The sequence below is a fragment of the Rhodococcus koreensis genome (genome assembly GCF_017068375.1).
GTDB lineage: Bacteria > Actinomycetota > Actinomycetes > Mycobacteriales > Mycobacteriaceae > Rhodococcus_F > Rhodococcus_F koreensis.
In genome coordinates this window covers 3,465,848-3,523,518 of sequence record NZ_CP070609.1, presented here as the reverse complement: position 1 = coordinate 3,523,518, position 57,671 = coordinate 3,465,848, and the positions used below count along the sequence as shown (strand labels likewise).

Sequence of the window (57,671 nt, the reverse complement as noted above, 5' to 3'; positions counted from 1 at the left end):
ACTGGTCACCGGTGAGCTGGTCCTCGCCATCGCGATGACCGAACCCGGCACCGGATCGGATCTACAGTCGGTGCGGACCACCGCCATCCGCAACGGCGAGGACTACGTGATCAACGGGTCGAAGACGTTCATCTCCAATGGCTCGCATTGCGATCTGCTGATCATCGTCGCCAAGACCGACGCCTCCCTCGGAGCGAAGGGCATCTCGCTGCTCGTCGCCGAAACCGAAAGCCTGCCCGGCTTCGAACGCGGTCGCGTCCTGCAGAAGATCGGTCAGCACGGACAGGACACCCGCGAACTGTTCTTCACCGACATGCGTGTCCCCGTCGGCAACCTCCTCGGCGGCGTCGAGGGCCAGGGCTTCTACCAGTTGATGCAGCAACTCCCACGGGAACGGCTGAGCATCGGCATCACCGGCGTCGCCATGGCCGAAGCCGCCGTCACCGAGGCCATCCGCTACGCCAAGGACCGCTCCGTGTTCGGCAAGTCGGTCCTCGACTACCAGAACACCAAATTCGTGCTGGCCGAATGCAAGACGGAGGTCCTGGCCGGCAAGACACTGATCGACCACTGCATCCAACGGGCCATCGACGGCACCCTCGACGCCGCGACCGCATCGATGGCCAAGCTGTGGGGATCGGAGAAGCAGTGCGAGATCGTCGACCGCTGCCTGCAGATCTTCGGCGGCTACGGCTACACGATGGAATACCCGATCGCCCAGATGTACACCGCGGCACGCGTGCAGAAGATCTACGGCGGCACCAACGAGGTCATGAAAGACCTCATCGCCCGCACCCTCTGACTCACCCATCTCGTTCGTCCCCGCATCACTTCACAGGAGTACACCCATGAACATTTCCGGCACCACCGCCCTCGTCACCGGCGGCGCATCCGGCCTCGGTCTGGCCACCGTCACCGCGCTGGCGAAGTCCGGCGCCCGCGTGATCGCGCTCGACCTGCCGTCCGCCGACCCCGCGGATCTCACCGCGCTGGGGGAGTCCGTGCAATTCGTGCCCGCCGACGTCACCGACGACGCCGCGGTCACCGACGCCGTCGCGCTGGCCAATATCGATCGCGGACTGCGGATCGTGGTGAACTGCGCCGGAATCGGCAACGCCATCAAGACCGTCGGCAAGGACGGGCCGTTCCCACTGGACGCGTTCGAGCGCGTCATCAAGGTCAACCTCACCGGAACCTTCAACGTCATCCGCCTCGCCGCCCACGCGATGGCGCAGAACGAGCCTGTCGCAGGTGAACGCGGAGTCATCGTGAACACCGCCTCGGTCGCCGCGTTCGACGGGCAGATCGGGCAGGCCGCCTACTCCGCATCGAAGGGCGGCGTCGTCGGGGCCACCCTGCCCATCGCCCGCGATCTGGCGTCACTGCAGATCCGGGTGAACACCATCGCCCCCGGCCTGTTCAAGACCCCGCTGCTCGCCACCCTCCCGGAGAAGGCGCAGCAGTCCCTCGGCGCCCAGGTCCCGCACCCCAGCCGACTCGGGGATCCCAGCGAATACGCCCAGCTCGTCGAGGCGATCGTCACCAACCCGATGCTCAACGGCGAAACCATCCGCCTCGACGGCGCCATCCGCATGGCACCGCGGTAACGACGCCCGGGCAACGAAGGAGCAGCACGTGTCACAGGCATACATCGTGGACGCGGTTCGGACCCCGGTCGGCCGACGCGGGGGTGGCCTCGCCGGCGCGCACCCGGTCGACCTCGCGGCGCATGTCATCCGAACACTGATCGGGCGCAACGATTTCGACCCAGCCATGGTGGACGATGTGATCCTGGGGTGCCTGGACACCATCGGGGCACAGTCCGGCGACATCGCCAGGATCGCGGCGCTCGGGGCCGGACTGCCGGAGTCGGTGCCCGGGGTCACCGTGGACCGGCAATGCGGGTCCTCCCAGCAGGCGGTGCACTTCGCGGCGCAGGCCGTGATGAGCGGGACCGCGGACATCGTCGTGGCCGGCGGCGTCCAGAACATGAGTCAGATCCCGCTGATGTCGTCCGTCACGGCCGGCGAACCGTACGGTGCCACCGATCCGTACTCGGGTTCGAAGACGTGGACCGCCCGGTACGGCGGCGAAGAGATCTCCCAGTTCCGGGGCGCCGAACTGATCGCCCGGCGATGGAACTTCGACCGCTCCGCGATGGAGGCCTACGCCCTCGAAAGCCACCGCCGGGCCGTGCACGCCCTCGAGCAGGGATACTTCGACGCCGAAATCGAACCCTTCGACGGCGTGGCCGTGGACGAGTGCCCACGCCCGGACACTACGGCGGCGAAGATGGCAGCACTGCCCACCCTGACCCCGCAGGGCCGGCTGACCGCCGCGGTATCCAGCCAGATCAGCGACGGTGCCTCGGGCATGCTCATCGCCTCCGAGTCGGCGGTGAACAGATTCGGCCTGACACCGCGCGCCCGCGTGCACCACATGAGCGTGCTGGGAGCGGATCCGATCATGATGCTCACCGCCCCCATCCCGGCGACCCGCCGGGCCCTGGTCCGATGCGGCCTGTCCATCGACCAGATCGACGCCTACGAGGTCAACGAGGCCTTCGCGCCCGTCGCGATGGCCTGGCTCCACGACATCGGAGCAGATCCCGAACGGCTCAATCCCCACGGCGGCGCGATCGCCCTCGGCCACCCGATCGGAGCGACCGGCACCCGGCTGATGACCACCCTGCTGCACGAACTCGAATGCACCGGCGGGCGGTACGGACTCCAGGCCATGTGTGAGGGCGGCGGCCAGGCGAACGTCACCATCATCGAACGGCTCGGCTGAGGTCCCCCCGGCCGGAACGACAGTGCGGGTGCACCCCGAGGGTGCACCCGCACTGATGTCTGCCGTAATCGCGTGACCGGCGGGCCCGGCCGAGGTCACGAAGCCGGATCGGGATCCTCCATCCCCACCACCAGAACCGGCCGATCCTCCACCGGCGCGTCCGGGCCGGCCAACTGCTCCCACATCGTGTTGATCATCGGCGCGAGAAACAGCTGCCCGAGCTGGCGCACCAGAACTTCGATCACCTGCACGCTGTCGCGTTTCTTCGTCGAGGCGACACCGGAGTCCCGTAACTTCGTGATCTCCGCGTACGTGAGGTCGGTCAGACGCTCGAGGAGACGACCCCTCGGGCCGGCCGGATCGAGCAGTGCGCGCCGAATATAGTTCACGACAGTCGGATTCGCCTCCAGCATCCGGCCGACCGCCTCGTCGCGTGCCGACGCCACCTCCGCCGGCGATCCCGTGCTCGCGGCTCCCGCGATCGCGGTCGCGAAATAGTCGATGACCAACTGCTCGACGGCATCTCGGATACCCGCCTTGGTCTTGAAATGGTGCTGCACCAGCCCCACCGTGACCCCCGCGGCCGCGGCAACCGCCCGCATCGACACCCGATCCTCCCCGTCACGGGAATACAGATCGAGCGCCGCATTACGAATGCGGGCCTTCGCCGTCAGGTCCGCATCGCTGGCACGTGGATCAACCAAGGGCTCCATACCCACCTCTTCTCTTCTCACCGCCACTATACAGATGAACAACAACCAGTACGGCCGAGAGGGAGGCGGGTACCCCGGGTCTTCGTGTTCGATTGGAATCGATCAGCGCGTTCACGCACGGCGTCGAACTGCGGCAAGACGAGCTACGCAATTTGTCGAACGCGTACCCCCATCACTGCCGAACGGGCGGTCCGGGCGGCTGACGGCGGAATGGGCCCGGCCGGTGAGACGCAGTGACCGTTCAGGCCAACGCTGCGGCAACGGCCTCGGCCGCGGCGAATGCGGCGTTGTCCAATTCGTCGTGTGAAGGCTGCGTTCGAACTCGCTCAGCGTGACGGCGCCGCGGGGCTGACGATGCGTCGCCTCGGCGTGGAACTGAAGGTCGATGCGACGATTCCGTACCGGCTGTTCCGCGACAAGGACGAATTGCTGCTGGCGGTCTACGACCACGCGACCCGGCCGAGCGTCGAATGGTCGAGCTTGATCCTCGCGACGTTCGCCCGGTCGGACCTGTCACGCGAAGCCACTGCGATCGACGATCTGGTCGTCGAGTCCGTGCCGGCGGCTGCCGAGCGCGAGAGCGTCGAATCGGCGTAGCGAATCACCACTGTTCGCGCGTTACGCGGCAGCGGTCCGCGACCCTCGCCCCGGGTATCGATCGAGGGGTGGCGCACGTCCCTTTCGTTCACCACCCGTGATCCCAGTCACTTGATTTTAAAGATTATGCATAATAGATTAACGCGACAAGTTGGCCCCGAGAGAGGACTTGACGCGTGGCGAAGAAACGCGAGATATCCGTTCGGCGGGAATCCCCCAAGAGCGTGAAGAAGGTCGGAGCTGCTGTCATCATCGGAACCTCGCTGGAGTGGTTCGACTTCTACCTCTACGCGTCGATGGCGGCGCTCGTCTTCGGCAAGGTGTTCTTCCCGTCGGCGAATTCGTCGGCCAGCACCCTCGCGGCGTTTTCCACGTTCGCGGTCGGATTCCTGGCCCGGCCCTTCGGGGGCATCCTCTTCGGAATCCTGGGTGACCGCATCGGGCGCAAGGCTGTGCTGTCGATCAGCCTGCTGATCATGGGAATCGCGTCCGGGCTCATCGGACTCGTACCGTCGTATGCCGCGATCGGCGTGGCGGCGCCGGCGCTGCTGATCATTCTGCGGATCCTGCAGGGCTTCGGTGCGAGTGCCGAACTGGGCAGCGCAATCACGGTGGCGTACGAGCATGCCGACGAGAAGACCAGGGGCCGGTACGGCGCCTATCCGGTGATGGGCGCCCAGATCGGCCTGCTTGCGGCGTCGCTCGCAGTTGCCGCGGTCACCAGCCTCGACGACGAAGCCCTCTACACGTGGGGATGGCGGGTGCCGTTCATCGCGAGCTTCGCGATCGTGATCGTGGGTTACTGGATTCGCCGCGCGATGCCCGAGTCGGAGGAATTCGAGAAGGTGGCGACCGAGGCGCGGCAACGTAAGGGCTTCCAGGTTCTGCGCGACCTGGTGCGCGGCAACTGGCGGGGCCTGGTCGTGGTCGCGGCCGTGTACGGCGGGTACTCCGCCCTCTCCTACACCTTCAAGACGTTCTCACTGTCCTACCTCACGGAGTTTCAGGGTGTGGCGAAGAATGTCGGCGCCCTCGGGGTGACGTTCGCGAGCATCGCGGCGATCATCGCGTGTCCGCTGATTGGGCGCCTGTCCGACCGTGTGGACACCCGCAAGGTCATGATCGGCGCAGCGATCGGGGTCGCCCTGATGGCCTTCCCGGCGTTCTGGCTGTTCGACACCGGCCGCTCCCCGCTCATCTGGGGTGTCATGGTCGTGACCACGGGTGTCCTGGCGCCGATGATCATGGTGGCGGCGAGCCCGTACATGGCACGGCAATTCCCCACCGAGGTCCGCGCCTCGGGTATCGGCACCGGCCGGGAGGTCAGCGGCGCCGCAGCAGGGGGCCTGGCCCCGATCCTCGCGCTGACGATGGTGACCATGTCGCCCAGCCACTCGACGTGGGGCGTATCGCTACTGATCATCGGGTGCGCGGTTCTGGTGGTCGTCGGCGGGCTGTTCGACCAATCCCGTCGGGTGACACGCGACGCGACCGCGCCGTCGGAGGTCCCGGAGGCGCTGGAGCCGCAGCGCCGCTAGCCCGCCGCGGGTCGTGACGTGGCTCAGCAGGATGCCTAGCATGGTGCGTAGGTCAGCGACTTCATGGGAGTGCAGTATGCGCAACTCGTCTATCCGGCAGGATGCCGTCGCGCTGCACGATGCGATCGCCGACATCACCCACGACGTGAGTGTGCTGCTCGACCGCGACCTGAGCGGTCCGCAGCCGGTCGGCGCACAGTCCCACAGTCAGGCGCTGGGCTGGCTGTGGGACTTGGTGACTGCGGAGATGACGTGTGCGATCGGCCGTCACGACCAGTCGTGCGATGTTCTGACGGCCTTGATGGCGATTCTCGGTCGCATCCGCGAGGCGGAGGCTGCGGTGGCGCAGCTGGGGCTGGCCGACCACGCGGAGAGTCTGGCTACGGTTCAGTCGGCGTTGGCACGGGTCGGCGACGCGCAGACCGTCGACGCGCTGCTGGCCCGCGCTCCCGAGGCGGTGTGCAGCCTCGGCTTCGATCGTGCGCTGCTGTCGACGGTGGACGGGTCGTGGCGGTTGCATTCGATGCACGTCGTCCGCGACCCTCGCTGGGCGGAGGAGATCGTGGCGGTGGGCAGGGAGAATCCGCCCGTTCTCGACCGCATGCTCGTCGAGAACGACACCGTGGTCGGTGCTCGAGCGACGCTCGTCCACGAGGTGCAGGACAACCTTCGCGTCAACCGCCCGCTGGCCGAGATCACCAGATCCTCGTCGTACGGCATTGCGCCGCTGATGGTCGACGGCGACGTCGTCGGCCTGGTGCACGGCGACTGCTATCACCAGCAACGCAAATTCACCAGTGTCGATCAAGCACTGTTGTCGACGTTCGCCGAAGGGATGAGCCAGAACCTGGCGAGAGTCAGTGTGCTCGAGGGGCTTTCGGCGGTGCGTACCCAGCTGGACGGACTCGGACGCTGGACCAAGGCATCCGGCCCCGGGGTAGCAGTAGCGAAGTCCGTCGCGCTCGGTCGCGACGACGACTCCGTCCTCACCCGCCGCGAGGTGCAGATCGTGCGACTCATGGCGGAGGGCGACTCCAACGGCAAGATCGCCCGCAGGCTGGTCATCTCCGAGGGAACCGTCAAGACCCACATCACCCGCATCCTTCGCAAACTCGGCGCAGCCAACCGGGCCGAGGCCGTGTCGATCTGGTTGCGCAATTCCGACGTCACGCGAACTACGACGTAAGGCTGACGTCGGCCGAAGGTCGTACGGATCTACGACCTCCGTCAGATGTTCCCGCATCCTCCGTGCGGAAGAGTGACGTGTAACACAAACGTGGCGCAGATGCACTGCGCATGTCACTGAAGCACACAGCACGGAGGCCGAGATATGACGCAGAGTGAGCGGGCAGCCGACTGGATTGTCGGCATCGATGTCGGTGGCACCTTCACCGACATCATTGCGCTCAACCGCAGGACGGGTGAGACCCGAGACGGCAAGGTGCTGTCGACCCTTCAGCAGGAGGAGGGGGTACTGCTGAGCATCGAGGCGATCGGTGTCGAGGTTCCGGACGTCGCCGAGATCGTGCACGGGCACACGGTGGGCATCAACGCCCTGCTCAGCCGCACCGGCGAGCGCACCGGTCTGATCGCGACGCGCGGTCACCGGGATCTGCTCGACATCGGTCGTATGCACCGCGAATTCGGTGACCGTTTCTACGATCCCACTTGGCTGCGACCGCACCAGGAGCGGCCCATCGTGCAGCGTGAATCGCGATTCGGCGTTCCCGAGCGACTGCGGTACGACGGGTCTGAGTTGTTGCCGTTGGACGAGAACGCCGTTCGCGACGCTGCACGTTCCCTCGCGAGCCAGGGTGCGAAGTCGGTGGCGGTGTGCCTGATGAACTCCTACATCAACCCCGACCACGAGCAGCGGGCGGCGGAGATCGTCGCAGAAGAGTTGCCGGACGCCTATATTCAGACCTCCGCGCTCTACCCGGTGACCAAGGAGCACGAGCGCACCACGACCGTCGCCCTCGACGCGTACGTGGGCCCGGCCGTCGTCGGCTACCTCGACCGACTGATGAGCCAGCTGTCCGAGCGCAATTACGCTGGGACGCTGTGGATCATGATGATGAACGGCGGTGTCGCGACGTTTGCCGACGCCGGCCGGGCCCCGGTGTTCCAGCTGGTCTCCGGTCCGGTCGGTGGTGTGAGCGGCAGCGTCAAGCTCGCCAACGAGAGCAGTTCGCCGAACCTGCTCACCATCGACGTCGGTGGCACGAGCACGGACGTGGCGGCGATCGTGCACGGCAAGACGCCGCTCACCGATCTGTGGACGTTGGAAACCGGTCTCACCCTGACCATGCCGTTGGTCGACGTGGAGAGCGTCGGCTCGGGTGCGGGTAGCCTGATCCGGCCCAGCACGCTCGGCAATGTGGCGGTCGGTCCGGCTTCGGCCGGATCGAATCCCGGTCCGGTGTGTTACCGGCGCGGGGGCGTCGAGCCCACGCTCACCGATGCGTGCGCGGCTCTCGGGGTCCTCCAGCCGGACCTGTTCGCCAACGGTTCCATTCGGCTCGACGTCGACGCATCGCTCGATGCGCTCCGGAAGACCGGGGAGCAGTTCGGCATGTCGGCCCTCGAGCTCGCGTCGGCCGCCTACGAGGTCGCGTGTGAGGACATCGCCGCGAAGGTCCGCACGATCTCGGTCTACCGGGGTCTCGACGTCCGTGAGTTCGCCCTGCAGCCCTCGGGGTCGGCCGGCCCCATGCTCGCCGACCGCGTCGGGCAGATCCTGGGTCTGGACAAGGTGATCGTGCCTCGCAACCCCGGCCAGTTCTCGGCCATGGGGCTGCTCCGCAGCGACCTGATGGTCACCCGGGCACAGTCGATCATGAGCCCGCTCGCACCCGCGAGCGCCGAAGCGATCGAGGCCGCGTTCGTTGGGCTGCAGGACCGCATCCGCCGCGAACTCGACAGCCAGGGCGCCGACGTGGATCGAATCCGCTTCGAGCGGGCCGTTTTCGCGATGTATCGCGGCCAGACGTGGGACAACCGCATGCCCATCCACTCCGGCGCTCTCACTGCCGGCAGTGTGGCCGATCTGGTGCCGCAGTTCCACGACTTCTACCGGGAGTCATACGGTTTCGCGGCCACCGAGATCCCCGTCGTGATCTCGACGGTGGAGGTGACGGCGATCATCCCGCGCGAGCAGCACAAGACCGACCTCACCCCCGACGACGGGGAGGCGTTCCTCCGCACGACGGAGCTCACCTTGCCGGGCACGACCGAGCAGGTCGAGGTGTCCATCTACGTTCGGGAGCGCCTCCAACCCTTCGAGCGGGTGCAGGGCCCCGCCCTCGTCGCCGAGAAGTTCGCGACAACCCTCGTCCTTCCGGGCCGGACGGCCTACGTGGACGGCGACCTGAATCTCATCATCGAGCCCCAGAGCTGAGGAGCAGACCATGACGATCACCACCCCTGACCCCGGCCCCGCGGTCGACGTCGAACTCGACATCCTCCGCTACGGCCTCACTGAGGTCGCCCGGGAGATGCTGGACTCGCTGATGCGCAGCGCCTTCTCCCCGGTCTGCCGCGACATCCTGGACTGCACCAGCGCGATTCACATGCGCACCGACGACGGCTGGGAAACGGTCGCGTTGTGGGAGGGCTGCATGCAGCACGCGTTCACCGCCCCGCACATCGCGAACTTCGTGATGGACGACTGGGACATCGACCGCATGCAGCCCGGTGACGTCATCTTCGTCAACGACCCGTGGCGCGGCACCATCCACCAGTCCGACGTCAACCTGCTCCGGCCCGTATTCGTTGACGGCCGTGTGGAGTTCCTGCTGCACTCGACATCCCACCTCGTCGACCTCGGCGGGGCGATCCCGGGTGGCTTCTCCAACGGCACCCAGACGCACTTCGAGGAGCAGCTGAAGCTGCCGCCGACGTTGCTGTACGCGAACGACGTTCCGGTTCGTCCGCTGTTCAACTTCATCCTGGAGAACAACCGGGTGCCGCAGCTCGTGCTCGGCGACCTGCGGGCCCTGCACGGCTGCCTGGTCGTCGGCGAGCGCCAGTTACAGGATCTGATCGCCCGCGGCGGCCTGGAGAAGGTGCGCGCGGCCGGCCGCTTCGCTATCGAGGCCACCGAGGCCAGCATGCGGCGCGGCATCGCGAGTATTCCGGACGGCGACTACACCGCAGAGGACTTCCTCGACGAGGACGGCGTCACCGACGAACCGATCCCGGTCAACGTGACGGTGAAGGTCCGCGGAGATTCCATGGAGATCGACTTCTCCGGTTCGGGTCGGCAGCCCCTCGGCAACTGTGGCACCGCCTGGTGCGAGGCCTCGCGCTGCATCGAGGCGGTCAAGCTGATGGTCGACCCGTCGACACCGGTCAACAGTGGCACGCTGCGGCCGATCGAGACTCTGCTGCCGTCCGGCAGCGTGGTGCAGGTTCTGCCGCCGTCGAGTTGCTCCAACCACGCCGACATCGGCGCGCGGGGGATCAACGTCGTCACCCAGGCACTGAGCCAGGCGATGGACGAGGCATTCGCCTGTGACACAGGCACTGCCGTCGTCGTCAGCCTCGGCGGCATCGACACCCGCCCGGGCCACGAAGGCACGCCGTGGGGTGCATTCGCGCTCGCCGGTGGCGGCTGGGGCGGCACGTGGAAGGACGACGGTGTCTCCTTCTGCGTGATTCCGATCGGAAACTGCCGGACGTCGGTGCAGGAACACGTCGAGATCGAGAGCCCCCTGGTCATCGTCCAGCACGAGATGGTGATCGACACCGCCGGAGCCGGAGAATTCCGCGGCGGTCTCGGCTCGGTCTACTCGATCTTCGCCGAGTCCGACACGATGGTCACCATCACCGCCGACCGGGTCCGCTGCGGCGCTCCCGGCTCGAACGGAGGTGGCGCCGGCTCGCCGGCCTACGGCTGGTACATCGAGAACTTCGACCTTGCCGAACATGGCGACCCACTCGACCTGCGTGGAGCCGAGCCGCTGTTCGGCATGTTCGACGACCAGGGCAGGCCGGACCCGAACAACGGTGAGTTCGGGCGCGGTGCGCGCTACCGGACCGGCAAGTTCTCCGGACTCGTCCTGAAAGCCGGCGATGCGCTGCGCTTCGTCATCGGCGGTGGCGGCGGCTGGGGTGACCCCCTCGCCCGTATCTCCGGGAAGGTGCTGCAGGACGTCCGCAGCGGACTTGTCAGCCCTGAGTTCGCGGCGGACGCCCACGGGGTCGTGATCGTGAACGGTGACGTCGACGAGGCCGCCACATCGGCACGACGAGCGCAGCTGGCCGCCGACCGCGACCAGGGGCGCTGGAGCGTGCCGGTGGCCACCCCCCGCAACTGGAATCTCTGAGAAAGGCATCCCCATGGCAGTCGACCGGCTCCTGTTCCCCCGTCCCGAGACCGACCGGGTCTACGTCGAACGCACGACCGTCGACGGCGCATGTCCGTCATGCGGCGCAACGAGTCTCGCTCGCTATCCCGTCGCCAACCACCTCGGGCCCCGCATGGTCGTGAAGTGCCAAGAGTGCTTTCACCATGTGTCGGTGACGCGTCCCGAGCCCGAGGACAACTGGCCCGCATGGCGTTCGCCGGCCCGCGACTGGCCGGCATCACGCGTCGGATAGATCGGTACCACAACGTCTGCTCGGAAGGATGATCGGAAATGTCAGGATTGCTCGACGGGAAAGTAGTACTCGTTACCGGCGCGGCGGGAGGCATCGGGCGCGCGACATCCCTGCTGGCCGCGAAGGAAGGCGCCCGGGTCGCGGCGACCGATGTGTCCGAGGAAGGCGTCGCGGCGACGGCGGACCTCGTGCGTGCGGCGGGCGGTGACGCGGTCGCGCTTCCCGCCGACCTCACGGTCGGATCGTCGGTGGATGCGATGGTCGCCGCGGCGGTGGAACACTACGGCCGCCTTGACGGCGCGTTCAACAATGCGGGCGTGAGCGGCGGGCAGATCGGTCAGGGTGGTCGATCCGTCGCGGATTGGGACGAGGAGGCATTCGACCGGGCCATCGCGGTAAACCTCAAGGGCGTGTGGCTCTGTATGCGCGCCCAGTTGAAGCAGATGGTGACGCAGGGTGGGGGCGTCATCGTGAATACCGCATCGCTCGCGGGTCTCACCGGATTCAAAACCACAGCCGGGTATGCGGCGGCGAAACACGGCGTCATCGGCCTGACCAAAACTGCGGCAATCGAATACGCGCCGACCATCCGGATCAACGCGGTGTGCCCGGGTTACACCGACACCGATTTGATGAAGGACGCCAAGCGCCGCAGCGGATCCACCATCATGTCCCGGATTCCCTTCGGCGCACTCGCGCAACCCGACGATATCGCCGAGATGGCGTGCTGGCTCCTGTCCGATCGAGCCGGCTATGCAACCGGCGGCTCGTTCGTCGTCGACGGCGGCTACATGGCGGGATAGCGGCCGAAAGGCTCGTAAAAACATAATATATTGAGTATGGTGTCTTTGCGCGGCCGCGAGGCGGGAGGGGCGCCGTTCACGATCGAGAGACAGAGGTTCATTGTCATGACCGCACCGATTGTCGAGGCCGAGTGCCACATCGACGGCCGCCGGATCGCGGGCGAAGGGGAGGCGATCCGGTCGATCAACCCGACGACCGGTCGGGAACTGGCCGTCACACCGGCGGCGAGCCCCGCGCAGGTCGCCGCAGCGGTGTCCGCTGCCCGGCGGGCGTTCGACGACGGCGAGTGGAGCCGTCTCGGGCCTGGTGAGCGCGGTGCCCTGCTGCACCGGCTGGCGGATCTGCTCGAGCGGGACCGGGAGAAGATCGTCGACCTCGCCGCCACCGAGATCGGCACACCGATCAGCAGCGCCGCGGCCCTGCACGTCGATCTGCCCGTCCGATTCTTCCGGTGGTTCGCCGACGCGGCGGCGCGGGGGCCGCGGGACGGGTACGAGCAGCCCCTTCCGCTGCATCACGACCCGGTGGTCTCGAGCAGCATGCTGGTGCGGGACCCGGCCGGTGTGGTGGCCGCGGTCGTCGCCTACAACGTCCCGGTCATGATGTGCGCGTACAAGCTCGGCCCCGCACTGGCGTCGGGCTGCTCGACCGTCCTGGTGACCTCGCCGCGGGCCGTGTTGCTGACGGCCGCGATCATGCGGTTGATCGAGGAGGCGGGATTTCCGCCGGGCGCGGTCAACCTGGTCTTCGGTTCGCCGAGTGTGACTGCGCAGGTGGTCAGTGCCCCGGAGGTCGACCTGGTGACGTTCACCGGTTCCGCCGCGGTCGGCAGCAAGATCCTCACCTTGGCGGCCCCGACGCTGAAGAAGGTCGTCCTCGAGCTCGGCGGCAAGTCACCCAACATCGTGCTGCCCGGCACCGACATCGAGAAGGCGGTGCCCGCGTCCGCGCTGCGCTTCACCCGCAACAGCGGCCAGGCGTGCGGGGCGACGACACGAACCCTGGTGCCTCAGGCCGATTTCGACGAGTACGTCGAGAGGTCGGGCAAGTTCCTCGGTGGCCTCACGGTCGGCGACCCCCATCACCCCGACACTGTCCTGGGACCGCTGATCACCGGCGAACATCGTGGAAATGTGGAGGGCTTCCTGGCGCGCGCCCGGGAGGCGGGCGCCGAGATTCCTGTCGGTGGGGGCCGGCCGCCCGGCCTCGATGACGGATTCTTTCTCGAACCGACTCTGGTCACCGGTATCTCGAACGACGCGGAGATCGCGCAGGAGGAACTCTTCGCTCCCGTCGGGGTGGTGATGCCCTACACCGACCTGGACGACGCCTTCCGCATGGCCAACGATGTCAAGTACGCGCTCAACGCCAACGTGTGGGGCCCCACCCCCGACGCTCTCGCGTTCGCTCGCCGCCTGCGGTCGGGCACCGTCACCGTCAACGGCGGTGGCGGCATGCGCGGAGACGCCCCGTGGGGTGGACCCGGGCACAGCGGAATCGGCCGCGAGGGCGGAGAGGAGGGATTTCGGGAGTTCTTCGAGGTCAAGCACATTCAGTGGCCTGTATAACCGAAGCCAACGTCACACCCACCATCACAGCAAGAAGAGGAAGAATCTGATGCCGACAATTGTCGAAGAACTCGCGGATTTCGCCGCGGGCGCCGAAGGGCGATCACTCCCGGGTGACGTGGTTGCCGAGTCCAAGCGGATTCTGCTGGACACCCTCGGCTGCGCGGTGGCATCGCTCGGCGACGCGGGTGCGCAACGCGGTGTCGAGTACGGCCAATTCCTCGGTGGTGCGGGCGGTTCGGCGTCGATCATCGGGACGGGCACGAAGACGTCGGTACCCGGTGCGGCTTTCGCCAACGCCGAATTGGTCAACGCGCTCGACCAGGACGCGGTCCTGCCGCCCGGTCACGTGACCCCCTACGTGGTGCCCGGTGCGTTGGCGACCGCCGAGGCCCTGCACTCCTCGGGTGAGCGACTGCTCACGGCGATAGCGGTGGCGCACGAGATGTCGTACCGCATCGGCAAGGCCACCGACTATCTGCGCGACATCAAAGACGGTGTGGTGACCATTCCGAAGGTCATCGGCTACAGCAGCACGCTGTTCGGTGCGGCGGCCGCGATCGGCGTCGTCAAGGGGTTCGGCAATGAGACGCTGGCCGATGCGCTCGGGATCATGGGCTCGACGATGCCGACCAACACCCAGCGGGCATGGATGATGCACGCGCCGTCGACCACGATCAAATACCAGCTCGCCGGGGGTATGGCCCTGTCGGCCGTGACGGCCGCGAGCCTGGCCGAACTCGGGCACACCGGTGACCACCAGATGCTCGACGACCGCGAGTACGGTTTTCCCCGATTCATCGGGACCTCGCGCTGGGAGCCGGCGCCCATCACCGCGGGTCTCGGGACGGAGTGGACCTTCACCCCGTTCCAGTCGTTCAAGCCGTATCCCCACTGCCGGGTGATGCACGCGCTGTTCGATGCCCTCACCGAGATCATCGAGGTCAACGACATCAAGCCCGACGAGATCGAGGCCATCAACGCCTGGGGCGAGAGCTTCGTGATGCAGCCGGTGTGGGTCAACGAGACCATCCGCAATCCGCGTGACGCGCAGTTCAGCATGACCCACGGCCTTGCCCTCGCCGCCCACCGGATTCCCCCCGGCAAGGACTGGCAGACGCCGGAAGCGGTCCTCGACCCGTCCGTCCTCGAGCTCACCACGAAGACGACTTTTCAGGAACACCCCGACTACACCGCGGCACTGGCGAGCAACCCGGCCGCACGCCGATCGCGCATCGAGGTCCATGCGCGCGGCACCCGGTTCTCCGGCGAACGCGGCTACCCCAAGGGCAGTCCATCCCCCGACCCGGTCACCTACATGACCGACGACGAACTGATCGCCAAGTTCCGCCACAACATCGACGGAGTAGGAGTAGTGGGCGACGCGGACGCGGACGCCGTCATCGAGGCCGTGTACGACCTCGAGAACGTCGACGACATCTCGACAATCCTGAATCGGTTGCAGCCCAATACCGCTGACTGATCGGATCGGTACACAGCGCCGCCCTTGCCGGAGACTGGCGAGGGCGGCGCCGATGTGTCTACCGCTGCCAGCGGCTCCACTTTCTTGCAGCGCCGAGTTCCCTCGGGGTCAATCCGCCCCACACGCCGTGTTGTTCGCCGAAACGGATGGCGTACTGACGGCATTCGTTGATCACCGGGCAGCGTCGGCAGATGTTCTTCGCGATACTCTCGCGCTGAAGTTGCGAATTCCTATTGTCCTCGTCGAGGTAGAAGACGGCGATATCCATGCCGCGGCACCGCGCACGCAGCCGCCATTCCTCCGGGGTGGCTTCCAGTGCGGCGTGCGATGCTGTCACGGGACGCGCTCCGATCGTTCGACGAGTACAGTTAAAACATAATATATTGAATGCCGGAAAGGGGCAGCGGCTCGAGATAACTCCGACGGGACAGACGTTTGTGCGCAGTACTCCTGGCTGCTGCCGGAAGTACTGCGCACATCGGATCGCCTGTGGGTCAGCGGGTGACGCGGAGGCGCTCGCGATCACGCGCCGGGTCGGCGAGAATCAGCGCGAGAACCGCGACGACGGCACCCACGATGCCCAGGCACTGGAACGCCGCCTGGTACCCGTCGATCTTGCTTGCCGAGGCGTCGACGACGATCCCCATCGACCACGGTCCGATGATCCCGCCGATCGCTTGCAACGCGAAGAAGGCGCCGATCACGCCTGCTGTCTGGCGCGGCGGGCACGTCGCGATCACCGCGGCATTGAGCAGCGGGAACACCGCAACGACCAGCCCGTACGCCACCGAGACCGCGCAGACCGCGAGGATCGGGGTCCCCAGGGCCGGCAGGCTGAGCAGGAGCACCCCGGCGACGATGACGCCGACGCACGGCACGACCACGCGGACCAGGCGGATCGACAGGCCGCGGCTGATGCCGCGGTCGCTCAGCCAGGATCCGCCGACGAGCGTCGCGAGCCCGACGAAGCTCGGTGCCGCGAACAACGTGCCCGACTCGAGCCGCGAGTACCCCAGACCCTGCTCGAAGTACGACGGCAACCAGGTGAGCACGACGGTCATGAGTGCGTAGGCGCTCATCGCGACGAGGACGGCGGATACGAAGGTCTTCGATGTGAGCAGCCGCCGCCACGCGACCGCCGGCTCGCTGTCGGTGTCGTCCGTCGGCGTGTGCTTGCCGCCGACGGTGTACGGGCCGGGCCGCCAGGTCAGCAGCCACGGGATGCACCACAGCGTGGTTGCGAAAGCGAGCACGAGGATGGCTGCTCGCCACCCGTACTCGGCCACCACGAGCGCGAGGATCGGGACGACGAGCATTTTGGCCAGCATGCTTCCGCTGATGATGAGTGCGCTCGGCAGACCCCGCTTCGCGGGCGCATGCCATGAATAGGCGGCGGTGTGCAGCAGCGCGGATGTCGGCCCTTCGGTGAGGCCGAGGAGCATCCGGCTCGCCAGCAGCACGGCGAATGTCGACCACACGACCAGCGGCAGCATGACGACGCCCCACAGCACGGCGATGATCGCGATGGACCACCGGAGCGCGAGAACCTTGTTGATCGGCCCGGCGAAGAAGCCGCCGAAGCTGAAGGCGAGGAAGAACATGCTGCCGGTGAAGCCGATCTGCGACGCGCTCAGTCCGAGGTCTTCACTGAGCGGTTGCGCTATGAGGCCGAACACCGCCTTGTCGGACGCATTCATGAGGTACAGCACCACGAGCATTCCTGTGATGCCCCAGGCTGTGAGTTTGCGCGGTTCTGGTGTCGGTTCGGACTTGGGGACTTGCTTGGGCGCGAGGTCGGTCATGAGGTCTTCTTCGGTGTTGTTCACGTAAGGGCGTCCTTCAGTCTTGTCTGCGGGATCACACCGTCGACGCTGTGTGTTATGCATCATATACTATTCACCAATAGATGGACTTGCGCAATGCATCAGGCACTAAACATTGCAGCCTTGCGTGCATAATATATTTCTTCTACAGTGAGGCTACGCACTGCAGCGATCGACGGTCGTACTCGTCGTCGCTCGAGAGAAAGGACGTCACATGCCGGGTCTGTACTTCGAGGAATTCGCACCGGGAATGGTCATCGATCACGAGGTGCGCCGCACCGTGACCGAAACCGACAACGTCCTGTTCAGCACGATGACCTTGAACATGGCGCCGCTCCACCTGGATGCGGAGTACAGCAAAGACTCCATCCACGGGCAGCGTTTGGTGAACAGCCTGTTCCTCCTCGGCCTCGTTGCCGGTATCTCGATGCACGACACCACCTACGGGACAACCCTTGGCAACCTCGGCTTCGACTCGATCAAGTTCCCCAAGCCGGTGTTCCACGGTGACACCATCCACGTGCGCACCGAGATCGTGTCGGCCCGGGAATCGAAGAGTCGCAACGACTCCGGCATCGTCACGTTCCGCCATTACGGCATCAACCAGCGCGACGAGATCGTGTGCGACGCCACCCGCGTCGGCCTGATGCTCAAGAAGTCGGCCGACGCGCAGGCCTGATCGCTCACCCCGACCCGACCACCGACAGCCCCAGACGAGGAGAACACAGACATGGGCGACAGTAGCCGGCCCGAGGAGATGGCCTGGATTCCCGGCCCCGCGGTACGTGAGCGCTCGAGGCTGCTCGCCGCGATGAAGAGCTGGGGATTCGGCGCCGATGCCGCCGCCGTCGCCGAGTTGGGCCGTCGCGCCGTCGCCGACCCCGACTGGTTCTGGCGCGAGGCGCTCGCCGACCTCGACGTCGAGTTCTCGGTTCCGTTCGACCGTGTTCTCGACGAGTCCGACGGCAAGGAATTCCCGAGATGGTTCCCGGGTGGCCGGATCAACGTCGCCGAACTGGCGGCCCTCCGGCACGCCCGTGGTGACCTCGCCGGCAAGACCGCGGTGGTCTACGAGGGCGACGGGGGACAGCGGCGCACGCTGACCTTCGCGGAGCTCGGGTCGGAGGTGAGCCGGTTCGCGGCGCACCTCGCGGGCCTGGGAGTGCGCCGCGGGGATCGGGTGGTGCTGTTCATGCCGGTCGTGCCCGAGGCGGCCGTGGCCTTCCTCGCCATCGCGATGATCGGCGCGGTCGCGGTACCCACGTTCAGTGGTTACGCGCCCGACGCCCTGGTCACGCGACTGCAGGATTCGGACGCCGTGCTCCTGGTGACCGCCGACGGCACGACCCGTCGCGACAAGGTCGTCGAGATGAAGGCGACCGCGGACGCCGCACTGGCGCAGGCGCCGTCGGTCCGCTCCGTCGTGGTGATCCGGCATTTGGGCACCGACGTGCCGATGCAGGCCGGCCGCGACGTCTATTACGACGAACTGCCCGCGGATCCGGACCCTGTCGACGTGGCGGACACCGAGTCGAACGACGCGCTGACGATCGTCTACACGTCCGGCACCACGGGCAGGCCGAAGGGAATCGTGCACTCGCACGGCGGTTTCGCGGCCAAGACCGCGGTCGACTTCGCCTACGGCTTCGACGTGCACGCCGACGACGTGGTCTCCTGGATCACCGACCTCGGCTGGCTCGTGGGCCCGATGCTCATGACCGGCCCGCTGCAGCTCGGCGCGACCATCGTGATGATCGAGGGCCTGCCCACCCATCCCACACCGAATCGTATGTGGGAGATCGTGAACCGCAACGGTGTCACCGTGCAGGGCATCGCACCGACGGCGGCACGCGCACTCAAGGCGGCGGGCGACGGCAGCGCTCCGGCGATGCCGACCCTGAAGACGTTCGTCTCCACCGGAGAGGCATGGGACGAGCCGACCTGGTTCTGGCTGTTCGACGAGGTCGGCGGGCGAGAGCGCGCGATCGTCAACTACAGCGGCGGCACCGAGGTCGGCGGCGGCATCCTCGTCGGCTACCCGTTCCTGCCCGCCGCACCGGCGGCGTTCACTGGACCACTGCCCGGCGTCGATGCCGCCGTGCTCGACGACGACGGCACGCCCGTCGTCGGCCGGATCGGCGAACTCGCGGTGCTCAACACGTTCCCTGGAATGACGCACGCCTTCTGGCAGGACCGGGACCGCTACCTGGACACCTATTGGAGTCGCTGGGACGGCGTCTGGGTGCACGGCGATCTCGCGAGCGTCGATGCTGCCGGCATGTGGCGGATCCACGGCCGCTCGGACGACACGATCAAGCTCTCCGGGCGCCGCGTGGGGCCGGCCGAGATCGAGGCGGCGCTGCTGCGTGACAACCGGATCACGGAGGTCGCGGTGATCGGCGTGCCGGACGAGATGCGCGGTCAGCGTGCGGTGGCGTTCGCGGTTCTGCGTGCCGACGGTGTCGACAACGACGACCTGCAGGCGACGGCGCTGGCGAATGCGGGGAAATCCTTTGCGCCCGAAGTCTATGCGGTGCCGACGCTGCCGAAGACGAAGAACGGAAAGATCATGCGCCGCGCCATCCGGTCGCGGTTCATCGGTGCCCCGATCGGCGACATGTCGTCGCTCGACCCGGCGACGCCGCTCGAGGACATTCCCGTGTACGCGGGCGAAGACTAGGAGTACTGAGATGGCAGATTTCGACACCGAAAGCAACATCGAGATCGTCCGCAAGGCGACTCGCGAGCTGGCACGGAAGTTCGACAACAACTACTGGCTCGACAAGGACAACAAGCACGAATACCCCTGGGATTTCATCAAGGCGTTCGCGGACGGGGGCTGGCTCGGCGCGATGATCCCGGAGGAGTACGGCGGAATCGGCCTGGGTCTCCAGGAGGCCGCGGTGATGATGGGCGAGATCGCCTCCTCCGGCGGCGGTATGAGCGGTGGCTCGGCGATCCACTTCTACGTCTTCCCGCCGGCGCCGATAGTCCGGTACGGCTCGGAGGAGATGAAGAAGAAGTATCTCCCAAAGCTGGCCTCGGGTGAGATGCTCACCGCGTTCGGCATCACCGAGCCGACCGCCGGCGTGGACACGTCCCGTATCAAGACCAAGGCGACCAAGGTCGACGGCGGCTGGGTCATCAACGGCCAGAAGGTGTTCATCACCAACGCTCAGAACGCGCACCGCATCCTGCTGCTTGCCCGCACGTCGCCGCGGCGTGACGACAAGCCGCTGCACGGGATGACGATCTTCTTCGCCGAACTCGACCCCAAGCACGTCACGATCCGCGAGATCGACAAGCTCGGGCGCGCGGCCATCGACACCAACGAACTGTTCATCGACAATCTGTTCGTGGCCGACGAGGACGTGGTCGGCGAGGTCGACAAGGGCTTCTACTACATCATCGACGGACTCAACCCCGAACGCATCGTCGTCGCGATGGAGGGCATCGGCCTCGGTCGCGCGGCGCTCGAGATCGGCACCGAGTACGCGAAGAACCGGGTGGTGTTCGATCGCCCGATCGGCCAGAACCAGGCCGTCGCCCATCCGCTCGCGGACTCGTGGATCCGTCTCGAGGCCGCCGAGCGGATGGCGATGCACGCCGCGAAGCTGTTCGACGACAAGCAGGAGTGCGGGCACGAGGCCGCGGCGGCGAAGTACCTCGGCGCCGAGGCCGGCTTCGAAGCGTGCGACCGGGTGTTCTCGACACTGGGCGGTTACGCGTACGCGAAGGAGTACCACATCGAGCGGCTGTGGCGGGAGGTGCGACTCCTGCGCAACGCGCCGTTCTCGCAGGAGATGGTGCGCAACTACGTCTCGCAGCAGGTGCTCGGCCTGCCGCGGTCGTACTGAGCCCCACTTACGAAGGAGTGTGACGATGACCGGTCCGCTGGCTGGAGTCCGGGCGCTGGTGCTCGCGGGAATGGGTCCGGTGCCGTATGTCTCGATGCTGCTCGCCGACATGGGAGCCGATGTGGTGCGGGTGGTGCGGCCCCCGAACCGGTCGGCCCGCGCCCTCAGCCAGACGGACGGTCTCACCGAGGAAGTCGACGTCGTCAACCGCGGCGTCGACGCGGTGGCCGTCGACCTCAAGGACCCGGCCGGACGTGAGAGTGTGCTGCGCCTGGCCGAAGCCGCGGACGTCTTCATCGAGGGATACCGGCCCGGCGTGACCGAACGGCTCGGGCTCGGACCGGACGAGGTGATGGCACGCAACGATCGCCTCGTCTACGTGCGCTTGACCGGCTACGGACAGACCGGTCCGCGGTCGCGGGACGCCGGACACGACATCAACTACGTGGCGCAGTCCGGCGCGTTGCACGCCATGGCACGGTCCGACAGTGCGCCGCGGCCGCCGATCAACCTGCTCGGTGACTACGCGGCGGGCGGCGCCATGGGCGCGTACGGCATTGCGTGCGCCCTGGTCTCCGCCGCCCGAACGGGGCGGGGGCAGGTGATCGACGCGGCGATGGTCGACGGCGTCGCGGCCCTGACCGCCAAGCTGCAGGGTCTGCGCGCCGCGGGCCTCTACTCGGACGATCCGGGGACGAACTTTCTCGACTCCGGAGCACCGTTCTACGACACCTACCGGTGCGCGGAAGGCGGCTACATCGCCGTCGGCGCGCTCGAACCCGACTTCTACCGGGAGTTCACCTCGCGGCTCGGCCCCGATACCGACGACTGGCCCGACCAGAACGACCGCGCCGCGTGGCCGCATCTGCGCAAGCTCATCGGCGACGCTGTCGAGCGCCGCACCCGCGACGAATGGGAGAAGGTATTCGCGGGTACCGATGCCTGCGTCACCCCGGTGCTCACGTTCGACGAGGCCGCCGTGGATCCCCACAACACCCAGCGCGGCGTGTACCGGACCGTCGGCGGTGTCCTGCATCCGATGCCCGCGCCGCGTTTCAGCGGCACACCCGCTCGCGAACCCGAGACGCCGCGGGTGGGCACGGTCGCGACCGCGGATGTCGCGTCGCGGTGGGACGTCGGCGCCTGACCGAGCTGCCGGCGCACCGATCGACCCGAGAATTTCCCAGGAAGGAAGCAACAGTGACCAGCTACGAGGACTTCACGTCCGTGAAGGTAGACCGCCCGGAAGAAGGCATTCTCCGCATCATGCTGGACGGGCCGAACCTCAACGCGGTGGGCCCGGACGCGCACCGCGAGCTGGCCGACATCTGGCCGGTGATCGGTCTCGACCAGTCGGTGCGCGTCGTGGTCATCCGCGGCGCCGGCGACCGGGCGTTCTCGGCGGGAGGCAGCTTCGATCTCGTCGAGGCCATGATCGGCGACTACTCGTCGCGGACCCGGGTGATGCGTGAGGCACGCGACCTGGTGCGCAACATCATCGAGGTCCCGCAGCCGATCGTCTCCGCAATCAACGGACCGGCCGCCGGTGCCGGCCTCGTGGCCGCGCTGCTCGCCGACATCTCGGTGGCGGGCCGCCGCGCGAAGATCGTCGACGGCCACGTCCGGCTGGGTGTCGCCGCCGGGGATCACGCGGCCATTTGCTGGCCGCTGCTGACGAGCATGGCGAAGGCCAAGTACCACCTGCTCACCAACGAGGTGCTCACCGGCGAGGAGGCGGAGCGGATCGGCATGGTGTCGCTGTGCGTCGACGACGACCAGGTGCAGGACCGGGCGATGGAGATCGCGCGGAAGCTGGCCGCCGGCTCCCGGACCGGGATCCAGGGCACCAAGATGGCGCTCAACGGCTGGTACCGACAGGCCATGCCGATCTTCGACGCCTCGCTGGGCTTGGAGTTCTTCGGTTTCGGTGGTCCGGACGTGGTCGAGGGCGTGTCCTCGTTCCGCGAGAAGAGGGAGCCGAAGTTCACGTGACCGCAACCGAACAACGAACGCAGGGTCCGCTGGCCGGCATCACCGTGGTCGGGCTGGAGCAGGCGATCTCGGCGCCGCTGTGCACGCGCCACCTCGCGGACCTCGGGGCCCGGGTGATCAAGGTGGAGGCCCCTGGCTTCGGCGACTCGACGCGCGCCTACGACTCCGTCGTCGGCGGGATGTCGGCGCACTTCACGTGGCTGAACCACGGCAAGGAGTCGGCGGCGCTGGACCTCAAGTCCGCAACCGACCTGGGCACCTTCCTGAACATTCTCGCCACCGCCGACGTCGTGGTCAGCAACCTCGCGCCCGGCGCGCTCGACCGGTTGGGAATCGGTACCCGGGACCTCTCGCGTGACTACCCGCGGCTGATCGTCGTGGACATCTCCGGCTACGGCAAGGGTGGCCCCCTCGACCACAAGCGGGCCTACGACCTGCTCATCCAGGCGGAGGGCGGCTCCTGCAGCATCACCGGCGCACAGGGGCAGCCGGCCAAGCCGGGCATCCCGGTGGCCGACGTCGGCACGGCGCTGTACGCGTACTCCGCCGTGCTCGCCGCGCTCTACGACCGGGAGCGGACCGGCAGGGGAGCGGTCATCCCGATCGCCATGCTCGACACCGTAGCCGAGATGATGGGGTTCGCCCTCAATCAGGTGATCCACGCCGGCACCGAGCCGGTGCCCGTCGGTATGGGCTCACCGATGATCGCGCCCTACGGCGCGTACCCCACCTCCGACGGGCAGACCGCGGTGCTCGGGACCACAAACGACCGCGAGTGGGGACGCCTCGCCGAGATGATCGGCCGGCCGGAACTCGCCGACGAACCCCGATACGCGCACAACGACACTCGCGTCGAGGCGCGTGACGAGCTGGACGCGGTCGTGGGGGCGTGGTGCGCCGAGCACACGCTTGCGGAGATCCAGAAGACGGCGGACGCCGCGGGGATCGGCAACGCCCGGCTCAACAGCGTGCGCGACCTGGCCGAGCACCCGCAGCTCGTCGAGCGCGGACGGTGGCGCGAGGTGGGTACCCCGTCCGGCCCGGTGCCTGCGCTGCTGCCGCCCGCGGTGGCCGACGGGTGGCCGGTGCGCAGCGGCGCGGTGCCCGCCCTCGGCGCGCACACCGACGCCATCAGGGCCGAATTCGAGTAGGAAGAGGGATCGCACCATGGCTGTTCCTCATTCGTCACGGCACTGGAGCGCGGTCGAATCGCTCACTCCCGGCGACGCTGCGGATCTGCAGAACCGTCGGCTGCGCGAGCAACTCGACTATCTGGCCGCCCGCAGCGACTTCTACAAGGCGAAGTTCGCCGAGCATTCCGTCGACGTCACCCGTGTGCGGACGGTGGAGGACCTCGCGGGGCTGCCGTTCACCGAGAAGCAGGAACTGCGGGACAGCCTGGCGGCCACGCCGCCGCTGGGCAACCACGTCGCGGCGGAGGCCGCCGACATCGTGCAGATCCAGGCGTCGTCGGGCACTACCGGCAGCCCATCCTACGTCGGGTTGACGCGGCGCGACATCGACGTCTGGTCCGAGCTCGGAGCGCGGGCACTGTACGCCAACGGTTTTCGTCCCGGTGACCGGTTGCTTCACGGGTTCGGTATGAGCAAGGGCTTCGTCGGCGGGATCCCCGTCGTGCAGATGGCGCAGTACATGGGCATCGTCGACATTCCGATCGGCGCGGAGGCGGGCGCGGAGCGACTCCTGCGGGTGCAGGCGGACCAGCGGCCCGGTGCGCTGATCGGCACGCCGAACTTTCTGGCGTATCTGGCCGAGCAGGCGCCGGCGATCCTCGGCCTGCGGGCCCGCGATCTGGGTGTGCGCGCGATCAGTGTGGGCGGCGAACCCGGTGGCGGCCTGCCCGCCGTGCGCTGCAAGCTCGAGTCGTTGTGGGGTGCCACATCACGGGAGATGCTGGGCGGCACCGATATCGCCTGCATCTACTGGGGCGAGTGCGAGGCCGGCGACGGAATGCACTTCCTCTCCCCGGACCTGATGGTGGCCGAGCTGATCGATCCGGAGACCGACGAGATCGTCGCGCCCGTGCCCGGCGCGCAGGGTGAGTTGGTGTACACGGCGCTCCGCAGGCAGGCGTCGCCGCTGCTGCGGTTCCGCACCCGCGACCACGTGGTCGTCACCGGCACCGACTGCGCATGCGGCCGCACCGGGTACAAGGTGCGGTGCGTCGGCCGGACCGACGACATGCTGATCGTGCGCGGCATCAACCTCTTTCCGTCCGCGGTCAAGCAATTGGTGTCGGAGCTGACGCCGGCCACCACCGGCGAGATGCGGATCCGCGTCGACTTCGAGGGGCATTCGACCCAGAAGCCGCTCATGCTGGTCGTGGAGTATTCCGACGGACTCGGTACCGAGCAGCAGGACGACCTGCGGTCGTCGATCGAGCAGCGGGTCCGGTCGGCGCTGGGCGTCAAGGCGGCGGTCGAGCTCGTGCCCGAGCGCACCCTCGCGCGACCGGACCACGTCAAGGTGAATCTCATCGAACGGGTGTCGTGACGGAGGCCGTGACGCCGCGCGTCAGTGGACCGCCGCGAACATGAGGCTCTCCTCGTCGGCTTCCTCCGGCGAGAACTCGGCTGCGATGCTGCCCGCGCGTGCTACCAGGACCCGATCGGACAGCGCCTGGATCTCGGGCAGGTAGGACGAGATGACCACCACCGCGACTCCGTCGTCGGCGAGAGCGCGAATCATCGCGTGAAGCTCCGGAATCGTGCCCAGATCCACACCGCGGGTCGGCTCGTCGATGATCGCGACCAGCGGCTTGCGGGTCAGTCCCTTGGCGAGTACGACCTTCTGCTGATTTCCGCCGCTCAGCTCCTCGAGGGTGGCCTTGTCGGGTGCGAGGGTGCGAACCTCGAACTGGTCGACGAACCGCTGCGCCACCGTCTTCCGGACACGGGGGCGGAACAGGAACGGCAGGCGGAGTGCGCTGCACAGGTGGCCGAGATAGATGTTGTCCGCGATCGTCAGATGGCTGAAGAAGCCGGACGCCTTGCGGTCCTCGGTGATGTAGACGATGCCGGCCCGCCGCGCGTGCCGCGGTGTTCGGAAGCGGACCGGTTTTCCGTTGAGCTGCACCGTGCCACCGCGGAGGCGACGACGCTTCGTGATGCCGCTGATGATCATCGCGACCTCGCTGCGCCCCGCACCGACCAGCCCGTAGAGGCCGACGATCTCACCCGCGTAGGCGGAGAACGCCATGTTACGCACAGCGGGCAGCAGTGTCAGGTCCTCGACCTGCAGCGTCGGCGTCGGTTCCGGTGTGCGGCCCGGCAGCACGCGTCCCATTTCGACGGTGCGGCCCACCATCATCTTGACTACCCGGTCGTGGGTGAACTCCGGCTTCGCCAGGGTCCCCTGGACCACGCCGTCGCGCAGGACGGTGATGCGATCCGCCTGCTCGAACGCCTCGTCGAGCATGTGGGTGATGAAGATGACGCCGATCCCGCGCCGCGCGAGACTCCGCATCGACATGAACAACTGCAACCGTTCTTCGGGTGTCACCGATGCGGTCGGTTCGTCGAGGATCACCAGGTCCGCATTCCGATGGACCGCGCGGGCAATCTCCACCATCTGCTTCTGGCCCACACCGAGTGAACCGGCCGCCACGTCGGGGCGGATGTGGAAGTTGTGCGATTCGAGTAGTTCTCGGGCAATGACATTGAGGTGACCGAGGTTGTTGAACACTTTCTCGTCGCCCATGAATAGATTCTGCGCGACCGTCATCGACTCGACGAGGGACCCTTCTTGGTAGACCATCGCCACACCGGCTTCCACCGATTCGCGCGGTGTCGCGAACGTTCGCTCCCGTCCGGAGATCTCGAGAGTGCCGGTGTCGTGCGCGACCGCGCCCGAGATGATCTTCACCATCGTCGACTTCCCGGCACCGTTCTCACCCAGTACGGCGTGGACCTCGCCCGGGCGGACATCGAAGTCGACTCCGGCGAGCGCGTGGGTTCCGTTGTAGCTCTTGCCGACGTTCGTCAACCGGATCACCGGCGCGGCGGATGAGCCACTCGCTACCTTTGGCATCGTTGCCATCCTCATCTGTTGTGCTCTTGTAGGTTCAGCAGATTCCCGTACCCGCACGCCGCGGCGATCACCTGTCCGTCCCGGACGGCGACACCGGTGACGCCGTGACGGTTGCTGTCGACGCGGGCATGGGCGCTCTCGACGACTCTGCCCGTGCGGTCCATGCGGAACACGAGCCCGCAGGAGCGGGCGGGCGCCCAGCTCTTCACGACCCCGAGCACCCGCAGCTGTCCCATCTGCATCGTCTCCGTGAAGGGGTCCTCGCTGTGCAGGCGCGGGACGAACCATTCGTCGCGGCTGATCGTGCCGATCATCTCGGCAAGCACCTCGGGTTCGTCGAGCAGCATCTCCGTGACCCGGTTGCGTACATACGGCGCGGCGAACCAGTAGCCGCCGTCGTCGGCGCTCACCCGACCGGGGTAGATCGGAAGGTTCGCCGTCATCGTGCGCCCCCGGTCGCCGAGTGCCGTGAGTTCGCGCAGTTCGACGCGGTGCTCCAGGCTGATCGACACGAGCACGTCGCGGTCGGAGGCCATACCGATCCCCGACGGCCATGCCAGGCCTTCGGCAACCACCCGTGCCCGGGCCCCGTCCACCCGCACGATCTGTCCGGACCGGTCGCCGGTGACCAGGGCCCGTGCCCACTCCGCGGACTGCCCGGTGGTCGAGCCGACGGCCACGAGCAGGGCGGCGTCGGGAGTCCCCGTCAGCGCGGTCACGCACGAGGTGACCGACGGGTCCGTGCAGATCTCCGCGACCGCACCGGACGGTGAGATCGCACAGAGCCCGCGACCCTCGACCGCAGCGACGACCTCGTCGCCGACGGCCGCGAGGGCCGCGACCCTGCCGGAGAACTCGGCGCGGAGAACAACCTCACCGTCGTGGTAGTCGAACACGACGTTGCCACTGCTGAAAGCCGCAGCGCCGGACCGGGTGATTACCACGTCGTCGGGCTCGTACCGCCCGGGAGGCAAGAGTTCCGTTGCCTCGTCCAACCGGAGATTGGGGCGCAGCCCGGTGTCCATCGGCGGCACGGTGCGGTGCCTGCCCCGATTCGGGTTGATCCATTCTCTGAGGGTGCTCAGGGTCGAACTCATCGGGTGACCTCCTCGGGAGTGCGCGTGCGAGCGGTCCCCGGCACCGCCGAGGGATCGATGGTGCCGACTTCACTCGGGTCGAGTACCAGCCGGCCGATACGGTTGTTGCTGACGCCGCACAGGTACAGCGCACCGTCGCGTTCCTTCGCCGCGGTGACCATCGGATAGTTCTCCATCGACTCGTCCCAGAGCACCGACAGGATCTCGCCGCGGTCACTGAACTTGATCACGCACGAGACGTTGAGCTGTGGCACCACCCAGTTGTCCACGGACACCTCGCGGGTCATCCTGCGGCGGACCGCGGGGTACTTCCCGAGTAGATCGGACATCTGGGTGCGCATGGCGCACAACGGCATCCAGTAGTTGCCATCAGACGACCTGTTGATGTTGTCCGGGTAGCCGGGCAGGTTCTCCAGTACCGGTTCGAGCTGCCCCGTCTTCGGCCCGGAGATCCACAGCCGATCGATGCGACACAAGCCGGTGCTCGCGATGAGGATCGACTCGCCGTCGTGTGCGGTGCAGATGCCGTTGGGGAAGACGTAGTTGGACACGACCACCTCGGTCTTGCCGTCGGGAGTGACTCGGATGACCCGGCCGTTGGGCCGGAACTCGACGAGCTCGAGCAGGAAGTCGGCTGTGTTGGTCCGTGTGGAGAAGTCGGAGGCGTAGATCGAGCCGTCGGGAGCGATGTCGAGATCGTCGATGGCTCGCAGGCCCGAATCGTCGATGAGTGACAGGGGACTGCGCGTGACCTTGTTGGCGACGAGTTCCGGTTCGCCGTCGCTCCCGATGCGGTAGATACCCATGCCACCCACCGCGACGACGAGGCGACCCTCCGCATCCCAGACGTGTCCGCACGGGAATCCGCCGGTGCGGGAGAAGATCTCGCCCTCGGTGTCGTCGATGCCGCGGAACCGCCACACCCAGCCGCGCTGGTCCCCGCAGTACACGTTGCCGTCCGAGTCGACCGCACAGTCCTCCGCTCCCCGGATCTTGCCGAGGCCGACCGGCGGCGCATCGGTGAGCCGCCGGTTCAGCGACCACACGGTGCCCGGTTCGGTGACGTCGACCAGCGGGCCGAGGGACAGGCGGGCCGGATCGATCTTCAGCTTCTCGACCGCCCGCTGCCGGTACTTCCCCCACTGCAGATCGAGGATCGTGAACATCAGCAGCACGGCCGCGAGAATGACAGTGTAGTAGGACCCCTGCGCGCCGTCGGCGACGGTGGCCTGCTGGATGATGGCAACCACGACGACGCCGACCGTCGCGCGGAGCACCGAACCACGCCCGCCCTTCAGGCTCACCCCACCGAGGACGACCGCGGTCAGCACGATGATCTCCCAACCCCGTCCGATATTGGGATCGGTACGACTGAGCCGTGCCGACGTCAGGATCGCAGCTGTGCCGGCCAACGCGCCGGACAGCACATACGTCCAGAAGGTCACGGCGGTAACCGGAATGCCGTTACGACGCGCCGAGCGCCGGTCGGATCCGGTCGCCGTCACCCACCAGCCCCAACGTGAGCGCGTCAGTGCCAGGTGCACGACGATCAGCGCCACCGCGAAGACGAACCACTCGGTGGGGATCCCGATGATCGTGCCGTTGCTGAAGAAGTCCCATACGAGAGACTGCTTGCCGATGCCGATCTGGGTGCTGTACGCGTTCTGCAGTGCGGCTGCCGCCCCGCCGAACGCGATGAGTGTGACGAGGGTGGTGATGAACGGGCGCATCCGCCGATGGGCGATGAGGTACCCGTTGACCGACCCGAGTAACGCCCCGAGCACTATCCCCGCCGGGACGACGACCGCGGTCGGCCACATCCAGACCCGGTCGGCGACCATCGCGCCGAGCGCGCAGACGCCCACCATCGATCCGATCGACAGGTCGATGCCGCCGCCGACGAGGACGACCGTCAGGCCGACTGCGAGCAGGCCCCACTCGGCTACCTCGTCGAGTATCAGCGGTGCGTTGGCCGCGCCGACGTTGGTCGTCGCCAGGACATACACGCACAGTGCGAGTGCCAGCACGAGTGGGACGGCACCCTCCATCCACCGCTTCTCGAACAGGTCGGAGATGGTGCGGAACCGCGGGATACGTTCGGCCGGCCGACCTCCGGTCAGGGGGAAGGCATCGATGCCGCGGCGAAGTGGACCGAAGCCGCTGCGGCGCAAAGTAGTCGATGTTGTCATCAGGTATCGGTCCCTACCGGCTCGTGTAGCAGGCGATCGTGGTCTGGTCGACGTTGCTTCTGTCGACCACTGTGCTCGAGACGTAGGCGACCGAGTTGCCGGCACCGGGCTGTGCGCCGTCGAAGATCAAGTTCTGGGCCGCCGCGGCGCCGGCGGCGCCGATGCCCTGGACGTCGTAGGCCGCCGACGCGGTCACCAGTCCCTGCCTCAGCGCATCGCACCAGTTGCTGTCCGCGTCGAGGGTGTAGACGCCGATCGATCCGGGCTGCACCTGTCCCCGTGACTCCGCGGCCTTGACCGTCTGCCCGACGGTGATCGAATTGAGGTCGAACGTCACCATGAAGCCGCACAGCTCACCCTGCTGCTGTTGGATCACCGACTCGGCGGCCGCTTGAGCCTGCGCATTCTGGAACTGCGAGTGGTTGACGAGAACCTTGTAGCCCAGCGGCTCCACCGCGTCCTTGATGCCCTGATTCCAGAGGATCGACGCCGGGTCGTTGCCGGGACCGTCGATGATCGAGATGGTTTTGGGGGCGTTGCGCTTGTCGCAGTCTTCGACGGCACGGCCCGCGATCGACTGCGCGGCACCGTAGACGTCGACTCCGACGAAGGCGTCTCCGAGCCGGTTGGACATCATGTTGAGCACCACCGTGTAGATGCCGGCCTTCGCCGCCTGGTCGATGACGCTGTCGAGTAGGCCCTGATCCTGGTTCTGGAGGATCAGCACGTCGGCCGCCTTGCGCGCGATCAGATCGTTGATGGTGCTGAGCATTCGGTCGCTACTGAAGTTCGAGTCGTAGACCGTGAAGTCCGCTCCCAGGTTGTCGAACGTTCGCTGCATCGTCGTGCCCCAGTTCTCGGTCAACTGGTAGCCCTTGTAGAGGATCGGCACGAATGCGATCTTCTTGCCCTGCATCGCGTCGAGTGCCGTCTGTCGCGCCGGGAGCAGTTCGACGTTGGTACCGAACGCCTTTTCGCCTCCCTCGGATCGGGTCGCGGCAGTACCGCTGTTGACCGTGCACCCCGCGACGGCGACTGTGGCCGCCACCGCCATGATGCACGCGGCGATCTTCTTCATCGTCTTCATGGTTCTCGATTCCTTCTGCTGGCCGGAAGAGCCTGTGTGAGTGATGTATTTCCGATCGGGTGTCACAGTTCGCCGGATTTCTCGGTCTCCTCGTTCCGCGGGTGCAGCCATGCGTCGAACGCGATCGCCGAGATGAGTACCGCTCCCCGGATGAGGTCCTGGACGGCGGTGCTCAGCCCGTGAAGTACCAACAGGTTGTTGAGGATTCCGACGAATATCGCACCGGCGAGGACACCGAGGATGGTTCCCCGGCCGCCGGACAGCGACACACCGCCGATCACCACCACCGTGAGGGCGGTGAACAGGATCGGGTCGAATGACGTGATGGTCGTCTGCACGCTTCCCTGGATGGACACCGCGACGTAGCCGGCCACGGCGGCGAGCAGTGCCGAGATCGCGTAGGTGAGGATCTGCAGCGGCCGGACCGGGGCGCCCGACGCTCGCGCGGTGTCGAAGTTGTCTCCCATCGCGCGGATCAGGCGTCCCGGGGACGTGTACGAAATGAACAGCCAGGCAATGAGGAAGACTGACCCCGCGATGATCACGGGACGCGGGACCCCGAGCACGGAACCGTTGGCGATCGCTGCGAGTAGCGACGAACCGGGAACGCTGTAGACGTTCTGGGTGAGGACGAGGATGTCGATGCCACCGATCACCAGCATGCCGGTCGCGAGCGTCACGAACAGTGCGGGCACGTTGAGGAAGGCGATGATCACTCCGTTGGCGAGGCCGACGACGACGGCCAGGGCGACCATCAGGCCGATTGCCTGCCACTCGGGCATACCCGTGCTCATCAGTGCCAACGTGGCCTGCGCGCAGCCGAGGCCGATTCCCGCAACGGACAGGTCCAGACCCTTGCCCAGGATCACGATCGCCTCGCCGACGGCGAGGATGCCGAACGCTGCGGACAGACTGAGGATGCTGGTGAGGTTTCCGGTGGTGAGGAAGTTCGTCGTCGTCGCGCCGCCGACCAGTGCCATTAGCACGGTGATGCCGAGGACCAGGTACGCCTGGTCGAAGCCGCCCAGGCGGCCGCGGAGCGTTACTCGGCTCGGCTCGGCCGCCACTGTTGCCGTAGTCATGGGACTCCTGTGTCGGTTCGGATATGGGTGTCGACCGCAACGAGGCGGAGGTGGACATATCGAGTTGGTGATCTGCGTCATATGCGTCGAGCCAGTGTGGCGAATGGCATAGTGCGCGTGCATCTGCCTGCGGTCGGATTCTCACTACGACTTATGGACGATCCCCATCTTTCGAGCAGTGTCCAGATATCTGGACACTCGATCGGTTCACGCGCGGGCAGCATGGGTGACGCAGATCACCTGCAGTAAATCCGACAGGAAGGTCCGACCACAGATGAGCAGCACCCCAGACCAGGCAACCATCGAACTTTCGGAGAACTGGGTCAAAGCGTTGGCGAACATCGACCTGTTCCTCGAGATCTGCGTCGAGGACTGCCCCGTGTGGCACAGCGCCGACGACAAGTGGGTCTCGGTGTCCGAGGCCGTCGCCGCCGTGTACGAACGCGCCGGGGGCGGGCCCGTGCCGGACTTCCGCCCCGAGGGCATCACGTTCACCGAAAACGGCTTTTTCAACGAGGCGTCCGTCGAACTGGAGATGGGCGGCCAGGAGGTCAAGTTGCACCTCGTGCAGATCGTCGAGGCGCGTGACGGTAAGGCTGTTCGAGTCCGGGAGTACATCGGCCCGGAGATGGGTATCCAGCCCTGAAATCGCAGTACCCCGACGGACAGTCGCCTGATCGGCGACCGTCTGCCGGGGGCGTGGACTGCGCGCCCGGCATTCGGCCGTCCTGAGGACGTGTGTCACGCATCATATTTGTATATGATGTAGACACCCCGTCTTGGAGTGGTGCCATGAGTATGACTTCCCCAGATACACGACGCAGTGATGTGGAGCTCGACGCAGACGTCACCGCGCAGATTCGCGAGCTGGGTATCGCTGCCGGCGACGTCCTGGACTGCAGCATCTCCGTCGCCGAGTGCTCGCGCGTGTCGTCAGCGAAGCGGCTCCTGGCGCATGTGTGGGACTGCGTGATAGCTGAGATGAACCAGCCCGCGGCGGGCCCCACGCCGCCTCGTCTCGCCGAGCTGACCGGCCTCCTCGGCCGTGTCCGCGACCTGGAGTCGCGGGTCGAGGACGCCCGCGTCGCCGAGGGTGTCGAGACCATGCGGCGGATTCGCCGGGCACTCGGCCGCTTGCAGGTCGCGACGACCGCGAACGAGCTTCTGTCACAGGCCGCGGCCGAGGCGTGCACCATCGGGTTCGATCGCGCGCTCGTCTCCACCATCGGTGATGCGACATGGAACCTGCATTCGATGTTCATCGAGCGGGACCCCCGACTTGCCCGGGACATGGTTGCGGCCGGCCGCCAGGATCCACCGAAGCTCGACGGCTCCATCATCGAGTCGGACGTGGTCGATCGAGCTCGCTCCGGGTTGGTGTTCGACGTTCAGAACAATCCGCGGGTGAATCGGCAACTGGTCTCGATGTCCGGATGCACGTCGTACATCGTGGCTCCGTTGCGTTCGCACGGCAAGGTCATCGGGCTCGTCCACGCCGACAGCCACTATCCGGCTCGCGACGTCGATACCACCGACCGCGCGGTGCTCAACCTTTATGCCGAGGGGTTGAGTCACACGTTGGCGCGAGTCTCGGTTCTGGAGGGACTGACCTCGCTCAGCGAAGGGATGGCCCGGTTGGTGAGTGACGTGAAGATCGCTGCCCCACCGCAGATCACGATGAGCGATCTACGCCATCCCGTGCTGTCGACCCGCGAGGTGGATGTCATCGAGCTCATGGCGGCAGGCGACGCCAATCGATCGATTGCACGAAAACTGTCGATCTCCGAGGGGACCGTCAAGACCCATATCACCCACATCCTGCGTAAGCTCGATGCATCGAATCGTGCTGAAGCCGTGGCCTATTGGCTGAGGCGATGACGTTCGATCACCGCCTCGGCGTCACCTGCCGCGGAAGATGGTCTTGTATTCCAGATAGGCATCCAGGCTCTGGGGGCCCAGTTCGCGTCCGATACCGCTGTTCTTCAGACCTCCGAACGGCGTCTCGATCGGGAGGGTCGACGTGTTCACCCCGACGCTGCCGGTCACGATGCGGCGGGCAACCTCGGTTGCCCGATCGCGATCGGGTGAGAACACTCCGCCGCCCAATCCGTAGTCGGAGTCGTTTGCGATGGCGATCGCCTCGTCGATCGTGTCGTACGGCATCACGACGAGCACCGGCCCGAAGATCTCCTCGCGAGCAATGCGCATGTCGTTTGTGACATTACGGAAGATCGTCGGCTCCACGTAGTAACCGCGATCGAGCTTCTCGGGGCGCCCGCCGCCGATGACGACCTCGGCGCCTTCGGTGCGGCCGAGTTCGATGTACGACTCGACTCGGTCGCGTTGCGTCGCGTTCACGAGCGGTCCGAAGAAGTTGGCCGGGTCGGTCGGATCACCCTGCGGTATGGCGCTCAGTGTCGCGCCGAGCATCTCGACGATCTCGTCGTACCGCGACGAGGGCGCCAGCACTCTGGTCAACGCTCGGCACGTCTGGCCGGTGTTCGGCGCGCACGCGGACATCACCAGGGGTGTGAACGCGTCCAGGTCGACGTCGTCGAGCAGAATTCCCGCCGACTTGCCGCCGAGCTCGAGCGTGACGTGCTTGAGTTGCCTGCCGCATTCGGCCGCGATCGCCTTGCCCGCGACCGTCGAGCCGGTGAATGCGACCTTGTGCACGCCCGGGTGTGAGACGAGGGCAGCACCGGTTTCCCGGCCGCCGGTGACGATGTTGACCACGCCATCCGGAATTCCTGCGGCATCGAGGATCTCGGCGAAGACGAGCGCATCCAGAGAGGTCTCCGGTGCGGGCTTGATCACGGCGGTACAGCCGGCGGCCAACGCCGGCCCCAGCTTCCAGGCGATCAACGGTTGCGGTCCGTTCCACGGCGTGATGGCGCCCACCACGCCGACGGGCTCACGGCGCAGCACCGCGTCACCACTCGCGGTCTCGACCAGCTTCTCGGTCTCGAGATCGTCGGCCAACGACGCGAAGTACCGGTAGGCGACCGGAACCTGGCTCTGCATGGCGCGGGAGATGCTGATCGGTGTTCCGTTCTGACGCGTGACCAGCGCCGACATCTCGTCGCTGCGCGCTTCGAAGGCATCGGCCAGACCGCGCAGGTAACCGGCACGCTCGGCCGGTGTGCGCGCTGCCCACTTCTCGCCGGCCTCCGCAGCCGCGGTCACCGCGGCGTCGACGTCGGACGCGTCGCCGTCGGCGATGGACGCGAACTGCTCCTCGGTGGCCGGATTGATCACCGAGATGCGGTCCGCCGAGTGGGTGCGCTCCCGGCGTCCGTTGATGAAATGGTGGTCGTGGTCGCATGTCATGAGGACTCCTGGAATCGGCGTGCTGTCGAGTGTCGTGAGGCGGTCATTCGTGATCGAAGACGACGATCCCCCGGATGTTCCTTCCCGCCTTCATGTCCTCGTATCCCTGATTGATCTCGTCGAGGGTGTACCGGTTCGTCACGAGTTCGTCGAGCAGCAGATTCCCCTGCCGGTAGAGCTCGAGTTGCGCGGGAATGTCGGACGTCGGCCGACTCGCACCGAAGAGCGAACCCTGCAGCCGTTTCTGGCTCAGCGTGAGGTCGTGCAGATTGATGTCCCCGTCCTTGGTGAAGGTGTCGCCGATTCCGACCGGAACACACGTGCCGCCCTTGCGGACCGCAGCGAGTGCCTCGCCGACAATCTTCCCGGTGATCACTCCCACGGTGACGATCGCCGAGTCGGCGCCCTGGCCGTTGGTCAGCGGGGCTGTGATCGCGTTCGCTTCCTCGATCGTCGCGACCGCGTGCGTGGCACCGAACTTCAGTGCGGTGTCTCGTTTGAACGCAACGGGATCGACCGCGATGACGGCACTGGCACCGGCGTGGGCCGCACCCTGGACGGCGTTGATTCCGATGCCGCCGACCCCGACCACGATGACGACGTCGCCGACGCGCACATCGGCCGAGTTGACCGCGGCGCCCCAGCCCGTTCCGACGCCGCACCCGGTGAGGCACGCAACCTCGAGGGGGACTGCCTTGTCGATCTTCACCGCCGATGCGGTCGAGACGATGATGCGTTCGCAGAACGTGCCGAGTCCGGCGAGCTGACCCACCGGCCTGCCGCCCCGAGAGAGCCGGTACGAACCGGGATCGTCGAAACGGCAGCCCGTGGTCAGAAGAGCACCCAGATCGCAGAGATTCTGCAGCCCCCGGGCGCACCACTTGCATCGGCCGCATATCGGCAGGAAGGAGAAGACGACGTGGTCGCCGACCTCGTAGCCGGGCGTGTGGGGGCCGACGGCCTCGACGATGCCTGCACCTTCGTGACCGCCGGCGATGGGAAGGATCCCGGGCGTCTGGTCGCCGGTGGCGAAGTGGTCGTCCGAATGGCAGAGGCCGGCGGCGACCATCCGGACGCGAATCTCGTTCTGGCGCAGTTCGTCGAGGTCCAGTTCGACGATCTCGTATCGTCCCGGGACCTCGAGCAGGACTGCCCCTCGCGTCTTCATGCGCGCACCACCGGTGAGACGGAGGTGCGTTCCCTGATGAGTGTCATCTGCGGCCTTCTGGATCGGCAGGATCCGCTTGCGGATCACGCGGTCGGATAAATGTGACGGTGGCCATACTTTGCGTTCAGTGTGGCTGCCGACGCGGCGTCTGGGAATCCGTCACCGGTCGTATTCCGATACGACCAAAGGACTATTGACGTGACCGTGCCCCGGTCGGGGGCCGGGGCACGGTCACACCGACCGGCAGCCGATCCGGCTATCCGGCCAGGTTCTTCGTGAAGAACTCGGTGAGCTTGTCCGCTGCCTGCGAGACGTACTGGTCGACGTCGTACAGGTCGACGTGGGTGGCGCCGTCGATCTCGAACAGCTCGGCGGTCTCGCCGCCGGCCGCCACCGCGCCCTCACTGAAGCCCTTGGTCTCGGCCTCGGTTCCCGCGATCATCAGCAGCGGCCTGGGCGCGATCTTCGCGACACCGGCGTAGGCGTCGAACTGGTCGAGATGGTCGACGCTGCGCAGCGCGAACTTCCCGATCGATCGCGGGTGCTGTGCGCGCGGAGTCTTGTAGTAGTCGAAGAATTCCGCGACGGCCTTCGGCGTCGACGCGTCCACCGAGTCCGGCAGCACCGGAACCATGGGGATGTCCTCGCCCTTCGCCTCCGCGGTCCGCGCGGCGCCCGCCTGATCCACCAGCTTCGCGAAGGCCTCGGGGTCCGGCACCCGGAAGAAGCAGGTGGCGTCCGCGCCGCTGACGGTGGCGACGGCCTTCATCCGGTGGTCGGTCTGTGCGGCGAACGGCACGTAGCCGCCCGAGGCGCAGATGCCGAGGACACCGATCCGCTCCGGGTCCACGTCGTCGCGGGTGCTCACGTAGGTCACCGCGTTCCGGAAGTCCTCCGCGCGCTGGAACGGATCCTCCAGTCCGCGCGGTTCGCCCTCGCTCTCACCCTGGTACGCGGCATCGAACGCCAGGGTGATGAAACCCTGATCGGCGAGGCGCTGCGCGTACAGTGCCGCAGTCTGCTCCTTGACACCGGTCATGGGATGCCCGACGACGATCGCGGGCAGCCGCCCGGCGGCCTCGGCCGGGGTGTAGAGGTGGCCGGCGAGCTGAAAGCCGCTGCTGTTGAACCGAACATCGGTCTTGGTGGTCATGGTGCCTCCGTGGTGTTTCGAGAATTCCGATCCGCATTCCGAATCGCTCGATACCTAGTCTCGGAGCTCCGGGGAAACCGGGGAAGGGCGACATTTATCCTGGGAACAATCCTTCCCAGGATAATCTGGCGCCCCCGACCTACCCTGGCTGTATGCCCAGTCCGATACACCAGGCACCACACCTACGTGAGCTCGGCGCGTTCCTCAAAACCCGCCGCAGCGAGCTGTCACCGTCCGACGTCGGCCTACCCGACCTCGACCAGCGCCGCCGGGTGAGCGGGCTGCGGCGCGAGGAGGTGGCGCAGCTCGCCGCGATCAGCACCGACTACTACACCCGGATCGAGCAGGGCCGGCTCGTCCCGTCCGAGCAGGTGCTCGCCGCGCTGGTGCGAGCGCTGCAACTCGACTCGGATCAATCCGAGTACCTCGACAGTCTGGCCGATCACGCCACCCACCGGTCCACGCCCCGTCCGGCGGCGCAGTCACGCACCGGTGGCAGCAGGGTACGCCCGCAGGTGCGACGGCTATTGGACCAGCTCACCGACACCCCGGCCATCGTGCTGGGTCCTCGGACCGATATCTTGGCGTGGAATCCCTTGGCCACCAAGGTATATGCCGATTTCGATGCGATGGCTCCGCACGAGCTGAACTATGTGCGGCTCATCTTCACCGACCCTCGGATGCGGGAGCTGTTCGACGACTGGACGGCGGTCGCGCGGTCCTGTGTGGCGATCCTGCGCCGCGAGGCGGCCATCAACCCGGCCGATCCGGCCCTGTCCGCGCTCGTCGGCGAACTCACGATCGCCGATCGTCAGTTCGGACAATGGTGGGCGGCGCGAAACGTGGCGCGCCAGGACTTCGGCGTCAAGGTGCTCAATCATCCGGTCGTCGGTGAGCTGACCCTCGACTGGGAGATCTTCCGCTACTCCGGCGCGCCCGAGCAGCAATTGGTGCTGAACTCCGCCGAGGACGGTTCGCCGACCCAGGAGCGACTGGCACGGCTGGGCCGGATGTGAACCGGAGAGGTCAGGCGATCTTGAGAACCCGGAGCCGGTTGTAGAGAGTCGACCGGCTCACCCCGAGTGACTGCGCGGCCTTGAGTTTGTTCCCGCCGGCAGCTTCGATCGCCGCGACGATCACTTCCCGTTCGGCATGTCGAATGGGCGACAGGGGTGTGCCGACTTCCCGGTACGGTGCGGGAAGGTCGGTCGGAATGATGTCTCCGGCCGAGCGGGTCCGGGCCAGCGCGTGGATCACCCGCCGGATTTCGGCGAGGTTGCCCGGCCACGGATGTGCCGCCAGGACCTGCAGTGTCGCCGGGGTGAGGCGCAGGTCGGACGTCACGGCCTCCTCCGCCAGCATCCGACGGGCCAGCCCCGGAATCTCGTGGCGGCGCCGACGGAGCGGAGCGAGTTCACGTCGCGCGGCGCAGAGCCCCACCAGGGAGGGGTGGATCCCCGCGTCGTCGTTCGCACTCGTCGAGGTCAGAACGACGTGTCGCCGCGTGCCCCGGATGAGGCGGGCAACCAGTGTGGCCATCGAATCGGTGAGGAAGTGGACGTTCTCGATGATCACGACGGCACCATCCTGCTCGAGCTGCCGGCCGAGTCCGACCGCCCAGGCCTGCTCACCCGTGTGCACGACGTCCGCGGCGTCGACGATCGCCCCGCCCGGTCCGGCCGCACGCACCGCCTCGGTTGTCCGGCCGGTGCCGGTTTCTCCGACGACGAGGAGCGGCCACTCCTCGACCGATGGTCGTGGTTGCGGCTTCGGGCTCGTTCTCGCCATAGCGAAATCCACCAGGACGCCGTTCCCGCCATCGACCGGAGTGCAGGTGAACTCCACTTCGCGACCGGATTCGAGCGTCAAGCGATTGGTGACGGCCGTTGTGTGAGCGGTGTCGGCGCCGGCTCGGACGGCCGCATGGTCGGCGGGATCGAGGAGGTCGAGGGCCGCCGGGGTCGCGAGCACCATCCCCTCGCCGAGCACCATCACCGGCCGTTCCTTCCGCCGTGCCGCAGAATGGAAGGCCGCCAGCAGATTTCGTTGCGCGACAGGTGTGCTCAGCGCCAGCCGGTCCTCGATCTCCCCGACCAACCGCTGGGCGATCGGCGCGAAGTACCGGTGATCCTCGCCTGCGCCGCCTCCGACGTCGAGAACGCCTTCGAGTCGTCGCGTTATTGGATGAATGATCGGCTGGCCGAAGCAGCTGAACTCGTGAAAGGCGGACATGAAGTGTTCGGGGCCGTGGACGAGCAGCGGTTGCCGGGCCTCCAGGACAGTGCCCACCGCGTTGGTTCCCACTTCATCCTCGGCCAGCCGGATTCCGGGCTCGATTCCCATCCAGGCGACCGCGTCGCGGACGGCAGGACTGGCGTGTCGGATATCCAGGATCCGGGCGTCGTGGTCGGCGAGAACGAACACCAGTGGCGCACCGTCGAACTCGCGGCAGATGTGATCCAGAACGGGCGCCGCGGCCCGTCGGAGACACCCGTCCGAGGAGACGTCGATCCTGTCCAGCCTCGGCGTCGTATCGGAGTCGAGACCCGACAATTGCGAACGCATCCACGACGACGCGATTTCCGGCCGAGCGTCGACCGTGGAATGCGCTGAGCTACTGAGCACTCCGACACCACCTTCCGGCCAGGCGCGATGAGAACGGACTCGCATCACATGTGAGCGAGAACACAATATAATATATGCGCGCTTCGAACAAGGGTCGGCCGAGGGGGACGCTCAGACACCGGCCCCGGCCGCGTGCAGCGGTCGGGGCCGGTGTCGTCAGGCTGTCACAGATCGTCGGGCGACTGGGCAGGTGAGCGGTAACGATCGGCTTCCGGTCCCTCGGTTTGCGGCGCGAAATTCACGCCGGGGAGCAGGAGGTGGCCGGCGTCGACCGGCAGGGCGACACCGGTGATGTGCTCGGCGTAGTCGGACAGCAGCCAGCATGCGGCATTACTGGTGGCGTTCGGCGGAAGCGCGGGCCTGCCGGCCAGCGGCGCATAGCCGTACGTGGCGGCTATCGCCACATCGCGGTTCGCTGTCTCGCCGGGGGCGACGAACAGTTGGTGGCCCATCGGGTTGTCCCAGATCTTCGCGTCCACCGCGCCGGGGCAGACCGCGTTGCACCGCACGTTGTACTCCGCGATCTCCAGAGCGGTGTTCTTCATCAGGCCGAGGACGCCGTGCTTGGCCGTGATGTAGTGGGTGTATCCGGCCGTTGCCTCCAGCCCGCCTACCGACGCAATACATACGATCGCACCGCCACGCTGCTCGACGAGATGCGGCGCGGTGGCCTTGATCGTCCGGAAGGTACCGCCGAGCACCACATCGGTGACCGTCGTCCACATCTGCTCGGTGATTTCCCAGGACTTGGGCCCGAGATCCCACAGTCCGGCGTTGGCGATGACCGCGTCGAGCCGGCCGAATGCGTCGAGCCCGAGAGAGACTGCCGCGTCGAGCGCGGCCTGATCACGGACGTCGGCGACTGCACTGACCGCCCGTCGGCCTTCCTTCTCGACGAGAGCCTGTGTCTTGTCGAGATCTTCCTTGCTCGCCAGCGCGTATCGAATCCCGTCGACGGGTGAGCAGATGTCGGTGATGATGACATCGGCTCCCTCCTTCGCAGCGGTCACCGCATGTGCTCGACCCTGCCCTCGTGCGGCGCCGGTGATGAAGACGACCTTGCCGTCCAGTAGTCCCATTGTCGATGTCCTTTCCACATTTCATTCGGTAGTGCGGGGTGGGTGGGTAGTTCACGCAGGTCCGACGGATGCGAACACTCCGGTGGCGCCGTCGGAGAACGTCACACCCGTATCGACCGGCGGTTCTCCCGTGGCCTCGAGTGCCCCGTCCGGCTTCACCCGGTAGGTGAACACCTTCTCGATGCCGGTCGTGGTCAGCGTGTCGATGACATAGAGCCGCTGGGCATCCGGGCTCAGCACGACACGGCCGGGGAAGTGTCCCGGTGCGCTGGGCGCATCCGCGCCGGGCACGGGAACCAGGGCGCCGTCGTCTCGGATCTCGAATCCGTTCACACTCTGACCGCCGGTCTGGGGAAGGTAGAGATACCTGCCGTCCGGTGTGATGGCCATACCGTGCGGAATCGCCTTCGTCGGGAAGCGCCCGATCGGGGTCAGTGCACCGTCGGGCGCGATGCGGTAGCCGGAGACGTCGTTGGTCCCCTCGTTGGTGATGAACAGGAACTTGCCGTTGGGCGTCACCGACGGCAACGCCGGACGATCACCGGTCGGCACCTGCGAGCCGGTCGGTGTCAACCTGCCGTCGGATCCGATCGCGAAGGAATCCATAGTCGCCCCGATGAAGCTCGGGGCGAACAGGAATCGACCGTCCGGAGACACCACCGGAATGGACAGGCCGCTCGTCGCGCCGGGAATAGTCACCGAATCGACGAGTGTCAGAGCGCCGGACGGCGCGATGGCATACGTCTGCACGTCGTTGGTCATCGAGCCGACGGTGGCGAAGAGCCACTTCCCGTCCGGGCTCACGACTGCACCCACGATCGGTCGGCCGGGGGCGAGGCGGGCGTCCTCGAGGCGCTCGAGTGCACCGTCGTCGCCGACGCGGAATCCCTGGAGTGTTCCCGAGACAGTATGTGCGACATACGCGAATCGGCCATTCGGCGTGACCGCGATCGACAGCGTGCCGGTATCGGTGGGCACGGGCTGCCCGACGGGAGTCAGCCGACCGCCGGATTCGCGCAACACCCCGATGTTCGACGAACCTGTGCCACCGACCAGAAGGTAACTCGGTCCCGCCGCATCATCAGCCAGGGCTGCGCCTGCCGAGGGAGAGATGACCGTACCGACGGACACGCCTGCGGCAACGCCGATCGCCATGACGGTCGTAGGTATTCGCGCTCGCAGCATCTTCCAGGTCGACCACTTTCTTTCGGCGGCCGATGGATTCCGAGTCGTCAATGCAACCTCCGTGGTTCCTCGATTCGGCGGGTTCGCCACGCTGAACGTAGGCCGGGAAGCCGGGGTGAAGGTGTCCAATTATCTGGACACTCCGCTGCACGCGCGCCGGTCCATACATTGCCAACATTATATATGATACTGTACGAACTGAGACGTCCGTCATGTCGTGGGCGGCGCATTCGAGCGGAAAGGGACAGTGATGAGTGGTGAGCACCTGAAGAAGACCGCACGGCGCGTGATCGCCGGAGTCGATGCCGACGGCAAGTCGACGATCGTCGTGGACGAGACAACCGGCACTCGGGTCGCACTGCCTGCCTTCTCCGTGAACGACGTGTGGAGGGTCGATGCACTCCCCGCCGTCTTCACCGACGATGACACCCTCGAATCCGAGGTGGAACTCGCGCCGCCGGCCAGTGGGCTCGTCGTCCGCCTGGCGACATTTCCACCCGACAGCGAAATTGATCCGGCTGTCTATGCGGCATCGATCGGAAACCTGCACGGCGAGGATGCCAAGGCGGACAGCGAGGAGATCGTCGGTTTGCACGCCACCGAGACCGTCGATATCGCGACGATCATCGACGGTGAGATCTATGCGATCTACGAGACGGGTGAGACCCTGCTCAGGCCGGGTGACACGGTGATCAACCGGGGCATCAAGCACGCGTGGAGCAACCGCACGGACAAGCCCGTGACAATGGTCGCCGTGATGGTCGCCGGCACGACGGGCTGACTCCGCTCAGCGTGACGGGAGAGCCCGATCGAGGAAGCCCTCGAGGTGCAGGGCGAATGCCTCGTTGTCGTCGCCGGCGATCATGTGCCCCGCGTCCACCTCGACGGCCTCGGAGTTCGGCACCAGGGCGAGTATCTCGTCGACCGCCTCCCGCGAGACGATCTCCGACCTCGATCCGTGAACTATCAAGGTGGGAACCGTGATCCGGGCGGTCAGGTCGGCGAGCCGCCGCTCGTCGGAATTGCCGCGGTTGTCCGCGTAGCCGACGAAGGCTGGATCCCAGTGCCAGTACCAGCGGCCGTTGCCCTTGAGACGCAGGTTCTTTCGTAACCCGTCGCTGCGGCGACGACGGGGTGGCGTGCCGCGGAAGGCGTCGATGGCCGCGGACGCGTCGTCGAGCGAGGCGAACCCGTCGGGCGCCGCGCCCAGGAAGTCGCGGACCCTCCGCTGGCCGGTGTGGTCGGTTCGATGCGTGATGTCGACCCGCACCAACCCGGCGACGGAACGGGGGCGTCCGCCCGCGACGACGATGCCCGTCCGGCCGCCCAGCGACGCTCCTACGACGACGACACGGCCGCCGAGTTCGGCGAGTACCGCTTCGAGGTCGGCCGCGAAAAGTTCGGCCGAGTACTCGGGTGCCCATCCGCTGTCGCCGTGCCCGCGCGCGTCGAAAGTGACTGCGCGCTATCTGTTCTCGGCCAATCGTGCCGCCGTGCGATCCCACGAGTGCCTGGTCTGGCCGCCGCCGTGGCGGAGGAGAACGGTTCCCTCGGTCGAATCGGTCAACCGATCGTCGGTCTCCCACCGATCACCGGCAAGACGGACCCCACCGGATCCTGTGAACTCGACGGGGATCGGCCGGGCTGTGGTCTGGGCGTCCATCAGCTCTCTTTCTCGTCATCGGCCGCCGGCCCGGTTGGGGCCGGCGGTCGGAGGGAATCAGACCTTCAGCAGGGCTGCGAAGTCGGAGGCGGGCTGGTCGAGGTCGCCGCCCTTGATGGCCTGCAGCAGGGTCTCGCCGCGCTCGGGGCCCAGCGATGCCGAGGTCACGTCGCGGAATTTCGCATCGAGGTCCTCCTGCGACATCGGGTTCTCGGCGGTGCCGGTGGGGTTGTCGACGAACAGGCTCTCGCTGGTGCCGTCGGTGTAGGTGACGGTGATGTCGCCGACCCAGCGGCCGGGGTAGGCGGTGTCCAGTTGGGGCTTCACCTCGATCTTCACCTTCTGGGCGAGGGCGGCGACGTCGCTGCCGGCGCCGAGGTCGAGCCGTCCGGCCATGTAAGCGTTGTGGGTCGAGAATCCGTTGCCCTTGCCGAGCAACGACAGCGAGAACTGGAACGGCAGGCTGTACTGCAGGTGCTCGATGATCTTCGGTGCGTACGCGTTGGCGTTCTTGTTGCCGATCACCACGTCGCCGCCGGTTTGAATGCCCAGCAGCACCGAGTCGACGTCCGCGGCCCGGGCCGAGAGTTGGCGGGCGCCGTCGATGTAGGCGTGGTTGATGCCGCAGCAGCAGTACGGCTTGATCCACACGCGCGTGATCTCGAACGTCTTGTCGAGGCCGAACGTGGCCGCGGCGTCGTCGGCGACCGGGCGTCCGACGAATGTGCGGTAGAAGCCCTTACCGCCGGTGAGGAACGTCGTCGGACCGGTGATGCCCGCGGCCGCCATCTCGGCGGCGCGGATCCCGTTGCGGGTGCCGATGCCGGAGTGGATGCGTTTGATGGAGCCACCGGACGACGTGTACTCGGTGGTGCCCGACGCGTGACTGAGGGCGATGGCGAGGGCGTGCACGGTCGTCTCGATGTCGAAGCCGCGCATCTTTGCGACGACGGCGGCCGCACCGAAGTTCGACAGCAACCCGTGCGGGTGGAAGCCGCGCTCGAGTAGTTCGGGTGCGGCCAGGTTGCCGATGCGGGTGTACACCTCGTAGCCGGCGACGATGCCGGTGATCACCTCGCGCATCGTCGCGCCGAGTTCCTCGCCGACCGCGAGTGCGGCGGACACGACGGTGCTGCCCGGGTGCGACGAGCTGGCCCGGTGGGCGTCGTCGTATTCGAAGCCGTGGCCGAAGGAGGCGTTGACGAATGCCGCGTCCGCGGCGCTCATCTCGTCGCCTGTCGCGGCGACGTGTGACTTGCCCGGAACGTGCGCCGCGCGCGTCAGCTCGAGCAGTGCCTTGCTCCACGGCAGCGAGGCACTGCCGACCTGAAGGGCGAGCTGGTCCTGCATCAGGCGGCGCGCACCGGCGAGCGCGTCGGCGGGGATGGAGTCGAAGGTCAGATCCGTGACGAGCCGGGCGGCAGCTTCTTCGACGGGGGGAATGTTGCCCATGTGTGTTGCCTTTCGGTAGATCTGGGTCAGGAGAGCGAACCGAGCAGGCCGCCCGGGATTCCGTAGGACTTGAGCTCGACGTAGGCGTCGAAGCCCTCGAGGCCCGCCTCGCGGCCGATGCCGCTGTTCTTGAAACCGCCCATCGGGGCGCTGAAGCCCGCCGGGTTCCCGTTGACTTCGATTGTGCCGGTGCGGATGTGGCGTGCCACAGCCAGCGCATGTTCGGGGTCGGCGGCGAACACCGATCCGTTGAGGCCGTATTCCGAATTGTTGGCGATGTCGATCGCCTCGGCCTCGGTGTCGAACGTGTGCACCGTGAGAACCGGGCCGAAGATCTCCTCCTGCGCGATCTTCGCGGCAGGGTCGACGTCGGTGAAGATCGTGGGCTCGACGTACCAGCCGCGGTCGAGACCGTCGGGACGTCCGCCGCCCACCAGCAGGGAGGCGCCGGATCCCTTCGCGTCGTCGATGTAGCCCTCGACTCGGGACCGCTGATTGGCGCTGACCATCGGGCCGATTTCGGTGGCGGGGTCGAACGGGTCGCCGACGGGCATCGACTTGATCAGGTCCACCAGCCGGTCGTGGAGTTCGTCGCGGCGCGAGCGCGCCACCACGATCCGGGTCTTGTTGCTGCAGACCTGGCCGCTGTTGCGCAGCGAGACCGCGCGGATGGCGGCGACTGCGGTGTCGAGGTCGGAGTCGTCGAGCAGGACGGCGGCGGACTTGCCGCCGAGTTCGAGGGTCACGCGGCGCAGGTCCTGGCCGCAGAGTGAGGCGATCCGACGGCCCGCGGCCGTCGATCCGGTGAAGGAGACCTTGTCGATGCCGCGGTGGCGCACGAGGTATTCGCTGGCCTCGCGCCGTGCGGGGACGATGTTCACGACGCCGGCGGGGAGACCGATCTCGTCGAGGATGTCGGCGAGCAGGTAGGCGTCGAGCGGGGTCTCGGGGGAGGGCTTGATGACCATGGTGCAGCCCGCCAGCAGCGCCGGCGCGAGCTTGATCATGGTGATGAGCAGCGGGGCGTTCCACGGCACGATGCCTGCGACGACCCCGACCGGTTCGCGGGTCACCAGCGCGCTGCCGGTTGCGGACGACCGCGTGTCGGCCCATGGGTAGGCGGGGGCGAGGTCCAGGAAGGAGTCCAGGAGCAGGCGCGGTCCGATGGACTGCATCTTCGTGGACAGGGTGATCGGGCAACCCATCTCGGCGCTGACGAGTCTGGCGGCGTCGGCCTCGCGCGCGGCGAGTTCCGCGCTGAGCTTCCGGAGGACCGCGATCCGCTCGTCGAGTGCCATCCTGGGCCAGGGCCCCTTGTCGAACGCCTCGCGTGCCGCGTTCACTGCCGCGTCGATGTCTTCCTCGACGCCTTCCGGGACGCGCGCGACGAGCTCTTCGGTGGCCGGCGAGATCACGTCGAAGGTGCGCTCGGAGGCCGGCAGTACCCACTGTCCGCCGATGAACAGCTTGTCGTACTGCCCCTGCCAAATTTCTGTCTGCACACTCATGGTGCCGCTCCTTCGCTGGTCGATAAGGGGTGGAAGTGGTCCGGATCGCAGGCGGGACCGAGGTGTCCGGCCTGGTGGGCGGAGCCTTCTGCTCGATATGTGAGCTGCACCATGCAAAGTATATAATGTTGCATAGCTCCATGGAAGTGCCTTGCCGTGATCCAGCCGACTGGGAGTCGCCTCGGTGGGGTACCCCGATCCGGCGGGGCTTGACCCCACTGTAAACGATATATAATATTTTGCTGAGACGAAGGCGAGGCAACATGCAGCACAAGCCGCTCGACGGTATCCGGATCCTCGAGATCGGGGGATACATCGCGCTCCCGTTCGGGACGTCGATGCTGTGCGCCCTCGGCGCCGAAGTGGTCAAAGTCGAGCGCCCTGTGGTCGGAGAAGATTTCCGGCGCCATCAGAACGACGCCAGCCCCTACTTCCGGCAGTACAACACCGGCAAGCGCAGTCTGTCGGTCGACCTGAAGTCGGAGGAGGGCGTCGCGCTGGTCAAGGCGCTGGTGCCGCACTTCGACGTGGTGCTCGAGAACCTGCGCCCGGGCAAGGTGGCCGCCATGGGGCTCGGCCCCGACGACTGCCGCGCCCTGCGTCCCGACATCGTGTACGGGTCCGTCACCGGATTCGGCGCCGGTGGTCCGCTGGCCAACCGTCCCGCCTACGACACGATCGGCCACGCCTTCGGCGGTCTGTACTCGCTGTTCAGCGACGGCGACCACCCGCAGCTGGCCGGTGGCCTGAGCGCGGACCTCGTCACCGGTCTGAGCACCGCAACCGGCGTCCTCGCGGCCCTCGTCGGGCGGCTGAAGACGGGTCAGCCGCAGCGGATGGAGACGTCGATCATGGAGGCCGTCAGCGCACTGACCATCGACGGCATCACGCAGTCCTTCGAACTCGGCAAAAACCCGGCCCGCACGAGCCGCCACCCGCAGGCGCAGAACTTCTGCGTCCCGACGTCGACCGGCGAGTACCTGGCCGTCCACCTGTCGTCCTCGCAGAAGTTCTGGCAGTCGCTGTGCCGCGCGATGGACCGCATGGACCTGGCCGAGGACCCCCGGTTCGCCGAATACCGCCCGCGGGAGTCGAACTACTTCGAGCTGGTGCCGATCGTCGAGGCGGAGTTCGCCACGAAGTCGAAGGACCACTGGGAGAAGGTCCTCACCGAGGCCGACGTGCCGTTCGCCCCGGTCCTGTCGATGACCGGTTACCTCGAGCACGAGCAGGTCGAGCACCTGGACCTCGTCGAGTGGCAACCCGACGGCCTGGCCCTGATCCGGCCGCCGTGGACGTTCGACGGCGAGCGCCCGGACCGCGGTGACCGTGCTCCCAAGGTCGGCGCCGACACCCGTTCCGTCGCGGGCGAGGTGCTCCCCGCCGAGAAGATCGACGAGCTGCTCGCGTCCGGCGTCCTCTACGCCGACGAGTCCTGACCCGCTACTTCCCATACCCGCTACTTCCCGTACTCACTACTGAGGAGAGTTCATGAATCCGTACCGTTCCATGCTGTTCGTGCCCGGTCACAAGCCTTCCTGGGCCGACAAGGGGCTGGCCTCCGGCGCCGACGCCCTGATCCTCGACCTGGAGGACTCGGTTCCCGTCGCGGACAAGGACGAGGCGCGTGGCGTCACCGCCGCCACCATCGACCGTTTGGACGCCGAGGGTGTTCGCGCCGACGTGTGGGTGCGGCCCAATGCGTTCGTGACCGGGATCCAGGGCAGTGACCTCGAGGCGGTGATCCGGCCGGGGCTGACCGGTCTGTTCCTGCCCAAGGTCTTCGACGCCGAGGAACTCGTGCGGATCGACGCCGTGGTGTCGCACATCGAGGCCCGGCAGGGGCTCGAGGCGGGCAGCGTGGGACTCATCGTGAGCTACGAGACCGCGGTCTCGATGGCGCATTGCGAAGAGATCGCCACCGCCACCCCGCGCATCTCCAGCCTGCTGGGCGCCACCGGCCCGAGCGCGGACGTCGGCCGCGAACTAGGCTTCGAATTCACCCCGGCCGGCCTGGAAACGCTGTACCTGCGGAGTCGACTCGTCCTCGCCGCCCGCGCAGCGGGCCTGCACCATCCCGTCGCCGGCGTGTGGCAGGACATCAAGGACCTCGACGGTGCCCGCCAATTCTGCCTGGACAACAAGCAGCTCGGCTACCGCGGCATGGTGTGCATCCACCCGTCGCACATCGCCATCGCCAACGACGTGTTCACGCCGTCCCCCGAGCAGGTCGACTTCTACCGCCGCATGATCGAGGCGTTCAAGGTCGCCGAGGCCGCCGGTAGCGCGGCCGTCGACTTCGAGGGCCAGCACATCGACATCGCCCACGTGAAGACCGCCGAGGGCATCATCGCGCAGGCCGAAGCCGTCATGGCCCACGCCTGAGCGGATCGACCGAAGAGCCCCGCATCCGGCAGGATGCGGGGCTTTCGTCGTGGTGTCAGTTCTCGACTGGGCGTGCTGCGAGGTTCTCCCGGAAGAACGGGGTCGCCTCGGCCACGGCCCGGTCGACGTACTTCGGCACGTCGTAGAAGTCCATGTGGGCGCCGCCGTCGACGACCACCAGCTTCTTGGGGCTGCGGACCCGGCTGTGCAGTTCGGTGGACATCCACAGCGAACCGGTTTCACTGCCGGCGACGATCAGCAGCGGTGCCGTGAACAGGTCCTCGACCAGGTGGAACGCGTCGAACGTGAAGATCCGCGAGATGCTCTTGGTGAACAGCTGCTTGTTCTTCGCGTTCGGGTGCTGCGCACGCGGGGTGAGATAGTAGTCGTGCGCCTCGACCAGGTCGCGCGGAGTGCTCTCGTCCGGCTGTTCCGGAACGTACGGGATGTACGCCGGGTCGGCGCCCTGGGCCTCGGCGGTCCGCTGCTGCGCGACTGCCTGCAGTGTCGGCACCGCGGCCGCGTCGGAGTCGGTTCCGTACCATCCGCGCCGGAACGAGGTGCCGATGTTCACGGCGCTGACGGTGGTGACGGCCTTGATCCGGTAGTCGGTCAGGGCCGCGTTCACGGCGTATCCACCGCCGGCGCAGACACCGAGAACACCGATCTGCTCGGCGTCCACGTAGTCCAGGCTCTGCAGGAAGTCGACGGCCGCGCGCACGTCCTCCACTCGCGCTGCCGGGTCCTCGAGGTGGTGAGGTTCGCCGCCGCTCTCACCCTGGAACGAGGCGTCGTAGGCGAGTGCCACGAAGCCTTCTTCGGCGAGCTTCGCGGCGTACAGACCCGCGGTCTGCTCCTTCACACCGCCACCTGGGTGCACGGTGACGACCGCCGCGTAGCTGCTCTGCGGATCGAAGTTGTCGGGCAGAAACAGGTTGCCTGCCATGGCGATCGGGCCGTTGGGGAAAGTGATGCTGTCCATTGCTGTGTCTCCTTCTGGATGGGGTGTTGTCGCGCGTGGTCAGAGGTTGGTGTCGTAGAACGGGATCAGGGCGTCGAGGGCGATCTTGACGGGCTCGGGCTGGTCGTACAGGTCGTAGTGCGAGAAGCCTTCGGCCACGACGAGTTGCTTCTTCTCGGAGCGGGCGCGGCGGTAGATCTCGAGGCCGTGGCGGTAGGAGCCGAAGGCGCCGGGCTTGTCGCCGACGACGACGCACAGCGGTTGGGTGAGAAGCACTTCCGCGTGGGTGAAGGCGTCCCATCCGTATCCCGCTGCCCGACGCGAGATCAGGCTGCGGGTGGCGCCGTTCGGCTTCTCCCCGCGGGACGTCTTGTAGTACTCGGTGGCCTCGACGACGTCGAGGCCCATCCCGGCCGCCGCGTCCACGGTGGGCGGCAGCAGGTTCTCGACGTTCGGTTCGGCGCCGCGGGCCTCGGCGGTGCGCTGCGCGGCGATCGCGTCCAATGTGGCGATCGGGTCGTAGGCACTGAAGGCCTCGTGCAGCAGGTGGCCGAAGTTGACGCCGACGACGCTGCCGACGACCTTGATGCGGCGGTCGGTCTTCGCGGCGCTGACGGAGTATCCGCCGCCGCCGCAGATGCCGAGTACGCCGATGCGGTCGGCGTCGACGTAGGGGAGGGTGACGAGGTGGTCGACGACGTAGCCGAAGTCCTCGACTCGTTGCGCCGGGTCTTCGATGAATCGGGGTTCGCCGCCGCTGGCGCCCTGGTAGCTGGCGTCGAATGCGATGACGACGTAGCCGGCGTCGGCGAGGGCGGTGCCGTACACGTTGCCGGACGTCTGCTCCTTGCAGCTGCCGATGGGGTGTGCGCTGATGATGGCCGGGTATTTGTTCGTGTTGTCGAATCCTGGCGGGAAGTAGATGTCCGCCGCGATGTCCCAGTACGGGGTCGTGACGCTGACGGTCTCGATCCTCTCCGTGGTCATGAACTGATTTCCCTTCGTCGTCCGCCGGAGCCCGACGGTCTGAATCTCACTGCATCCTGAATGTCACTGCGTCATGGACGATTTCCTCGACCCGCAATCACCACTCTGCTGCGATCCGCGGGGCCGTACCAGAGGCCGGTTATCGGGGGTACCGGCAGCCTCTCCCACGGGCCGTCGGAGGTCCCTAGGCTGCAGGTATGGAGATCGCCAAGGAGATCAAGGACTTCCTGACGACCCGTCGCGCACGCATCACGCCCGACCAGGTGGGCCTGCCCGCCGGTGGCCGGCGTCGGGTCGCCGGGCTACGTCGCGAAGAGGTCGCACTGCTCGCCGGAGTGAGCGCGGAATACTACGTACAGATCGAACGCGGCGGCGTGTCGGGCGTGTCCGACGAGGTGCTGGACGCCATCGCGACCGCGCTGCGACTCGACGACGAGGAGACGAAGCACCTGTTCACCCTCGCCCGCGCCGCGGCCACGAAGCCCCGCAAGCGTAAGCCCGCCCGCGCGCGCGTCGAGATGCCGGAGCCGGTCCAGGCGCTCGTCGATGCGATGATCACCGCCCCCGCCGTCGTGCAGAACGGTCACCTCGATATCGTCGGCGCCAATGCGCTCGGTCGCGCGCTGTACGCCGACGTGTACGACCGCGTGGACGGCGCGCCCAATCTGGCCCGGTTCATCTTCCTCGACCGCCGCGCCGACGAAACGTTCCCCGACTGGAACAACGCGGCCGACGACGCCGTCGCGATGCTGCGGGTGGAGGCGGCGCGGTCGCCGTATTCGGCGGCGGTCACCGGTCTCGTCGGCGAGCTCGCCACCCGTAGCGACGAGTTCCGCACTCGCTGGGCGGTTCACGACATCAAGGCGCACCGGCGCGGAACGAAGCGGTTCCATCATCCGGTCGTCGGCGACCTGACGCTGCGTTTCGAGGCGCTTGAGGTGGCCAGCGCGGCCGGCCTCACCCTGTACGGATTCACCGCGGCGCCGGGTTCCTCCTCCGAGGAGGCTCTCCGCCTGCTGTCCAGTTGGATCGCCACCGAAAGCTCGGCACATCAGCATTCATGACATTCGTGAAGGACGGCAACGGCGAGTTCAGGATTCGCTCGGCGACGCGTCCCTGGTGAGGGTCACGGCCACCGCGAGGAGTATGAGGACCAGTGCGAGGACGACGGCGTAGGACGGCAGCCAGTACGCCGCGGCGGAGGCCGATCCGAGCACGGCGGCGCCGACGGCGCGCAGAACCCAGCCGGTGTGGGTGGTGAGCCGGAAGTAGATTGCGTGCGAGAGCAGGTAGATCGCCGGACCCGCGAGCATCAGCACGCCGCCGACCCCCGCCCGGTCGTCGCCGGCATGGGCGAGCACCAACTCGCTGCCCGCGGCGAACATGACGAGTCCGGTGACCACGCCGTAGATCACGTTGATCCCGATGTGCACGGATCGGATGGGGTTCCCGGTGGCGGCGATATGACTTTCCACGAGCTGTTCGGCGCGCCCGAAGTAGACGGCCCACAGGCAGACGAGCGCGACGAAGCACCCCGCCGCCAGCGCAAGCGTCAGTGCGTCGGAATGATGGGCGGCAATCACACGTCCCAGGGTCAGGACCGTCTCGCCCAGCAGGATGATGAGGAACAGTCGCATCCGCTCGAGCATGTGCTCCGCGTCGAACGGAAGTTGCTGCGTCTGCGTGCGTCCGCCCGGCAGCGGGTGAGCGCTCCAGGTGCCGACGAGATCGACGAGCGCGGCCACCGCCCACAGCCACAGGCGCCATTCCGGGTCGAGTGCGGCGCCGGCCACCCAGAACGGCGCCGAGACCGCGAACCAGATCAGCACGTGCAGGAAGTGCAGGCGGAGGCTGGGCGTCGGGGCGGTGGCCGCCGCGTAGATGGTGGGGCCGATCAGCGCCAGTAGCATGGGAACGACGAAGAGCCAAGGGCTTTCGTCGAATGCGTGCCCGATGCCCGCGTTCATGAACAGGCCGAGTCCCATCACCGTGACCGTCACGGCCCGGGTGGCCGTGCGTTCGATGTCGAGGAGCGTGACCTCGAACGTGGTGAACGCCCAGACCCCGCACACCGCAACGAGTGCCACGAGAGCTTCGGCGGCGCCGTGCCAGGTCAGGTGGTCGACGAGATGGTGCGTGAGCTGACCGATCGCCAACACGAACACCAGGTCGAAGAACAGCTCGAGCGGCGAGACCTCACGGTGGGTGCTGCGCGCGTTCCTGGCCATCATGGATTCCTCCTCGGCGCCCGAATCCTATCCGGCGGCGTCGAGGCGAAAGGTCGTTTCGGCGGCGGTGTCGGCGACCATCGGTTCCAGCGCGGCGGGCCGGCTGCGGTACTTGGCGCGGTGTTGTTCCGCATCGCGTTGCGGTACCAGCCGCCGTCCGGGCCGAACGCGGACCGGACGTAGAGGTCGTCGGCGACGCGCACGACACAGATCGGTATCCAGCGGCGCAGGGAGCCGTCGCGCCGATAGCTGCTGATGTGCAGTTCCTCGGTGTGGCCGATCGCGTCGAGTTGCTCGCTGTGCCATGCCATGTCGTCATCTCCTGATGTCGGCGATCCGTGATCAGAGGTCAAGGCGGTTGCGGCGCGGGAAGGAGAGGCTGTGGGTACCCCTGTAGCCAGGGTCTCCCACGAGACTGCGGCGGCCGGCAGGGTGAGGTGGGTCCGGCCTTGACAGAACCCGATCCACAGATAATGTATTATATTGTCACTTGAACTCACGGAGGCATACCCATGCAGCACAAGCCGCTCGACGGGATCCGCATCCTGGAGATCGGGGGTTACATCGCCCTTCCGTTCGCCACGTCGATCCTGTGCGCTCTCGGCGCAGAGGTCGTGAAGGTGGAGAAGCCCGTCGTCGGGGAGGACTTCCGTCGCCACCAGAACGACGGCAGCCCCTACTTCCGCCAGTACAACACCGGAAAGCGGAGCCTGTCGATCGACCTGAAGCATCCCGAAGGCATCGCGCTGGTCAAGGCCCTCGTGCCGCACTTCGACGTGGTCCTCGAGAACCTGCGGCCGGGCAAGTTGGCGGCGCTGGGCCTCGGACCCGACGAGTGCCGCGCGCTGCGATCCGACCTCGTCTACGGGTCGGTGACCGGGTTCGGCTCGGGTGGTCCGCTGGCGAGCCGCCCCGCCTACGACACGATCGGGCATGCGTTCGGCGGTCTCTACTCCCTGTTCGGCGACGACGCCCGGCCCCAGCTGGCCGGCGGGCTCAGTGCGGACCTGATCACCGGACTGAGTACGGCCACCGGCGTCCTCGCGGCGCTCGTCGGACGGCTGCGCACCGGCGCGCCGCAACACATGGAGACGTCGATCATGGAGGCCGTCAGCGTTCTGGCGACCGACGGGATCACGCAGTCCTTCGAACTGGGATACGATCCGAGCAGGCAGAGCAGGCATCCGCAGGCGCAGAACTTCTGCGTCAAGACCGCCACCGGCGAGTATCTGGCGGTCCACCTGTCGTCCTCGCAGAAATTCTGGCGCTCGCTGTGCACGGCGATGAACCGGATGGATCTCACCGAGGATCCCCGCTTCGCCGAGTACCGCCCCCGGGAGTCGAACTACCACGAGCTGGCCAAGATCGTCGAAGCCGAGTTCGAGCAGCAGTCGCTGCAGCACTGGGAGGATGCCCTCTCCGCTGCGGACGTGCCGTTCGCCCCAGTGTTGTCGATGACCGGATTCGTCGAGCACGAGCAGGTGGAATGGCTCGAACTGGTCGAACGGCAGCAGGACGGGCTGGCGCTCATCCGGCCGCCGTGGCGGTTCGCGGGCGAACGCCCCGATCGGGCGGGCACCGCGCCGCGGGTCGGCGCCGACAGCCGCGACGTCGCCTCGGAGGTGTACTCCGCCGAGCAGATCGACGACCTGGTGCAGGCGGACGTTCTGTTCGTCGAACCCTGAGCCTGACCGGTGCCCCGACCCGGGACGCGCATATTCCGTATTCGAACAACGATGGGTGAGTGATCGATGACTGCCGATGTATCGACCGACGGCATCGCGGTGGGTCCCGTCGACGATGAGTCCGCCGTGCTGGAGAACCTGCTGGCGACACGGTGGAGTTGCCGCGCGTTCGAGCCGCGCGAGGTTCCGCGCCCGCTCATCGAGCGCATGTTCACGCTGGCGCAGAGGTCCGCGTCGTGGTGCAACACGCAGCCCTGGCAGGTCATCGTGACCAGCGGTGCGGGAACCGAGCGATTCCGGGACGGTCTCGCGGAGTACGCGAGTGGGCACGGTGCCGCCTTCGAATTCGATCCGCCTGCGGAGTACCGCGGGGTCTACCGCGACCGGCGCCGGGCGAGCGGGTGGCAGCTGTATCAGGCCGTGGGAGTCGAACGCGGTGACCGTGCCGCGTCCGCACGCCAGTCGTTCGAGAACTTCCGCCTGTTCGGCGCCCCGCACGTCGCGATCATCACGACCGATGCCGAGCAGGGCGTGTACGGCGCGGTGGATTCCGGGCTCTACCTCGGCACCCTCCTGCTCGCGGCGCGGAGCCTGGGGATCGCCACGATCCCGCAGGCCGCCCTGGCGAGCCAGTCTCCCTTCATCCGTGAGCATTTCGGTATCGCGGACGACCGCAAGATTCTGGTGGGGATCTCCTTCGGCTACGCCGACCTGGACCACCCGGCGAACAGCTACCGGACGGCACGCGCGTCGCTCGACGAGGTCGTCACCTGGCAGGACCGATAGCGCCCTATTCGGTTGCCGTGGAGGGTGTATCGGTTGCGGTCATGATCGCAAGCAGTTGCAGAGCCTGCTCGGACGGTGACTGCGGTTCTGCGGTGTACCCGACGAGGGACAATCCGTCCGCACCGGTGATGTCGAAGACGTTGTAGGTCAGCGACAGGTCGCCGACGTCCGGATGCCGGAACTGTTTGACACCGTGCCGATGAGCCTTCACGTTGTGGGCGGCCCATCGGGTGCGGAATTCTTCGCTCCGAGAGGCGAGTTCGCCGACGAGTCCGGTGACGACTGTCGAGTGGGGCGAGTGTGCGGCCTCCACCCGCAGCAGGGCCACGGCGTCGTCGGCCGCGGTGTTCCACTCCGGGAACACGCCGTCGGGGATCTTCCGGTCGGCCCGCCGCGGGGCCCGCGCGGCACCCGTCGTGGTGCCGGCGGCCCGCACGAGGTCGAACAGGTGCGCCGTTTCTTCCTCGGTGAGCCGCAGTGCCCGGGCGACGGCGTGGAGAACGTCGTCGGAGACTCCGGCGACGTTCCCGCGTTCGATCTGGGTGTAGTACTCGATGCTGACACCGGCCAACTGCGCGACCTCTTCACGCCGCAGGCCCGGTACCCGACGTCGCCGGCCGGGTGGCAGGCCCACTCGCTCCGGGGTGATCTTCGCCCGCCGGGTCATCAAGAACTCTTTGACGTCCTGGGCGATGTCCATGGATCCACAGTAGGAACAGGACCGGGCGCCGGGAAGGGTCAGTTACCCGGCGTCAGCGGCAGGAGCAGGGAGGCGACGACGTCGTCCACCTTGTCGAGGTACAGCACGTCGTGAATCATCGTGTCGACCACCTGCTCGTCCAGCGGATATACCGAGTACGGCACACACTTGCGGAACTTGTCGACGAAGTCCTGCTCGCTGAACGGGTTGTTCGGGTGCCCCTTGACGTAGACGTGTTCGGTGGTGATCGTGCGGCCGTCGCGCAGCGTGGTCGTGAGCCGTGCGCCCCAGTCCGACACGGACGGGTCCTCGGCGACGGAGATCCTCGACATCAGCTCTCGGACGTCCTGACGTTGCCGTGCTTCGTCGGTGTAGGACTGCACGAAGACGCTCTTGTCGATCGCGGCGGTCGCGACGGCGTACGGGAGGCTGAACTGACATTCGGGGACGGTCCGCGGGTGCCACTTCACGTTGGTCGGCTCGCACACGGCGCGCCAGCCGGAGG

General features: G+C 67.0%; 49 protein-coding genes and 1 pseudogene (2 of these 50 running past the window's edge). 27 read left to right on the top strand and 23 right to left on the bottom strand.

The window, feature by feature from the left end:
- The 3 genes in view from JWS14_RS16270 to JWS14_RS16260 are tightly spaced (at most 46 nt apart) and all read left to right on the top strand, a layout consistent with a single transcriptional unit that may run on beyond the window.
- On the top strand, positions 1–802 hold the 3' portion of the coding sequence (locus JWS14_RS16270) for an acyl-CoA dehydrogenase family protein (protein ID WP_206013790.1). The gene continues 359 nt to the left of window position 1, outside the view; the window shows 802 of its 1,161 coding nt (coding positions 360–1,161); its start codon lies beyond the left edge, outside the window; the stop codon is at positions 800–802.
- Positions 803–848: 46 nt separating this feature from the next.
- Positions 849–1,607 carry a 3-hydroxyacyl-CoA dehydrogenase gene (locus tag JWS14_RS16265; RefSeq protein ID WP_206013789.1) on the top strand — a complete coding sequence of 253 codons (759 nt, stop codon included), beginning with the start codon at positions 849–851 and terminating at the stop codon, positions 1,605–1,607.
- A gap of 28 nt (positions 1,608–1,635) precedes the next feature.
- The gene (locus JWS14_RS16260; protein WP_206013788.1) at positions 1,636–2,790 is read left to right on the top strand and encodes an acetyl-CoA C-acetyltransferase; all 1,155 of its coding nucleotides are present in this window, start codon (positions 1,636–1,638) and stop codon (positions 2,788–2,790) included.
- Between the two features lie 95 nt (positions 2,791–2,885).
- Here the strand turns inward: JWS14_RS16260 and JWS14_RS16255 are convergent, their stop codons facing one another.
- The gene (locus tag JWS14_RS16255) at positions 2,886–3,503 is read right to left on the bottom strand and encodes a TetR/AcrR family transcriptional regulator (RefSeq protein ID WP_072944470.1); all 618 of its coding nucleotides are present in this window, start codon (positions 3,501–3,503) and stop codon (positions 2,886–2,888) included.
- 303 nt (positions 3,504–3,806) lie between these two features.
- Here JWS14_RS16255 and JWS14_RS16250 point away from each other — a divergent pair, with 303 nt between their 5' ends.
- The 8 genes from JWS14_RS16250 (at position 3,807) to JWS14_RS16215 (ending at position 15,094) form a co-directional block, all read left to right on the top strand.
- On the top strand, positions 3,807–4,100 hold the full coding sequence (locus JWS14_RS16250) for a TetR family transcriptional regulator (protein ID WP_241031366.1): 294 nt from the start codon (positions 3,807–3,809) through the stop codon (positions 4,098–4,100).
- A gap of 176 nt (positions 4,101–4,276) precedes the next feature.
- On the top strand, positions 4,277–5,638 hold the full coding sequence (locus JWS14_RS16245) for an MFS transporter (RefSeq protein ID WP_072944472.1): 1,362 nt from the start codon (positions 4,277–4,279) through the stop codon (positions 5,636–5,638).
- Positions 5,639–5,714: 76 nt separating this feature from the next.
- Positions 5,715–6,824, top strand: a complete 1,110-nt coding sequence (locus tag JWS14_RS16240; protein WP_206013787.1) for a LuxR C-terminal-related transcriptional regulator — start codon at positions 5,715–5,717, stop codon at positions 6,822–6,824.
- 144 nt (positions 6,825–6,968) lie between these two features.
- A complete protein-coding gene (locus JWS14_RS16235; RefSeq protein WP_072944476.1) occupies positions 6,969–9,035 on the top strand; it encodes a hydantoinase/oxoprolinase family protein in 2,067 nt (688 codons plus the stop codon).
- A gap of 10 nt (positions 9,036–9,045) precedes the next feature.
- Positions 9,046–10,965, top strand: coding sequence for a hydantoinase B/oxoprolinase family protein (locus JWS14_RS16230; RefSeq protein ID WP_206013786.1), 1,920 nt, complete (start codon positions 9,046–9,048; stop codon positions 10,963–10,965).
- Positions 10,966–11,277: 312 nt separating this feature from the next.
- Complete coding sequence (locus JWS14_RS16225) at positions 11,278–12,042, top strand: SDR family NAD(P)-dependent oxidoreductase (RefSeq protein ID WP_206013785.1); 765 nt, start codon at positions 11,278–11,280, stop codon at positions 12,040–12,042.
- Positions 12,043–12,147: 105 nt separating this feature from the next.
- Positions 12,148–13,611 (top strand): aldehyde dehydrogenase family protein, encoded by a 1,464-nt coding sequence (locus tag JWS14_RS16220; RefSeq protein WP_206013784.1) that lies wholly within the window; start codon positions 12,148–12,150, stop codon positions 13,609–13,611.
- Between the two features lie 49 nt (positions 13,612–13,660).
- A complete protein-coding gene (locus JWS14_RS16215) occupies positions 13,661–15,094 on the top strand; it encodes an MmgE/PrpD family protein (protein WP_072944482.1) in 1,434 nt (477 codons plus the stop codon).
- A 58-nt stretch (positions 15,095–15,152) separates the two neighbouring features.
- On the opposite strand, the gene JWS14_RS16210 is transcribed toward JWS14_RS16215, so the two are convergent.
- Together JWS14_RS16210 and JWS14_RS16205 are read right to left on the bottom strand one after the other, a co-directional pair.
- Positions 15,153–15,431, bottom strand: coding sequence for a WhiB family transcriptional regulator (locus JWS14_RS16210; protein WP_072944483.1), 279 nt, complete (start codon positions 15,429–15,431; stop codon positions 15,153–15,155).
- 157 nt (positions 15,432–15,588) lie between these two features.
- Positions 15,589–16,920, bottom strand: a complete 1,332-nt coding sequence (locus JWS14_RS16205; RefSeq protein ID WP_241031365.1) for an MFS transporter — start codon at positions 16,918–16,920, stop codon at positions 15,589–15,591.
- Positions 16,921–17,131: 211 nt separating this feature from the next.
- On the opposite strand from JWS14_RS16205, the gene JWS14_RS16200 reads away from it, so the two are divergent.
- Genes JWS14_RS16200 through JWS14_RS16170 form a run of 7 tightly spaced genes read left to right on the top strand, consistent with a single transcriptional unit; the run spans position 17,132 to position 25,280 of the window.
- Positions 17,132–17,596, top strand: a complete 465-nt coding sequence (locus tag JWS14_RS16200) for a MaoC family dehydratase (protein WP_037229976.1) — start codon at positions 17,132–17,134, stop codon at positions 17,594–17,596.
- Between the two features lie 51 nt (positions 17,597–17,647).
- Positions 17,648–19,597 (top strand): AMP-binding protein, encoded by a 1,950-nt coding sequence (locus JWS14_RS16195; protein ID WP_072944484.1) that lies wholly within the window; start codon positions 17,648–17,650, stop codon positions 19,595–19,597.
- Between the two features lie 10 nt (positions 19,598–19,607).
- Entirely contained in the window at positions 19,608–20,774 is a 1,167-nt protein-coding gene (locus JWS14_RS16190; RefSeq protein WP_072944485.1) for an acyl-CoA dehydrogenase family protein, read from the top strand.
- A gap of 25 nt (positions 20,775–20,799) precedes the next feature.
- Complete coding sequence (locus JWS14_RS16185) at positions 20,800–21,921, top strand: CaiB/BaiF CoA transferase family protein (RefSeq protein ID WP_206013783.1); 1,122 nt, start codon at positions 20,800–20,802, stop codon at positions 21,919–21,921.
- Positions 21,922–21,974: 53 nt separating this feature from the next.
- On the top strand, positions 21,975–22,766 hold the full coding sequence (locus tag JWS14_RS16180; RefSeq protein WP_072944489.1) for an enoyl-CoA hydratase/isomerase family protein: 792 nt from the start codon (positions 21,975–21,977) through the stop codon (positions 22,764–22,766).
- The gene (locus JWS14_RS16175) at positions 22,763–23,917 is read left to right on the top strand and encodes a CaiB/BaiF CoA transferase family protein (RefSeq protein WP_206013782.1); all 1,155 of its coding nucleotides are present in this window, start codon (positions 22,763–22,765) and stop codon (positions 23,915–23,917) included. Before JWS14_RS16180 ends, JWS14_RS16175 begins: the two co-directional genes overlap by 4 nt.
- Positions 23,918–23,933: 16 nt before the next feature.
- Positions 23,934–25,280, top strand: a complete 1,347-nt coding sequence (locus tag JWS14_RS16170; protein WP_206013781.1) for a phenylacetate--CoA ligase family protein — start codon at positions 23,934–23,936, stop codon at positions 25,278–25,280.
- A 21-nt stretch (positions 25,281–25,301) separates the two neighbouring features.
- Here the strand turns inward: JWS14_RS16170 and JWS14_RS16165 are convergent, their stop codons facing one another.
- From JWS14_RS16165 to JWS14_RS16145, 5 genes are all read right to left on the bottom strand, one after another.
- The gene (locus JWS14_RS16165) at positions 25,302–26,816 is read right to left on the bottom strand and encodes a sugar ABC transporter ATP-binding protein (protein WP_206013780.1); all 1,515 of its coding nucleotides are present in this window, start codon (positions 26,814–26,816) and stop codon (positions 25,302–25,304) included.
- Positions 26,817–26,827: 11 nt separating this feature from the next.
- Positions 26,828–27,913 carry a hypothetical protein gene (locus JWS14_RS16160; protein ID WP_072944499.1) on the bottom strand — a complete coding sequence of 362 codons (1,086 nt, stop codon included), beginning with the start codon at positions 27,911–27,913 and terminating at the stop codon, positions 26,828–26,830.
- Complete coding sequence (locus JWS14_RS16155; protein WP_083395721.1) at positions 27,910–30,102, bottom strand: ABC transporter permease; 2,193 nt, start codon at positions 30,100–30,102, stop codon at positions 27,910–27,912. Before JWS14_RS16155 ends, JWS14_RS16160 begins: the two co-directional genes overlap by 4 nt.
- Before the next feature lie 13 nt (positions 30,103–30,115).
- Positions 30,116–31,189 (bottom strand): sugar ABC transporter substrate-binding protein, encoded by a 1,074-nt coding sequence (locus JWS14_RS16150; RefSeq protein WP_206013779.1) that lies wholly within the window; start codon positions 31,187–31,189, stop codon positions 30,116–30,118.
- Between the two features lie 62 nt (positions 31,190–31,251).
- On the bottom strand, positions 31,252–32,271 hold the full coding sequence (locus JWS14_RS16145; protein WP_206013778.1) for an ABC transporter permease: 1,020 nt from the start codon (positions 32,269–32,271) through the stop codon (positions 31,252–31,254).
- A gap of 274 nt (positions 32,272–32,545) precedes the next feature.
- Between JWS14_RS16145 and JWS14_RS16140 the strand changes: the two genes are divergently transcribed.
- The gene (locus tag JWS14_RS16140; protein WP_241031364.1) at positions 32,546–32,917 is read left to right on the top strand and encodes a nuclear transport factor 2 family protein; all 372 of its coding nucleotides are present in this window, start codon (positions 32,546–32,548) and stop codon (positions 32,915–32,917) included.
- Between the two features lie 152 nt (positions 32,918–33,069).
- A complete protein-coding gene (locus tag JWS14_RS16135; RefSeq protein ID WP_072944509.1) occupies positions 33,070–34,149 on the top strand; it encodes a LuxR C-terminal-related transcriptional regulator in 1,080 nt (359 codons plus the stop codon).
- Positions 34,150–34,170: 21 nt separating this feature from the next.
- Here JWS14_RS16135 and JWS14_RS16130 read toward each other — a convergent pair whose 3' ends face one another.
- The 3 genes from JWS14_RS16130 to JWS14_RS16120 all read right to left on the bottom strand — a co-directional run bounded on the left by JWS14_RS16130 (position 34,171) and on the right by JWS14_RS16120 (position 37,922).
- Positions 34,171–35,601, bottom strand: a complete 1,431-nt coding sequence (locus JWS14_RS16130) for an aldehyde dehydrogenase (RefSeq protein WP_072944511.1) — start codon at positions 35,599–35,601, stop codon at positions 34,171–34,173.
- 43 nt (positions 35,602–35,644) lie between these two features.
- Positions 35,645–36,769: an NDMA-dependent alcohol dehydrogenase gene (locus JWS14_RS16125; RefSeq protein WP_206013777.1), complete on the bottom strand. Its 1,125-nt coding sequence runs from the start codon at positions 36,767–36,769 to the stop codon at positions 35,645–35,647.
- 256 nt (positions 36,770–37,025) lie between these two features.
- A complete protein-coding gene (locus JWS14_RS16120) occupies positions 37,026–37,922 on the bottom strand; it encodes an alpha/beta hydrolase (RefSeq protein WP_072944513.1) in 897 nt (298 codons plus the stop codon).
- A 152-nt stretch (positions 37,923–38,074) separates the two neighbouring features.
- Here JWS14_RS16120 and JWS14_RS16115 point away from each other — a divergent pair, with 152 nt between their 5' ends.
- Entirely contained in the window at positions 38,075–38,938 is an 864-nt protein-coding gene (locus JWS14_RS16115) for a helix-turn-helix domain-containing protein (RefSeq protein WP_072944515.1), read from the top strand.
- A gap of 10 nt (positions 38,939–38,948) precedes the next feature.
- Here the strand turns inward: JWS14_RS16115 and JWS14_RS16110 are convergent, their stop codons facing one another.
- The 3 genes from JWS14_RS16110 to JWS14_RS16100 form a co-directional block, all read right to left on the bottom strand.
- The gene (locus JWS14_RS16110) at positions 38,949–40,547 is read right to left on the bottom strand and encodes a sigma-54-dependent Fis family transcriptional regulator (protein ID WP_206013776.1); all 1,599 of its coding nucleotides are present in this window, start codon (positions 40,545–40,547) and stop codon (positions 38,949–38,951) included.
- A gap of 164 nt (positions 40,548–40,711) precedes the next feature.
- Positions 40,712–41,626: a mycofactocin-coupled SDR family oxidoreductase gene (locus JWS14_RS16105; protein ID WP_206013775.1), complete on the bottom strand. Its 915-nt coding sequence runs from the start codon at positions 41,624–41,626 to the stop codon at positions 40,712–40,714.
- A gap of 51 nt (positions 41,627–41,677) precedes the next feature.
- Positions 41,678–42,781 carry a lactonase family protein gene (locus tag JWS14_RS16100; protein WP_206013774.1) on the bottom strand — a complete coding sequence of 368 codons (1,104 nt, stop codon included), beginning with the start codon at positions 42,779–42,781 and terminating at the stop codon, positions 41,678–41,680.
- Between the two features lie 280 nt (positions 42,782–43,061).
- Between JWS14_RS16100 and JWS14_RS16095 the strand changes: the two genes are divergently transcribed.
- On the top strand, positions 43,062–43,592 hold the full coding sequence (locus tag JWS14_RS16095; protein ID WP_072944522.1) for a cupin domain-containing protein: 531 nt from the start codon (positions 43,062–43,064) through the stop codon (positions 43,590–43,592).
- A gap of 6 nt (positions 43,593–43,598) precedes the next feature.
- Here the strand turns inward: JWS14_RS16095 and JWS14_RS16090 are convergent.
- The 3 genes and pseudogenes from JWS14_RS16090 to JWS14_RS16080 form a co-directional block, all read right to left on the bottom strand.
- A pseudogene (locus tag JWS14_RS16090) lies at positions 43,599–44,261 on the bottom strand (alpha/beta fold hydrolase); the annotation flags it as partial.
- A gap of 270 nt (positions 44,262–44,531) precedes the next feature.
- Positions 44,532–45,926: an MmgE/PrpD family protein gene (locus JWS14_RS16085; protein WP_206013773.1), complete on the bottom strand. Its 1,395-nt coding sequence runs from the start codon at positions 45,924–45,926 to the stop codon at positions 44,532–44,534.
- Between the two features lie 26 nt (positions 45,927–45,952).
- Entirely contained in the window at positions 45,953–47,434 is a 1,482-nt protein-coding gene (locus tag JWS14_RS16080) for an aldehyde dehydrogenase (protein ID WP_206013772.1), read from the bottom strand.
- Positions 47,435–47,697: 263 nt separating this feature from the next.
- On the opposite strand from JWS14_RS16080, the gene JWS14_RS16075 reads away from it, so the two are divergent.
- Positions 47,698–48,873 (top strand): CaiB/BaiF CoA transferase family protein, encoded by a 1,176-nt coding sequence (locus tag JWS14_RS16075; RefSeq protein ID WP_072944527.1) that lies wholly within the window; start codon positions 47,698–47,700, stop codon positions 48,871–48,873.
- Between the two features lie 52 nt (positions 48,874–48,925).
- Positions 48,926–49,819 carry an HpcH/HpaI aldolase/citrate lyase family protein gene (locus JWS14_RS16070; protein ID WP_206013771.1) on the top strand — a complete coding sequence of 298 codons (894 nt, stop codon included), beginning with the start codon at positions 48,926–48,928 and terminating at the stop codon, positions 49,817–49,819.
- A 55-nt stretch (positions 49,820–49,874) separates the two neighbouring features.
- On the opposite strand, the gene JWS14_RS16065 is transcribed toward JWS14_RS16070, so the two are convergent.
- Entirely contained in the window at positions 49,875–50,801 is a 927-nt protein-coding gene (locus tag JWS14_RS16065; protein ID WP_206013770.1) for an alpha/beta hydrolase, read from the bottom strand.
- Positions 50,802–50,840: 39 nt separating this feature from the next.
- The gene (locus JWS14_RS16060; protein WP_143051442.1) at positions 50,841–51,767 is read right to left on the bottom strand and encodes an alpha/beta hydrolase; all 927 of its coding nucleotides are present in this window, start codon (positions 51,765–51,767) and stop codon (positions 50,841–50,843) included.
- A 197-nt stretch (positions 51,768–51,964) separates the two neighbouring features.
- Between JWS14_RS16060 and JWS14_RS16055 the strand changes: the two genes are divergently transcribed.
- Positions 51,965–52,831, top strand: a complete 867-nt coding sequence (locus JWS14_RS16055; RefSeq protein WP_072944533.1) for a helix-turn-helix domain-containing protein — start codon at positions 51,965–51,967, stop codon at positions 52,829–52,831.
- Between the two features lie 27 nt (positions 52,832–52,858).
- Here JWS14_RS16055 and JWS14_RS16050 read toward each other — a convergent pair whose 3' ends face one another.
- Positions 52,859–53,998, bottom strand: a complete 1,140-nt coding sequence (locus JWS14_RS16050) for a low temperature requirement protein A (RefSeq protein WP_206013769.1) — start codon at positions 53,996–53,998, stop codon at positions 52,859–52,861.
- Positions 53,995–54,306: a DUF2255 family protein gene (locus JWS14_RS16045; protein WP_072944535.1), complete on the bottom strand. Its 312-nt coding sequence runs from the start codon at positions 54,304–54,306 to the stop codon at positions 53,995–53,997. Before JWS14_RS16045 ends, JWS14_RS16050 begins: the two co-directional genes overlap by 4 nt.
- 201 nt (positions 54,307–54,507) lie before the next feature.
- Here JWS14_RS16045 and JWS14_RS16040 point away from each other — a divergent pair, with 201 nt between their 5' ends.
- Together JWS14_RS16040 and JWS14_RS16035 are read left to right on the top strand one after the other, a co-directional pair.
- The gene (locus tag JWS14_RS16040) at positions 54,508–55,680 is read left to right on the top strand and encodes a CaiB/BaiF CoA transferase family protein (protein ID WP_072944537.1); all 1,173 of its coding nucleotides are present in this window, start codon (positions 54,508–54,510) and stop codon (positions 55,678–55,680) included.
- 66 nt (positions 55,681–55,746) lie between these two features.
- On the top strand, positions 55,747–56,466 hold the full coding sequence (locus JWS14_RS16035; RefSeq protein ID WP_206013768.1) for a nitroreductase: 720 nt from the start codon (positions 55,747–55,749) through the stop codon (positions 56,464–56,466).
- 4 nt (positions 56,467–56,470) lie between these two features.
- Here the strand turns inward: JWS14_RS16035 and JWS14_RS16030 are convergent, their stop codons facing one another.
- Complete coding sequence (locus tag JWS14_RS16030; RefSeq protein ID WP_206013767.1) at positions 56,471–57,166, bottom strand: helix-turn-helix transcriptional regulator; 696 nt, start codon at positions 57,164–57,166, stop codon at positions 56,471–56,473.
- 38 nt (positions 57,167–57,204) lie between these two features.
- Positions 57,205–57,671, bottom strand: partial view of an MmgE/PrpD family protein gene (locus JWS14_RS16025; protein WP_206013766.1) — the 3' portion only. The gene runs 940 nt beyond the window's last position; 467 of the gene's 1,407 nt are visible here — the last part of the coding sequence; the start codon falls outside the window, past its right edge — the gene reads right to left on this strand; it ends in the stop codon at positions 57,205–57,207.

What these genes read in the sequence shown, in the direction of transcription:
- JWS14_RS16150 (WP_206013779.1), bottom strand. Translation starts at nt 31,189, where the DNA reads ATGAAGACGATGAAGAAGATCGCCGCGTGCATCATGGCGGTGGCGGCC.
- JWS14_RS16225 (WP_206013785.1), top strand. Translation starts at nt 11,278, where the DNA reads ATGTCAGGATTGCTCGACGGGAAAGTAGTACTCGTTACCGGCGCGGCG.
- JWS14_RS16125 (WP_206013777.1), bottom strand. Translation starts at nt 36,769, where the DNA reads ATGAAGACGCGAGGGGCAGTCCTGCTCGAGGTCCCGGGACGATACGAG.
- JWS14_RS16220 (WP_206013784.1), top strand. Translation starts at nt 12,148, where the DNA reads ATGACCGCACCGATTGTCGAGGCCGAGTGCCACATCGACGGCCGCCGG.
- JWS14_RS16030 (WP_206013767.1), bottom strand. Translation starts at nt 57,166, where the DNA reads ATGGACATCGCCCAGGACGTCAAAGAGTTCTTGATGACCCGGCGGGCG.
- JWS14_RS16170 (WP_206013781.1), top strand. Translation starts at nt 23,934, where the DNA reads ATGGCTGTTCCTCATTCGTCACGGCACTGGAGCGCGGTCGAATCGCTC.
- JWS14_RS16135 (WP_072944509.1), top strand. Translation starts at nt 33,070, where the DNA reads ATGACTTCCCCAGATACACGACGCAGTGATGTGGAGCTCGACGCAGAC.
- JWS14_RS16185 (WP_206013783.1), top strand. Translation starts at nt 20,800, where the DNA reads ATGACCGGTCCGCTGGCTGGAGTCCGGGCGCTGGTGCTCGCGGGAATG.
- JWS14_RS16060 (WP_143051442.1), bottom strand. Translation starts at nt 51,767, where the DNA reads ATGACCACGGAGAGGATCGAGACCGTCAGCGTCACGACCCCGTACTGG.
- JWS14_RS16095 (WP_072944522.1), top strand. Translation starts at nt 43,062, where the DNA reads ATGAGTGGTGAGCACCTGAAGAAGACCGCACGGCGCGTGATCGCCGGA.
- JWS14_RS16065 (WP_206013770.1), bottom strand. Translation starts at nt 50,801, where the DNA reads ATGGACAGCATCACTTTCCCCAACGGCCCGATCGCCATGGCAGGCAAC.
- JWS14_RS16055 (WP_072944533.1), top strand. Translation starts at nt 51,965, where the DNA reads ATGGAGATCGCCAAGGAGATCAAGGACTTCCTGACGACCCGTCGCGCA.
- JWS14_RS16200 (WP_037229976.1), top strand. Translation starts at nt 17,132, where the DNA reads ATGCCGGGTCTGTACTTCGAGGAATTCGCACCGGGAATGGTCATCGAT.
- JWS14_RS16035 (WP_206013768.1), top strand. Translation starts at nt 55,747, where the DNA reads ATGACTGCCGATGTATCGACCGACGGCATCGCGGTGGGTCCCGTCGAC.
- JWS14_RS16140 (WP_241031364.1), top strand. Translation starts at nt 32,546, where the DNA reads ATGAGCAGCACCCCAGACCAGGCAACCATCGAACTTTCGGAGAACTGG.
- JWS14_RS16240 (WP_206013787.1), top strand. Translation starts at nt 5,715, where the DNA reads ATGCGCAACTCGTCTATCCGGCAGGATGCCGTCGCGCTGCACGATGCG.
- JWS14_RS16160 (WP_072944499.1), bottom strand. Translation starts at nt 27,913, where the DNA reads ATGAGTTCGACCCTGAGCACCCTCAGAGAATGGATCAACCCGAATCGG.
- JWS14_RS16105 (WP_206013775.1), bottom strand. Translation starts at nt 41,626, where the DNA reads ATGGGACTACTGGACGGCAAGGTCGTCTTCATCACCGGCGCCGCACGA.
- JWS14_RS16145 (WP_206013778.1), bottom strand. Translation starts at nt 32,271, where the DNA reads ATGACTACGGCAACAGTGGCGGCCGAGCCGAGCCGAGTAACGCTCCGC.
- JWS14_RS16195 (WP_072944484.1), top strand. Translation starts at nt 17,648, where the DNA reads ATGGGCGACAGTAGCCGGCCCGAGGAGATGGCCTGGATTCCCGGCCCC.
- JWS14_RS16130 (WP_072944511.1), bottom strand. Translation starts at nt 35,601, where the DNA reads ATGACATGCGACCACGACCACCATTTCATCAACGGACGCCGGGAGCGC.
- JWS14_RS16155 (WP_083395721.1), bottom strand. Translation starts at nt 30,102, where the DNA reads ATGACAACATCGACTACTTTGCGCCGCAGCGGCTTCGGTCCACTTCGC.
- JWS14_RS16085 (WP_206013773.1), bottom strand. Translation starts at nt 45,926, where the DNA reads ATGGGCAACATTCCCCCCGTCGAAGAAGCTGCCGCCCGGCTCGTCACG.
- JWS14_RS16190 (WP_072944485.1), top strand. Translation starts at nt 19,608, where the DNA reads ATGGCAGATTTCGACACCGAAAGCAACATCGAGATCGTCCGCAAGGCG.
- JWS14_RS16040 (WP_072944537.1), top strand. Translation starts at nt 54,508, where the DNA reads ATGCAGCACAAGCCGCTCGACGGGATCCGCATCCTGGAGATCGGGGGT.
- JWS14_RS16165 (WP_206013780.1), bottom strand. Translation starts at nt 26,816, where the DNA reads ATGCCAAAGGTAGCGAGTGGCTCATCCGCCGCGCCGGTGATCCGGTTG.
- JWS14_RS16235 (WP_072944476.1), top strand. Translation starts at nt 6,969, where the DNA reads ATGACGCAGAGTGAGCGGGCAGCCGACTGGATTGTCGGCATCGATGTC.
- JWS14_RS16080 (WP_206013772.1), bottom strand. Translation starts at nt 47,434, where the DNA reads ATGAGTGTGCAGACAGAAATTTGGCAGGGGCAGTACGACAAGCTGTTC.
- JWS14_RS16255 (WP_072944470.1), bottom strand. Translation starts at nt 3,503, where the DNA reads ATGGAGCCCTTGGTTGATCCACGTGCCAGCGATGCGGACCTGACGGCG.
- JWS14_RS16120 (WP_072944513.1), bottom strand. Translation starts at nt 37,922, where the DNA reads ATGACCACCAAGACCGATGTTCGGTTCAACAGCAGCGGCTTTCAGCTC.
- JWS14_RS16265 (WP_206013789.1), top strand. Translation starts at nt 849, where the DNA reads ATGAACATTTCCGGCACCACCGCCCTCGTCACCGGCGGCGCATCCGGC.
- JWS14_RS16070 (WP_206013771.1), top strand. Translation starts at nt 48,926, where the DNA reads ATGAATCCGTACCGTTCCATGCTGTTCGTGCCCGGTCACAAGCCTTCC.
- JWS14_RS16075 (WP_072944527.1), top strand. Translation starts at nt 47,698, where the DNA reads ATGCAGCACAAGCCGCTCGACGGTATCCGGATCCTCGAGATCGGGGGA.
- JWS14_RS16050 (WP_206013769.1), bottom strand. Translation starts at nt 53,998, where the DNA reads ATGATGGCCAGGAACGCGCGCAGCACCCACCGTGAGGTCTCGCCGCTC.
- JWS14_RS16115 (WP_072944515.1), top strand. Translation starts at nt 38,075, where the DNA reads ATGCCCAGTCCGATACACCAGGCACCACACCTACGTGAGCTCGGCGCG.
- JWS14_RS16215 (WP_072944482.1), top strand. Translation starts at nt 13,661, where the DNA reads ATGCCGACAATTGTCGAAGAACTCGCGGATTTCGCCGCGGGCGCCGAA.
- JWS14_RS16045 (WP_072944535.1), bottom strand. Translation starts at nt 54,306, where the DNA reads ATGGCATGGCACAGCGAGCAACTCGACGCGATCGGCCACACCGAGGAA.
- JWS14_RS16230 (WP_206013786.1), top strand. Translation starts at nt 9,046, where the DNA reads ATGACGATCACCACCCCTGACCCCGGCCCCGCGGTCGACGTCGAACTC.
- JWS14_RS16100 (WP_206013774.1), bottom strand. Translation starts at nt 42,781, where the DNA reads ATGGCGATCGGCGTTGCCGCAGGCGTGTCCGTCGGTACGGTCATCTCT.